The following is a 57,671-nucleotide window of genomic DNA, read 5'->3' on the forward strand; positions in this document are numbered from 1 at the left end:
TTCCTTGTGCTTTTTCAGCTTCACCTTGTGCTGTTACAGCAGCATCTTTAGCGGTGATTGCTTCATCACGAGCCGATTCAGCTTTACCTTGGGCTGCTTCTGCCTTGCCTTGAGCTGCTTCGGCTTTTCCTTGTGCTTTTTCAGCTTCGCCTTGTGCCGTTACAGCAGCATCTTTAGCGGTGATTGCTTCATCACGAGCCGATTCAGCTTTACCTTGGGCTGCTTCTGCCTTGCCTTGAGCTGCTTCTGCCTTGCCTTGAGCTGCTTCTGCCTTGCCTTGAGCTGCTTCGGCTTTACCTTGTGCTTTTTCAGCTTCGCCTTGTGCTGTTACAGCAGCATCTTTAGCGGTGATTGCTTCATCACGAGCTGCTTCTGCCTTGCCTTGAGCTGCTTCGGCTTTTCCTTGTGCTTTTTCAGCTTCACCTTGTGCTGTTACAGCAGCATCTTTAGCGGTGATTGCTTCATCACGAGCCGATTCAGCTTTACCTTGGGCTGCTTCTGCCTTGCCTTGAGCTGCTTCGGCTTTACCTTGTGCTTTTTCAGCTTCGCCTTGTGCTGTTACAGCAGCATCTTTAGCGGTGATTGCGTCATCACGAGCCGCTTCAGCTTTACCTTGTGCTTTTTCAGCTTCACCTTGTGCTGTTACAGCAGCATCTTTAGCGGTGATTGCTTCATCACGAGCTGCTTCGGCTTTACCTTGTGCTTTTTCAGCTTCACCTTGTGCTGTTACAGCAGCATCTTTAGCGGTGATTGCGTCATCACGAGCCGCTTCAGCTTTACCTTGTGCTTTTTCAGCTTCGCCTTGTGCTGTTACAGCAGCATCTTTAGCGGTGATTGCTTCATCACGAGCCGATTCAGCTTTACCTTGGGCTGCTTCTGCCTTGCCTTGAGCTGCTTCGGCTTTACCTTGTGCTGTTACAGCAGCATCTTTAGCAGTGATTGCTTCATCACGAGCCGATTCAGCTTTACCTTGTGCTTTTTCAGCTTCGCCTTGTGCTGTTACAGCTGCATCTTTAGCGGTGATTGCTTCATCACGAGCCGATTCAGCTTTATCTTGGGCTTCTTCTGCCTTGCCTTGAGCTGCTTCGGCTTTTCCTTGTGCTTTTTCAGCTTCACCTTGTGCTGTTACAGCAGCATCTTTAGCGGTGATTGCTTCATCACGAGCCGATTCAGCTTTACCTTGTGCTTTTTCAGCTTCGCCTTGTGCTGTTACAGCAGCATCTTTAGCGGTGATTGCTTCATCACGAGCCGATTCAGCTTTACCTTGGGCTGCTTCTGCCTTGCCTTGAGCTGCTTCGGCTTTACCTTGAGCTGTTACAGCAGCTGTCTTCGCTGATTCTGCTCCAGCTTTAGCCGTCTCTGCCGCAGTCTTCGCAGCCTCTGCCTTACCCGCAGCGGTTTCTGCACGTTTAACAGATTGATTGATCTCGTTAAGTTTATTAGTTACGGTTGTAGCTGCAGCTTTAGCATCAGCAATTGATTGTTTTGATTCTGCATTTAATTTATAAACTACAGCATCATTTTTAGCTTCAACTTCTAATCCATCTTCGGCTTTAAAATTAACAGTACCATCATTCCCTAAGGTTAAATCTTTTACCTTATCGTTTCCTGCATTAATGGTAAATTTTGTGTTTTTATCAGCTTTAACTTCATTGAATGCATTTAATGCTGTTCTTACACTTGTAGCTGTTGCAACTGTATTTGTTTCAACTGTATTTGTTGGATTATTGGCTGCTACAGCTGTAATACGTCCATTATCTTTAGTTACACTAATGTCACTGGTATTTACGCCAATGTTAACGGTACTTTTATTCGTGGAGTCTAAAGTCGTTGATACGTTTACATAATTATCGTTTGCTTTAAAAATAACAGTGTGATCGTTATTTACGCGGCCAGTTACTGTCTCTTGATTATTTGAGTTGTGGCCAATATTCCAACCAGTATAATTTCTCACATAGTAAAGTTGTGATCCATTTACAGCATCGAAACTATCAGCTGACATACGACCTGCAGCCACATTTTGGATTTGGCGATACATTTTGTTATCGCCATTTTCTCCTCCTATAGAGAGGATGGAAACTGTTGTTTTATCTTTTGATTCATTAAGGGGAGTTATAGTGCTTTCTGTTACATTAAATTTATTATTTGTATTAGAATTAGATTTTATAGTCATTGCATCTACTTTATTTAATGCGACATTGTTAATGGCTTTACCAGCTGCAATTACTTTATTTAAGTTAGTATCTGTCCCAGACTTGTTATATGTTACGACAGCATCAGTATATGTTTTCTCAAGGGCTTTAAGTTCCTCATCTGTTTGAGTTTGACCTTGCCCTTTAGAGCTGATTCTTGAATGTGAACCAAGAAAAACAGCATCGTCATAGCCATTATAGCCACTACCGCTACCGCTATTTGCTCCTAACGTTAGAGTGTTACGCCCAATAGCTTGAGCTCCAGGACCAATTGCTATTGTGTTTACTCCAGTTGTTCCTCCAGGGCGAGAATTATAGTTAGAACCTATCAGAATACTGTTATTACCTGCTGCGACAATATGATCATGTCCAATTGCAATTTGTTTATTACCAGGGATACCTGCATAATTTCCAACTTGAACTCCTTTTTGATTACGGTCATCACCGCCATCACCACCGATAGCAATTAATTTGTCATTAAAATTTATGCCATTTACAATAATTTTCTCTGCGGCAATGGATAAATTTGAATAGTTTAAACAAACTGATAAAACAGTGAGTTTGAATAATTGTTTTGTTATCACTGTTTTCGTTTGAGTACTGGAAGATGCTTTTACAGCACCTTTTGCCAATTCTGATACAACTTCTAAACGTTGAGTAGTTTTGTTCCAAATAATTTTAAAAATGTTGTTCATAGGGTAATCTTTAAGTTGTTGAAATTTATTTGTGGGTTACTGAATTATTTTTATTTTGTTTTAACAAGGCTAAATTTAAAACAAAATCGGCGTATTCTGCCATAAAAGTAAGAATAAGAATATTGCTCTTTTTGTAAAGAATTGTAAAAGGTTATAGGATCAATAAAGGGGACATGTGTGAGTGTTTATCATTACAATGATTTGATGTATTACGTGCTAAAAAATATAGATTTTTTCTTGACAAGGTATTGCAAGCTCATTAAAATGCGCGCCTATTCTTTGTGATACCAAATTTATTCCTCCTTAGTTCAGTCGGTAGAACGGTGGACTGTTAATCCATATGTCGCAGGTTCGAGTCCCGCAGGAGGAGCCAAATTTCTCTTTTGGTTTAGCTTTCGTTTGTCTCCTTTTACGAATTCTAAATTAGTAGCCAAAAGAATTTAAGCCCATCATGTTGATGGGCTTTATTTTTATCGAATCAATGCTAGTTTGATGAATTATCAAACTAATTTAATGATGAACGGTCATCGATTAAATTATCACATTCCCAGCCGATATAATCACCGGAAAACTCTGTAGCTAACTTTTCAAAGCGCTCTACCCATTCGAAAATCTCATTACTATCTAATTGAAGCTCTTGTTCCAATTTCACCATGAAATAAGGATGTTCATCTTCTTCTGTTTGAATCGCTTGGCTTGAATATTTCAACGTACTAAAAGACACTTTTCCAAGTGTGAGTTCATCCATAAATGGGAACATTTTTTCTTCTTCGTCAAAATGAAAAGTATGCTCAATCAAATAAGTATCGCTTAAATTGCGCCCCTTGCTATTTAGCATACTTAAAATCTCTTCTGTCGCATTTAATTTCATTTCCAATGGCGAAGCCAATAAGAAATCGAAATAAGTATCCCAATTGGGATCATCCTGCACATTGATTTCTGAGACAAAATCGAGTTGTTGAAGGGTTTCTTTAAGCAAAGCATCGTGTTCACAATAGAAATGCATTTTTGCCTGATGGTTACAAATAAAGTGCCCAGCAAAAAAAACATTCGGAAGTGCGGTCAATTGTGCAAGAATTTTAAAAAGACGATTAATCAATTTTTCATATTCGTCTTCATTTGGTAAACCGTCCTCATCTCCCTGATAAGGCACGGTAAATTGCACAACCTTACTGAGATGTTTACCATGATAAACATCTAAATCTTCAATATTTGCGGTAAACACGGCTGGCATGCCATTCACTTGCGAACGATAATTCTGCCAATTTGCCATATCCATGCTGCTTTCCTATTTAAACTCTGCCCAGATTGGTGCGTGATCGGATGGTTTTTCCATCGCACGAATATCCAATGCAATGCCAACGTCCACGCAACGCTCTGCTAATTGATGATTCACTAAAATATGATCGATACGTAATCCACGGTTATCATCGAAACCTTTTGAGCGATAATCAAACCACGAAAACTTGTCATTGACTGTTGGATTTAATTTGCGGAACGTATCTTCCAATCCATAATCGTATAAACGTTGATACCATTCACGCTCTTCGGGTAAGAATGAACATTTACCGGTACGCAACCAACGTTTGCGGTTTTCATCACCAATGCCAATATCTAAATCAGTTGGACTGATATTCATATCCCCCATAATTAAAACCGGATTGGCTTTATCGTGATCTTGCTCTAAATAGCGTTGAAGATCCGCATAAAATTTTTCTTTTGCCGGAAACTTAGTTTCATGTGTACGGCTTTCGCCTTGTGGGAAATAGCCATTAATTACTGTTAACAAACCAAATGGCGTTTCTAAATCCGCCATAATAATGCGTTTTTGCGCATCTTCATTATCTGTTGGAAAACCACGACGTACCGCTTTCGGTTCTTGTTTAGTTAATAGTGCTACACCATAGTGGCCTTTTTGCCCGTGATGAAAAACGTGATAGCCCAGATTTTCAGTAATTGCATAAGGAAAATCTTCATCTGCTACTTTGATTTCTTGTAAACCAATCACATCTGGTTGGTATTTTTCAATAATTGCTTCAAGTTGATGAGGACGGGCACGTAAACCATTAATATTAAAAGAGATAAATTTCATTTTTGTTCCTAATGTGAAAAATTGAGTCTATTATACAAAATAATTGAAATCTTAACCGCACTTTTCCTCTGTAATGGAAGAAGTTACGCCTATTAATGTGATTACGCTTCAGTTACAATCAAATGAATTTTACCCTTCTTTCTCATTAAAATTTTTCCTAAAAACGCACTTTATAAATAAAAGTAACTTGCTTATACTGGCGGCGCTTTTATTACTTTACTCGGATCATTTTATGAATATTTATACTTACTTGTGTTTTCTCACCACAATAGCCATTCTTATCAGTTTTATCACACGAAAACTGAACGATAATATCCAATATACCATCGCCATCACTGCCACTTCTATGGCAGGCTCGCTTTTCCTGGTGTTATTGGGATATTTCGGCTGGTTTAATTTGGATGACATTGCAACACGCGTTATCGAACGCATTGATTTTAAAGATTTCTTATTGAACGGGATTTTAGGCTTTTTACTCTTTGCTGGCGCCTTGGGCATTAAACTTCCAGTCTTAAACAATCAAAAATGGGAAATTACCACTTTTGCTCTGTTCTCAACGCTTGCTTCTACCTTTTTTATTGGTTTTCTACTTTATGGCGTAGCTTTACTTTTCGGTTGGCATATTGATTTAATTTACTGCATCTTATTTGGTGCACTCATATCGCCTGATGACCCGATTGCCGTACTTGCCATTATCAAAAACTTAAAAGCACCAAAACGCTTATCTATGCAAGTGGAAGGCGAATCACTTTTTAATGATGGGATTGGCTTGGTAATTTTCACTACGGTTTTTGCTGTCGCATTTGGCGGTCATGAACCGACAGCAAGCGGCATTCTCCATTTATTTTTTAAAGAAGCTTTAGGCGGGATTGCATTTGGATTGGTTTTAGGTCTCTTCGCCCATTATCTGATTTCAGCCACCGATGATGGTTCGTTAGAAATTCTTTTGACCTTAATCGTACCTACTGCGGGCTTTATGCTGGCTAATCTCTTACACGTCTCAGGTGCATTAGCCATGGTTGTCGCGGGAATTTTAATTGGTAACTGGACAAGATACACTGGCTTTTCTCAACAAAGCCAACGCTATTTAGATCACTTTTGGGAAATGATCGATCATTTTCTCAATTCCTTACTCTTCATCTTGATCGGTTTAGCAATTTTATTGATTCATGTCTCTTGGCAAGGGTTAATCTTAATTTTCCTTGCTATTCCAGTGTGTTTAATCTGTCGCTATGCAAGTGTTTGGTTACCATTCCAAGTCATGAAACGCTACCGTAAATACAACCCTTACACCATGAAAGTTCTCACTTGGGGCGCATTACGAGGCGGATTAGCGCTCGCTATGGCGCTTTCTATTCCAAGTGATCAATTTTATATTGAAGGATTAGAAATGGATGTTCGCGATCTTATTTTAGGTATGACGTATGCAGTTGTGGCATTTTCAATTCTCGTGCAAGGCATGACAATTGAAACCTTAATTCGTAAATCAAAAGAAGCGACCATGCGTGAACGTGGCTATACGGGTATCGGATTAGCGAAATAATCAATAATGTTTATATCTTTGGCTCAGCACTTGCTGAGCCTATTTTTTGAATCTGAGACATGACACCTTCACGATGCCACCACTCCCCTTCTTTCGGAGGGATAAACACATCAAATGCCTGACCTTTAAATTCAAATTGCAATCTTGCGGCGTGTAAATAAGTGCGGTCAATTTTTTCCGTCTTTTTGCCATAAAGCGCATCGCCTAAAATCGGGCTACCTAAGCTTTTCATCGCAACACGCAATTGATGGGTTTTACCGGTTTGTGGTTTTAAGATAAATAACCGTAAATTGGGCTCACAACTTACACTTTCAAAACGCGTAATTGCGGGATTTTCTTTCGATTGGCAAAGTTTCCAAGCCCCATTACGAGCTTTTTGCATATCGCCGACAATCAATCCTTGCTTCTTTTTTGGCTTTTGATTGCTGAGTGCAAGATAAGTCTTTTGGATATGATGTTCAGAAAAAAGTCGGAAAAATTCAGCCGCACTTTCAGCATTCAATGCCAAAATGAGTAAACCAGATGTCACTTTATCTAACCGATGTACAAGCCAGACTTGTGGCACGCTAAACTGCTCAGCAAGCAAAGTGGTTAAACCAATTTCACTCTGATCTTTATGCACACTTATCCCACAAGGCTTATAAATAATGATAAAATCATCGGTCTGATAAATAATGTCTAATTTCATAAGTGCGGTCAAAAATTAATGAGTTTTGAACATATTATACTGGTTTATATTATTCCCGTGTTAATTTGGGTAGCAGTTATTTCTGTCACCTTGCGTTTACTCGTCAAAAAACAAGCGGTTTCTGCTACGTTGTCATGGCTGATGATTATCTACCTTGTGCCACTGATTGGCGTCATTGCTTATTTAATTTTTGGTGAGATTAAACTAGGTACGCGCCGAGCCAAAGCCTTTCAATTGTTAAAACCTAAATATACCCAATGGCTTCAGCAACTGTCAGAACAAAAAGATCTGGTTACACATTCCCAGGATCCTCGTTATCGTGCTTTATTTAAACTAGTCCACCACCGCTTAGGTATTCCGAACATTCGAGGTAATGAATTACATATTCTCGACACGCCAGAAAGCATCATTCAAAGTATCATTCGTGATATTCAACAAGCACATCATTCCATTAATATGGTGTTCTATATTTGGAGCAATGATGGCATGATTAATGAAGTGAAACAAGCCTTAGAAGAGGCCGTGCAACGTGGAGTTAAAGTTTGTCTTTTACTCGATTCCGTTGGCAGTAATGCTTTTTTGAAAAGCCCTGTTTGTAAAGAAATGCGAGAAAAAGGCATTGAAATTACCGAAGCGCTACATGTAAATTTATTCCGGATGTTCTTCAGCCGAATTGATTTACGTCAACATCGTAAAATCATCATCATTGATAATCAAATTGCCTATACAGGCAGTATGAATATGGTGGACCCAAATTTCTTCAAACAAGACAGCAACGTAGGCAATTGGATAGACGTGATGGTGCGAATCAACGGTCCTGTTTCACCGATTTTAAACAGCTTACATGCTTGGGATTGGGAAATTGAAACCATGGAAGAATTACCTCTTTTATTGCCAAATTGTCCACTTGTGGAAATTGACGATAACGACACCCATTCTGTGCAAGTGATTGCGAGTGGTCCCGCATTCCCAGATGATTTAATAGCTCAATCTCTTGCAACAGTCATTTATGCTGCAAGAGAAAGTATTGTGATCACTTCACCTTACTTTGTGCCAAGTCACAATATTGCTGAAGCATTACGCATTGCCGCATTCCGAGGTGTTGATATCACGCTCATTTTACCTAAGAACAATGATTCCTTGATGGTTCGTTGGGCGAGTCGAACATTCTTTGATGATTTACTCGAAGCGGGTGTAAAAATTTATCATTTTGAAGCAGGACTTCTCCATACAAAAAGTGTGTTAATCGATAACAAGCTTGCACTCGTTGGTACGGTAAATATGGATTTACGCAGTTTTCTGCTTAACTTTGAAATCACCGTTGCCGTAGAAGATCGTAATTTTGCCAATGAAGTGGCCACACTCCATGAGAATTATTTAGCGAATTCCTCCGCACTCGATATGCAAGAATGGCTCAATCGTCCTTTCTATCATCGAATCATCGAGCGGTTATTTTTCTTGTTTAGTCCATTACTCTAATTTTCACAGTAAATACAAAAAGGGCGTACCACACAGTACGCCCTTTCTTTTTCACGTTTATGCTTAACGTTTTTTCACGATAAACACTAAAGCTACTAAAACAACTGCTGTTGTCACAAATCCAGCTAAACCTGATTCTGTAAAGCCTACCACAATGTAGCCCACAGCACTTGCTGTCGCAACAGTTGCCGCATAAGGTAATTGGGTGGTGACGTGATCCATGTGGTTACATTTTGCCCCAGTTGACGACAGAATCGTTGTATCCGAAACCGGTGAACAGTGGTCGCCGCATACCGCGCCTGCCATAACTGCAGACAAACAAGGAAGTAATAATTCTGGTGCTGAGTTAGTCGCCATTGCCGCAGCGATTGGTAACATAATGCCAAATGTCCCCCAGCTTGTCCCTGTTGAGAATGCCATTGCTGAACCAAGAATAAATAAAATCACTGGTAAAAATTGAACTGGAATGCTGCCACTCACTAAAGAAGATAAGTATTTACCGGTTTGTGCATCACCCACCACTTTATTGATTGTCCACGCAAAGAATAGGATTGCAATTGCACCTAACATAGATTTAATACCGGCAATCCATGCTTTTCCGTATTCTTGTAAAGAAACTTGACGCTCAAGAATAATCAATAATGTTGACATAGCAACCGCACTTGAACCACCAACAACAAGCGAAATACCTACTGTCGTATTTTCAAATGCACCTAAGAGGCTAAATGGTTTTCCATCTGCCGCTAAGGCCTCACTACCTGTGTGAATCATCATAAAAACAGTGACGGTAATTAAGACTAAAATTGGTAAAATTAAGTTGCGAACTTTACCTTTCACACCTTCAATGACTTCTTCTTTATAATCGCGCTCCATGGCTAATTTTTCATGACGTGCCATTGATGCAATATCAAATGAGAAATAGGCCACAAAGAATACCATTAATAATGAGAAGATCGCATAGTAGTTCATTGAACTCATAGCAACGAATGCGCCCATTGGGGTATAAGAGGTAATAGAATACGTCGCCAATAAACCTGCTACAAGAGTAATAATGTATGCCCCCCAGCTTGATACTGGCATCATGACACACATTGGTGCAGCAGTAGAATCAAGAATGTACGCTAATTTTGCACGAGAAACTTTGAAACGATCAGTAACTGGACGTGCAATCGCACCGACAGCAAGACTGTGGAAGTAATCATCGATAAATGTCACAAACACTAAAGATGCCGCTAATAATTTCGCACCGCGACGACCTTTAATTTTATTTTGTGCCCATTCAGCAAACGCACGGTTGCTGCCTGACACAGTTAAAAGTGCGGTCAATACGCCAAGTAAAACTAAGAAAAACACGATATTCATATTTGAATTCATGCCTTCTTCGCTACTATAAACTAATGCCACAACATTATCTTTTAAATAAATAAGTGCATTCAATGGGTTGAAATCAACCAACATTAACGCACCGACAATAATCCCTGCACTGAGGGACACCAAAACCCGACGAGTTGCAATTGCTAAAATAATCGCAAGTAATGCGGGTATAATTGAATAAATAGATGAAGAATAATCGACTAGTTCCATTAAGTTATACCTAATAATTTAATGGAGACAACGGCAAGAAAAGACACAATTATGACCAGACCGAACCGTAGCGCTCCATAGTTAATACACAAAAACTATGACAGTCACGTTCCTTTCGAAGACGTGACCAACCGAATAAGATGACGCCTATTCGATTTCGGCAATCATTCCTTTCCTTTCCCTTCAACGCTATCCACTCCAGGAAAATACTCATAATGACCGCACCTCTACTGTTGTATAGGATGGTGAGAGATTACATTAAAATGAATGAAATTACCAATAAAATCTTATACTTTCCCCTAAATCTATTTTTTAATTTAAAGTTTCTAATGAGGTTGTTAAGACTTTGTTAAGTTGTTTTATAAGCAAACGTTTGCAATAACATGGAAAAACAATCAACTTTATACAGTAAAATATGATGACATCCGACCAATTAGTTTCCGTATTTAGGCTAATTCATATTTACCAAATATATTATTTTCGCTATTATATATATCTAGAAAATAATTAAGCATTCACACATATAAAGGGGTAATAATGAACGAATTAACAAAAGGTTTAACGAACCTTCGTAGTTTACGCGCTGCTGTACGCGATTTAACACTAGAACAAGCCGAAAACTCACTTTTAAAATTACAAGCTGCTGTTGAAGAAAAACGCGCTCAAGCAGCTGAAATTGAACAAGCTGAACAAGAACGTCGCGCACGTATCGCAAAATATAAAGAATTAATTAAACAAGAAGGCATCACGGCAGAAGAATTAACGGCAATTATTGGTATTGCACCGTCTTCAATTCGTAAAAAACGTGAACCTCGCCCAGCAAAATACAAATATACTGATGAAACGGGTCAAGAAAGAACATGGACTGGTCAAGGCCGTACACCTCGTGTGATTCAAAAGGCCTTAGATAAAGGTGCCTCTTTAGCTTCTTTCGAAATCTAATTTCATTATCAACTATGTAGAACCCATTTTTATGGGTTCTCTTTTTTTATTTATCTTGCAAAATATTCATTATGTTAGAAAAGAAAATATTACTAACCGACTGTCCTGATGATAAAGGCTTAATCGCCAAAATCACCAATATTTGTTACAAACATCAATTAAATATCCTTCATAATAATGAGTTCGTTGATTTCGAAACAAAGCATTTCTTTATGCGTACCGAATTGGAAGGCATTTTTAACGAAGAAACCTTATTAGCTGACTTAAATTATAGTTTGCCAGCGGGGACAAATTGCCGCCTAATCAGCGCTAAACGTAAACGTATCGTAATTTTAGTGACCAAAGAAGCGCACTGCATAGGTGATATTTTAATGAAAAATTACTACGGTGCGTTAGACGTAGAAATTGCGGCTGTAATTGGCAATCACGATAATTTACGTGAATTAGTTGAACGCTTCGATATTCCATTCCATTGTGTCAGCCATGAAGGGCTCACGCGTGTGGAACACGATAAATTACTTGCTGAAAAAATTGATGAATATGCACCTGATTATATTGTTTTAGCTAAATATATGCGTGTATTAAATCCAGAATTCGTGGCGCGCTATCCAAATCGTGTGATTAATATTCACCATTCATTCTTACCCGCATTTATTGGTGCAAAACCCTATCAGCAAGCTTATGAACGCGGTGTCAAAATTATTGGTGCAACAGCCCACTTTATTAATAATGAATTAGATCAAGGTCCGATCATTATGCAAAACGTGATTAATGTGGATCACACTTACTCCGCCGATGCCATGATGCGTGCAGGCAGAGATGTGGAAAAAACAGTATTAAGCCGTGCGCTTGATCTTGCCTTACATGATCGTATTTTTGTATATAAAAACAAAACGGTGGTCTTGTAATGAAAGCTATCACCTTAGAGCCGATTTCTCGTATTGAAGGTGAAATCAACTTACCGGGTTCGAAAAGTTTATCGAACCGTGCATTATTATTAGCAGCATTGGCTAAAGGCACCACAACCGTCACTAACCTATTAGACAGTGATGACATTCGCCATATGTTAAACGCCCTCAAAGCTTTAGGGGTGAATTACCAACTATCTGAAGACAAAACTTGCTGCGAAGTTGAGGGCTTAGGTGGCGCGTTTCAGGTTGAAAATGGCTTATCACTGTTTCTCGGCAATGCCGGCACAGCCATGCGCCCTTTAACGGCTGCACTTTGTTTAAAAGGTAACACTGAAGGCGAAGTCATTTTGACTGGTGAACCTCGTATGAAAGAGCGTCCAATCAAACATTTGGTGGATGCGCTTCTTCAATCGGGTGCCAATGTTCGTTATTTAGAAAATGACGGTTACCCACCGCTTGCGATTCTTAATCAAGGGATTAAAGGTGGCATGGTTAAAATTGATGGTTCAATTTCTTCTCAATTTTTGACCGCACTTTTAATGGCTGCACCTCTTGCTGAAGGCGATTTAGATATCCATATTGTGGGTGATTTAGTTTCAAAACCTTATATTAATATCACCCTCGCGATGATGAAAGATTTTGGTGTTTCAGTTGAAAATCAACATTATCAAGTGTTTAAGGTGAAAGGTAACCAATCCTATGTCTCACCTGGCAAATATATGGTAGAAGGTGATGCTTCATCCGCCTCTTATTTCCTCGCAGCCGCCGCGATTAAAGGCAACGTAAAAGTGACAGGAATTGGTAAACATTCCATTCAAGGCGACCGCCTATTTGCCGACGTGCTAGAAAAAATGGGAGCCAAAATCACTTGGGGTGAAGATTTTATTCAAGCAGAACAAGCTGAGCTCCATGGCATTGATATGGATATGAACCACATTCCTGATGCAGCCATGACGATTGCCACAACAGCCTTATTTGCAAAGGGTGAAACCGTTATTCGCAATATTTATAACTGGCGAGTGAAAGAAACTGATCGCCTTGCTGCAATGGCTACTGAGTTACGAAAAGTCGGTGCGGAAGTTGAAGAAGGTGAAGATTTTATTCGCATTCAACCACTTGTCCTTTCTCAATTTAAACATGCCGAAATTGAGACCTATAATGATCATCGTATGGCAATGTGCTTTGCGTTGATTGCATTATCGGATACCCCCGTCACGATTTTAGATCCCAAATGTACGGATAAAACCTTTCCCACATTCTTCGATGAATTTGAGAAATTAAGTATTCGAAGCTAAAAACACATAAAAAAGCACCGAGTATTCGGTGCTTCTGCTCATTACTTCTGAATGGAAGATAAAAATTCTTTTCGAGTTTCGCGATCTTCTAAAAAGACCCCGCCATAGGCTGATGTCACGGTATAACTATGGGTATCTTTTACTCCGCGAGCTTTCACACAGAAATGTGTTGCTTTCACATAAACTGCCACATCATCAGTTTCTAAAATGGTTTGAAATGCCGTTAAAAGCTGTTCGGTTAAACGCTCTTGCACTTGCGGACGCTGCGCAAAAAACGCCACAATGCGATTGATTTTAGACAAGCCAATCACCCAATCTTTGGGATAATATGCCACAGCAACATTGCCATCAATTGTCACAAAATGGTGTTCGCAAGTACTGGTTAAGGTGATGTCATTCACTTGCACCATTTCGCTCACTTTCATTTGGTTTTTGATTTTCGTCATTTTCGGGAAATTGGCATAATCCATTCCACTGAAAATTTCATCAATAAACATTTTGGCTAAGCGATTTGGCGTTTCTTCTAAGCTATCATCACGCAGATCTAACCCAATCAATTTCATCACTTCACGCATATGCGAGGCAATCGCCGCACGGCGCTCATCTTTACATTGAGTCGGATCAATCATTGGGGTTTCGATGCCTTTGGCTACCAAGGCGCGGCGGACATTTTCCGCATCAGGTGAAATCGCGTTCATTCACTTTCCATTTATAAAAAAATAATGCGGCATTTTAGCAAAAGATGAATTATTCGTAAAATGCGAAAAATCACCCTAATTTATTAATTTCCTTCATATTGTATTTCGGGCTACAATATATCCACTTTTATTTCGCTCAACCCAAAGGATTGATTATGTTGCCACTTGAAGATGCCTTGGCGCAAATGCTCAACCAACTTCCCTTCCCAACAAAAACTGAAACACTGGCTTTAACTGAAGCCGCTGATCGTGTCTGTGCGGAAGATGTGATTTCTCCGATTAACGTACCGTCTTTTGATAACTCCGCGATGGATGGCTATGCGGTTCGTTTAGCCGATTTACAGCAATCTATGACACTTTCTATTGCGGGAAAATCCTTTGCGGGTAATCCATTTCAAGGGGAATGGGTAGCACAAAGTGCAGTCAGAATTATGACGGGTGCAATGATTCCTGAAGGTGCCGATGCGGTGGTTATGCAAGAAGAGGTCACCGTCAATGAAGATGGTTCTGTTACCTTTGCTGCATTACCTAAAGCCAATCAAAATATTCGCCGTATTGGTGAAGATGTGAAAAAAGGTGATGTGGTATTACATCAAGGCGATGAGTTAAATGCCGTTTCTTTACCTTTACTCGCGTCATTAGGTATCGCTGAAGTCAAAGCTTACCCACGTTTAAAAGTAGCCGTGCTTTCAACCGGTGATGAACTAGTCCCAGTCGGTCAACCGTTACAAGCGGGACAAATCTACGATACCAACCGCTTCACCGTCAAATTAATGCTAGAAAAATTAAATTGTGACGTGCTTGATTTTGGTATTTTGCCGGATAACCAAGCAGAATTTGAAGCGGCTTTTGTGAAAGCACAAGCTCAGGCAGATCTTGTGATCACAAGCGGTGGCGTTTCAGTGGGTGAAGCAGACTTCACGAAAACCGTGTTAGAAAAAGTGGGTCAAGTGAATTTCTGGAAAATTGCAATGAAACCTGGCAAGCCATTTGCTTTTGGTAAATTAGAAAATGCCTGGTTCTGTGGTTTACCCGGCAATCCCGTTTCTGCATTAGTGACATTCTATCAATTAGTGCAACCGGCTATTGCCAAATTAAGCGGTAAAAAACACCCGAAAAAACAACCGCACTTTCAAGCGATTGCTCAAACCAATTTGAAAAAAGCGCCAGGGCGTTTAGATTTCCAACGTGGTTTCTATCAAATCAATGAAAATGGTCAACTTGAAGTGCAACCAGTGGGTTTCCAAGGGTCACATTTATTCAGTTCTTTTGTGAAAAGTAACTGTTTTATTCGCCTCGAAAAAGATCGCGGCAATGTGACTGCAGGCGAAATCGTCACCATTGAACCGTTTAATCACCTATTGGGGCAATAATGGCTGAATTAAGTTACGAAGAAGAACTGCGCTATAACCGCCAAATCATCTTAAAAGCGGTTGATTTTGACGGACAAGAAAAGCTGAAAGACAGCCGAATGTTAATTGTCGGTCTGGGTGGTTTAGGCTGTGCGGCAAGTCAATATCTTGCATCGGCTGGCGTGGGTCATTTAACCTTGTTGGATTTTGACACGGTATCGCTTTCTAATTTGCAACGTCAGGTATTACATACCGATAGCAGATTAAATATGCCTAAAGTGGAATCAGCAAAAATTGCGTTACAACAGATTAATCCACACGTAGAAATTGAAACCATCAATGCACAACTTTCCGAAGAAAAACTCGCGGAAATCATACCGCACTTTGATGTGATATTAGATTGTACCGATAACGTGGATATTCGTAATGCGCTCGATCGTGGGTGCGAACAAGCGAAGATCCCGCTTGTTTCTGGTGCTGCGATCCGTTTAGAAGGACAGGTTTCCGTCTTTACTTATGAACCCAATACCCCAACCTATCGCCAACTTAGCCAACTCTTTGGACAAAACGTTTTAAGCTGTGTAGAAGCTGGCGTACTGGCGCCAATCGTGGGGATTGTTGGCTCTATTCAAGCCTTAGAAGCCATCAAAGTGCGGTTAAAAATCGGTTCAAATTTATGTGGACGCTTATTGTTAATCGATGGATTAACCATGCGTGTACGAGAAATGAAATTGCCTGTTTAACTTTTCTATCAATATTTAGACAGACAGTAAGTCTGTCTAAATCCTAAATTACCCACAAATAATTATCCCTCCCCTCGTGCATTGCCAAAAAACAAATGCTATTATCTTGCTCGACAATTCATTTGTCTTATATCGCAAGTTTTGTGTATAGGAAAATGGCAGACACTTCAAAATATCTTCATTTTATACCTCACTTGCAAATCATCATTTCAATTTAAGGATTTATTCACTAATGAAAGAGATTTTGCAGCAATTCAAACAAAATTATCTGATCAAATACTGGAATCCTGTCGCGGCAGTTATTGCTGCGGGGCTTATTTCAGCTTATTACTTTGGGGTAACTGGCACTTATTGGGCGGTTACTGGAGAATTTACCCGTTGGGGTGGACATGCTTTGCAAGCGCTAGGCGTGGATATATCCGACTGGAGCTATTATAAAATTATCGGCATGCAAGGCACGATCTTCACCCGTATTGATGGCGTGATGATTTTAGGTATGTTCGCGGGATGTATTTCTGCCGCACTTTGGGCAAACAACGTAAAATGGCGTAATCAACCACACAAACGTCGTATTGTTCAAGCCCTCATTGGTGGTGCATTAGCCGGTTTTGGTGCACGTCTAGCAATGGGCTGTAACCTCGCCTCTCTCTTCACCGGTATTCCACAATTTTCGGTTCACGCTTGGTTCTTCACTATTGCCACTGCCATTGGTACTTATGCAGGGGTAAAAGTCACCTTACTTCCGATGTTTCGCGTGAAATTAGAATTGAAAAAAGGCGCTGCAAAATTACAAGAAACTGACCCGAAACAAGCTAATCGTCGTTTCTGGATTGGTATGGTTGTCTTTTTTGCCTATCTTATCGCTTCCCTTTATGTGATGACAAACTCCATCAAACTGGGCTTTGCAATGCTTTGCGGTTTAGCTTTCGGCTTGTTAATCGAACGTGCTCAAATCTGCTTTACTTCTGCCTTCCGTGATTTATGGGTAACGGGTCGTGCTTATATGGCAAAAGCGATTATCTTCGGTATTATCGTAGGCACGCTTGGCGTGTTTAGCTATATTCAATTAGGTGTGCCAGCCAAAATCATGTGGGCAGGTCCAAATGCGATTATCGGTGGTTTATTATTTGGCTTCGGTATTGTATTAGCGGGCGGATGTGAAACCGGTTGGATGTATCGCTCAATGGAAGGTCAAGTTCACTTTATGTGGGTGGGCTTAGGCAATGTTATCGGTTCAACTTATTTAGCCTATGCATGGGATGATCTTGCACCAGTGCTCGCATTAGATTACGAAAAACTTAACTTACTTAAATCCTTTGGCCCTGTTGGCGGTTTATTAGTGAATTACGGCTTGCTTATTCTTTGCTTAATCGCTGTTGTTTGGTGGGAACGCCACTTCTTGAAAAAAGCTAAAGCAAAAATTGCGGCAGCGAATCCACAAGCTTGTGGTTGCTAATTAAATATTAACGAATTCATTCAAAAAAGAGGACATTATTATGGCATTTACCGTTGTTCAAAAATTAGATAAAGATCCAAAAGACATCACCCCAGATTACACGTTAGATACGTTAGGTGAACCTTGCCCGTATCCGGCAATCGTGATGCTCGAAACCATGCCACAATTACAAAAAGGCGAAATTTTAGAGCTCTTAAGTGACTGTGCTCAATCTATCAACAACATTCCTGTTGATACTAAAAACCACGGTTACACACTATTAAGTGTAGAACAAGATGGCACCAAATTACGCTATTTGATTCAACGTTAATGTAAAAAAGTGCGGTCAATTTTGACCGCACTTTTTTTATAAAATTTTGGTATGCTATGCTAAATACAAACACATCTTAATAATTAATTTTTAAGCTAAGTGATTTTACTTTTAAACTGATTAGTCAATCTATTAAAAAGCCTTCATTATTAACTATTTTATCTACAAGATACGTCACACTCTCATCATCTTGTCTATCAAACTCATAAATGAAGTTATATAAAAAATTACTTAATGGGTAATTATATTTATATACCAATAGCGATAAATCATTTTGAATCTTGAATAAGCTATAAATAGGACTACTATCTTGGGTATTTCTTACTTCAATTATAAATTTTTGAATCTCTTCCTCATATTCAAATAAAATTCTATCAATCTGAATTCTAGAATTAGAAAAAACATCTAATAATTCAATTAAAACATCATGTTTCATACTCATATCATTTCTTACACTATTATTAAGATTTTTATACTCTGGTCATAACACTAAAAACCGCACTTTAATCTCTCAAAGTGCGGTCAGTTTTACTTCAGTTTTTTGCTTATTTGTTTAATGCAGTAAGAATGTCATCAACACGTTCTTTTGCATCACCAAAGAGCATTTGAGTATTTTCTTTGAAGAATAATGGGTTTTGAACGCCTGCGTAACCTACCGCCATAGAGCGTTTGAATACGATAACGTTTTGTGCTTTCCATACTTCTAACACTGGCATACCTGCAATTGGGCTGTTTGGATCTTCCATCGCCGCTGGGTTTACGGTGTCGTTTGCACCGATAACCAATACCACATCAGTATCCGCGAAATCATCATTGATTTCATCCATTTCAAGCACGATGTCATAAGGCACTTTCGCTTCGGCTAAAAGTACGTTCATATGACCCGGTAAACGACCTGCAACAGGGTGAATACCAAAACGTACGTTAATACCACGTTCACGCAATTTCGCCGTAAGTTCTGCGACTGGATATTGCGCTTGTGCTACCGCCATACCATATCCTGGCGTGATGATCACAGAGCTTGCATTTTTGAGTAATTCAGCCACTTCTTCTGCAGTTGTTTCACGGTATTCACCTTGCTCTTCATCTGAAGACACTTGAACATCATTACCAAAACCACCTGCAATAACGCTGATGAATGAGCGGTTCATCGCTTTACACATAATGTAAGAAAGAATCGCACCAGAAGAACCCACTAATGCACCGGTGACGATAAGCAAATCATTGCTTAGCATGAAACCTGCTGCAGCCGCTGCCCAACCAGAATAAGAGTTAAGCATTGAAACCACAACCGGCATATCTGCACCACCGATAGATGCCACTAAGTGCCAGCCGAATGCAAGTGCAATCGCGGTCATAAGTAACACTGGGAAGATATTATCTGGGTTGTTTAAGAATGCTACCATCAAGAAAGCTGAAACCACTAATGCCGCTAAATTTAATTTATGGCGATGTGGCAACATTAATGCTTTTGAATTGATTTTTCCGCTTAATTTACCGAATGCGACGATAGAACCCGTGAATGTTACAGCACCGATGAAGATCCCTAAGAATACTTCAACGTTATGGATATTCATTAACACAGGATCAGTTTCGTGTGTTAAGCCGTAGCTGTTAAAGCCTACGAGCACTGCGGCTAAACCCACAAAGCTGTGAAGAATCGCAACAAGTTCAGGCATTTCAGTCATTTCAACTTTTAATGCACGTTGAACACCAATCACGCCACCGATGATCATAGCAATGATGATCCATAATGTGCCTTCTGATTGCGGGCCGAAAATGGTTGCAACAAGGGCAATTGTCATACCGACAATACCATACCAACAACCGGCTTTTGCCGTTTCATGTTTAGAAAGACCGGCTAAGCTCATAATGAAAAGTAATGCAGCGATAATATAGGCTGCTTGTACTAAACCTTCAGACATCGTCTTCTCCTTAACCTTTTCTAAACATCGCCAACATACGTTGGGTTACACGGAAACCACCAAAGATGTTGATGCTTGCCACCAAGATTGCCACAAAGGCTAATACATCAATAAAGAAGTTGCCTGTTGGTTGTCTAATTTGCAGTAATGCACCCACAATGATAATACCTGAAATCGCATTGGTTACCGCCATAAGTGGGGTGTGTAAAGCGTGGCTGACGTTCCAAACCACGTAGTAACCAACTACACAAGCCAATACGAATACGGTGAAGTGAGAAAGGAATGCCGCTGGCGCCACAGATGCAAGCCAGAGGAATAACACACCTACACCCGCCATCACACCGTATTTGATGCGAGGATCTGCTGGTTTTTCTTCCTCTTTTTTAACCGCACTTTGTGCCGCTTTCGCTTCTTGTTTTGGCTGTGCTGACACTTGGATTTGTGCTGGTGGAATTTCTTCCCCATCACGTACCACAGTCACACCGCGTAATACCACATCGTCAAAATCGATATTGATCTTGCCGTCTTTTTCTTTACAAAGTAGTTTTAATAAATTAACTAAGTTTGTACCGTAAAGTTGGGAAGATTGTGTTGGTAAACGACTTGGGAAATCGGTATAACCAATGATTTTCACTTGGTTTTCAGTGGTGACAACTTTACCTGCTTCAGTGTAAGCACAGTTACCGCCTGTTGCAGCCGCTAAGTCCACCACCACAGAACCTGGTTTCATGGAATCAACCATTTCTTTCGTAATTAAGCGAGGGGCTGGTTTACCTGGAATCGCTGCAGTGGTAATAATGATATCCACTTCTTTGGCTTGTTCCGCATAAAGCTCCATCGCGCGACGGTTAAATTCTTCTGACATCACTTTCGCGTAACCATCGCCGCTACCGCCTTCTTCTTTGAAATCAATTTCTAAGAAAGACGCGCCCATACTTTGTACTTGTTCTTTTACTTCTGGACGAGAGTCAAAAGCACGTACAATCGCACCAAGGCTATTAGCTGCACCAATCGCAGCAAGACCAGCTACACCCGCACCAATGACTAACACTTTTGCTGGTGGCACTTTACCTGCTGCAGTAATTTGTCCAGTGAAGAAACTACCAAATTCATGAGCGGCTTCAATCACCGCACGATAACCAGAAATATTCGCCATAGAGCTTAATGCATCAAGCGCTTGCGCACGGGAAATACGAGGCACAGAATCCATCGCTAATACATTAATTTTTTTCGACGTGAGTTTTTTCATTAAATCCGGATTTTGTGCGCGCCAAATGAAGCTCACAAGTGTTGCACCTTCCTTCATTTGATCAATTTCTGCATCCGTTGGTGGATTCACTTTAAAAATTATATCCGAATGCCACACTTCTGAACTTGAGCCAATTTTTGCGCCGGCGTCGATAAATGCTTGGTCTTCAAAACTTGCTTTAAATCCCGCATTGTGTTCTACGATGACGTCAAAGCCCAGTTTTAAGATCTGCTGAACCGTTTTTGGCGTCGCCGCCACACGATTTTCGCTCTCAAGCAGTTCTCTAGGTACACCAATTAACATAAATGTTTCCCTCTGGTTGATGAAATTTCAGACAAACTCACGCCTGTCCCTGTCTCTTAAATGACAAAAAGTCATGCAACGATAAATGTATCACTTATTATGGTTATTTGGGGAATTTTTTTAACTGGTTTTACAAGATATTGTGATAGGGATCATAAAAGAATCGAGAGAAATGTGTAGTGTGTTTAACTTTTAGCCTAACGAAATAATGATTCATCAGAAACTAATTAATCAAAAATAGATGAAAAACTGACCGCACTTAGAAAGAAGATAATAAAAAGCCCGATATGATTTATCGGGCTATATGATTAATTTGTTCCACCAACGGTGATTTCATCAATTTTCAAGGCGGGTTGCCCAACACCGACCGGTACACTTTGGCCATCTTTGCCACAAACACCGATACCAAGATCTAAGTCGGTTTCATCCGCGACCATAGAGACTTTTTGCATCACATCAATACCGCTACCAATCAACGTTGCACCTTTAACGGGTTTGGTGATTTTGCCTTTTTCAATAAGATAAGCTTCAGATGTCGAGAACACAAATTTACCTGAGGTGATATCCACTTGCCCACCACCGAAGTGCGGTGCATAAATACCGCGATCCACAGAAGCGATTAAATCATCAAATTTACTTTGACCAGCCAACATATAGGTATTCGTCATTCGCGGCATTGGCAAATGTGCATAAGATTCACGACGACCATTCCCTGTTGGTTTAACGCCCATTAATCGCGCATTGAGTTTATCTTGCATGTAACCTTGCAAAATCCCGTCTTTGATTAAAACGTTGCACTGACTTGGCACGCCTTCATCATCAATGGTTAAAGAACCTCGGCGGTTTTGTAATGTGCCGTCATCCACAATCGTACATAATGGCGACGTCACCAACTCACCAATTTTACCCGTAAATAAGGAACTTTCTTTACGGTTGAAATCCCCTTCTAAACCGTGTCCTACTGCTTCATGAAGTAACACGCCTGGCCAACCAGCTCCCAAAACTACAGGCATTAATCCTGCTGGCGCTGCAACCGCACTTAAATTTACAAGGGCTTGACGAACCGCTTCTTTAGCAAAATTAACGGCACGAATGTCCCCATTTACCACTTCAAAGAACCAATCTAAGCCAAAGCGTCCACCTGAACCGCAACTACCACGCTCACGTTTGCCATCTTCTTCCACGAGAACAGAAATGGATAAACGCACAAGTGGACGAATATCTGCAGCAAGTGTGCCATCTGTTGCAACTACCAATACTTCTTCATAAATCGAACTTAATGCTGCCGAAACATGCGTAACACGAGGATCTTCAGATCGCGCTGTACGATCCACTAAGTGTAATAACTCGATCTTTTTCTCTTTACTTAAACTTTCTAACGGGTTGATCGCTGCATAACGCTGAACCGCATTCACCGCATTAAATGCTTGAGGCGAAATTAAATTGCCTTCTTTAATTTGCGCAATACCTTTTACAGCTTCAGCACATTGTTGTAATGAGGCTAAATTAATTTGATCAGAATACGCAAAGCCTGTTTTCTCTCCAGAAACTGCGCGTACACCCACACCGCGATCAATATGAAAGCCACCTTCTTTAATAATACTGTCTTCTAATACCCAGCTTTCATCTTGGCTTAATTGAAAATAAAGATCCGCATAATCAATATGACGATGCGACATCACATCAAAAATATTAAGCAATGATTGATGCGATAAATTGCTTGGTGCAAGTAAGGTATCTGAAACCTGTTTTAACATTTGTTCTCCGAAATTTATAAAAATTAATTCTGCTAAATCTCCCCTCGCCCCTCTTTGCTGAAGAGGTGGGATAGTTTTTTGACTAATCTAAATTATCCAATCCAAATTGGTATAAGGCATTTTTCTTATAACCATAAAGTTCAGCCACAATCGCCGAGGCTTTTTTTAAAGGTAATTCTTTAGCTATTAAAGTGAGTGCTTTAATTGCTTGTGGTGAAAATTCTTCGCTATCTTCTGATTTGGGTTTGCCTTCCACGATTAACACCATCTCACCTTTCGTGCGATTCGGATCTTCACTTAACCATTGACGAAGATCACTTAATTTATCCCCTGCAATGGTTTCCCACGTTTTCGTAATTTCACGGGCAAGTACAACATAGCGTTCGCCACCTAATACATCTTGCATATCGGCAAGGGTATCTAAAATGCGGTGCGTTGATTCATAGAAGATTAAAGTGCGGTCTTCTTCTGCGACATTTTCTAACTTATCTTTACGCGCCTTGGTTTTGGCGGGTAAAAAACCTTCAAAGCAAAAACGGTCTGACGCAATGCCCGATGCACATAATGCCGTAATTGCTGCACAAGCACCGGGTAACGGTACTACTTTAATGCCTGCCTCACGACATTTACGTACTAAATGAAAACCTGGGTCGCTAATTAAGGGGGTTCCGGCATCGGAAATTAATGCAATATTGGTACCTTGTTTTAGCTTTTCTACCAACACATGTGCTTTTTCTTGTTCATTGTGATCATGCAAGGCAAAAAAAGGCTTTTTGATACCATAATGACTGAGTAATAAACCACTGTGGCGCGTGTCTTCCGCAGCAATTAAATCCACTTGTGAAAAGGTCTCTAAAGCACGTTGTGTAATATCTTGTAAATTCCCGATTGGCGTGGCGACAATATATAAAATTCCGGTTAAATCATTCATTTTTGTTTGCTTTTACATTGTGAGATAAGTAAGATCGACCATTATTGATTTATTCATTATGGAGCGAATATGTCTATTCTATTACAAGGCGGTCGTTTTAAAAAACGTTTAATGCCGATTTTATTGTCTATTGCATTAGCGGGTTGTTCTAACTTATTTGGCAGCAGCTTTACCCAAACATTACAACGTGATGCCAATGCAAGTTCTGAATTTTATATGAACAAATTAGGACAAGCACAAGATAAAGAAGATCAACAAACTTACAAACTCTTAGCCGCACGTGTATTAATTACTGAAAATAAAGTGCCACAAGCCGAAGAATTATTAAATGAATTGGTTGACTTAAACGAAGCGCAACAATTAGACCGTACTTTAGTTGAAGCACGTATCGCTGCGGCGAAAGGCGCTAATGAGATGGCTGAAAGTAAATTACGTGCGCTTGATCTCACGAAATTAAGTCCATCACAAAAATCTCGTTATTACGAAACTTTTGCTCAGACTGCAGAAAATCGTAAAGACGTGATTGAAGCAGTGAAAGCACGCATCAAAATGGATGAAAACTTAACGGATGTACAACGACGTCAAGATAATGTAGATAAAACTTGGGCTTTATTGCGTTCAGCCAATACAGGTGTCATTAATAATGCATCAGATGAAGGCAGTGTTGCATTAGGTGGCTGGCTCACTTTAATCAAGGCATATAACGATAACATTCGTCAGCCAGTGCAATTAAGCCAAGCGTTACAAAGCTGGAAATCGGCTTATCCAAATCATGCAGCTGCAATCTTATTCCCGAAAGAATTACAAAGTATGTTGAATTTCCAACAAACTAATGTAGCACAAATTGGTTTAGTGTTACCTTTAAGTGGTGATGGTCAAATTTTAGGCTCAACCATTCAATCGGGTTTTAATGAAGCAAAAGGCGATTCAACTATTCCAGTACAAGTGTTTGACTCCTCTACGACTCCAATTAACGAGATCATCGCTCAAGCAAAAGCTTCAGGTATTAAAGCGTTAGTGGGGCCATTGCTTAAACAAAATGTCGATGCCATCATTGCGAATCCAAGCGCAGTACAAGGCATGGATGTACTCACATTAAATGCAACAGTAAATACACAAGCGATTAACCAAGTCTGTTATTACGGTTTATCTCCAGAAGATGAAGCTGAGTCCGCTGCTAACAAAATGTGGAAAGATGGTATTCGCAATCCAATTGTTGCAATGCCGCAAAATGATTTAGGACAACGTGTTGGTAATGCTTTCAATGTACGTTGGCAACGTTTAGCGGGTACAGATGCAAATATTCGCTACTATAACTTACCGGCTGATATTACCTATTTCTTCCAAGGTGCTCCGCAAGGTACAAGTGCACTTTATGTCATCTCTTCACCAGATGAATTGGCTGAAATTAAAGGTTATTTAGATACCAGTAATCCAAATATCCGTATTTATGCAAGTTCTCGTTCTAACGCAGCAAGCAATACCCCTGAATACTATGCAAAAATGAATGGCGTTCAATTTAGTGATATTCCATTCTTTAAACAAAGCGATTCTTCGCAATATCAAAAAGTGGCAGGTTCAACCGGTGGTGAATTCCAATTAATGCGTTTATATGCAATGGGAGCTGATGCTTGGTTGCTCATCAATCACTTTAATGAATTACGCCAAGTACCAGGTTACACCTTAAGTGGTTTAACTGGTCAGCTTAGCACTGATTCAAACTGTGATGTGGACCGTGATATGACATGGTATCAAGTACAAGATGGTAATGTGGTAGCGGTTGCGAACTAATACATGTTTTCATTAAAACGTCAACAAGGGGCGGGCTTTGAACATCAAGCCCGCCTTTTCTTAGAGTCTAAAGGTCTCAAATTCATCGCGGCGAATCAACATTTCAAATGCGGTGAATTAGATCTCGTTATGCAAGACGGGCAAACCATTGTTTTTGTTGAAGTACGTCAACGATCTAGCTCAGCATTTGGATCCGCTGTTGAAAGTGTGGATTGGCAAAAGCAACAAAAATGGCTAAATGCTGCAAATTTATGGCTTGCCAAACACAACCTAAGCCTCGAAGATGCAGATTGTCGTTTTGATCTTGTCGCCTTTGGAAAAACTGCCAGTAATATCCAATGGATTCCTAATTTTCTCGATTAACCTTTTCCGATTATGTTACAAAAAGTTAAAGATATTTATAGCGAAAGTATTCAGATTCAAATCTCTGCTTCGAGCCTATTATCAGAAAATATTGCAACTGCCACACAAATGGTCATGCAATGTTTGTTAAGTGGTCATAAAGTGATTGCCTGTGGCGTCGCTCGCTCTTACGCGAATGCGCAATTCTTAGTGTCAAATTTGCTTAATCGTTACGATTTTGAGCGTCCTAGCCTGCCATCCGTACACCTTAGCCTTGAAAGTGCGGTCGGTTCTTCACTGGTTTTTGATCAACCTATCGAGCAGCTTTATCAATATCAATTCAACGCTATCGCGAAGCCCGGTGACTTATTGATCGCTTTTGCTCCGCTTGGTACAGAAAAAGCGGTGCTAAATACAATTGCTAATGCCGTCAACAAAGAAATTCAGGTCATTGCCTTAACCGGTGCAAACAATGATGCGATTCAAGGTGTGTTAGCTGAAGCAGATTTAGAAATCTCTATTCCCGCAACGAAAGAAGCGCGTATTTTGGAAAATCATTTATTCGTCATAAATGCACTGTGTGAGCTTGTTGATAGCACACTTTTCCCAAGAGCTTGACATTAAAGGCTTTTCCAACCAAACTATTTCTAAAATTAATTGACTAATTAGTTAACTCACTCATTTATAAAAAGGAGATTAATGATGAAATTAACCCCATTTAAAAAACTCGCCTTCATACTTGGTGCATCGATTATGTTACAAGGCTGTGTAGCTGCTGTGCTTGGTGGTGCGGCTGCAGGTGCTAAAGTTACAACAGATCCTCGTACAATGGGGACGCAAGTCGATGATGAAACTTTAGAAGTAAAAGTTGAAAATTCATTAGATAAGGATGCACAAATTAAATCGGAAGGTCGTGTACATGCCGTTTCTTATAGTGGCCGTGTATTATTAATTGGTCAAGTACCGAGTGAAGGCGTAAAAGAAATTGCAACCAGTCTTACTAAAGGCGTAGATGGTGTGAATGATGTCTATAACGAATTACGTGTGGGCAATAAAATTAACTTTGGTCAAATTACTAAAGACAGTTGGATTACCACACAAATAAAATCAAAACTCTTCGTTGGCGATAATGTAAAAGCAACAGATGTGAAAGTGATCACCGAAAATGGCGAAGTATTCTTACTCGGCAACCTTACCCGCTCACAAGCAGACTCAGCGGCAGAAATTGCAAGTAAAGTTACTGGTGTTCAAAAAGTTGTAAAAGTATTTAAATATTTGAATTAATTGATTTTTAAACTCTTAAAGTGCGGTCAAAAACGAGATGATTTTTGACCGCACTTTTTTCTTTACAAAGATTTACAAAAAAGATCCTGCCTAAAAAAACACCACTTTAAAGATAAGTCATTTATTTTAAATAACTTATCTTTTGTCAATAATCTAAGTAAAAAATTTACCGCTTGAATTCAATTTTAAAACACTCTATCTTGTGCACTGTTATTTCCCCCAACACTATATCTTGTGTTTTATTCAATTCGTTTCTCTAGTAGGTTTATCTTCCATGAATAAAGGATTAATGGTTACAAAGCGCGATGGCACGCTTGAACAAATCAATTTAGACAAAATTCACCGTGTGATTACTTGGGCGGCTGAAGGCTTGGAAAACGTCTCTGTTTCTCAAGTTGAATTGCGTTCTCATATTCAATTTTATGAAGGCATTCGTACGTCTGATATTCACGAAACGATTATTAAAGCGGCAGCAGACCTAATTAGCAAAGATACTCCTGATTATCAATATCTTGCTGCACGTCTTGCGGTTTTCCATTTACGCAAAAAAGCGTATGGCCATTTTGATCCGCCACGTTTATACGATCATGTGAAAAAATTAGTGCGTATGGGCAAATATGATCCTGCTCTTTTAGACGACTATACTCGTGAAGAATGGGATGAAATGGATGGGTTTATTGATCACTGGCGTGATATGACCTTTTCTTATGCGGCAGTAAAACAATTAGAAGGGAAATACTTAGTTCAAAACCGTGTAACCGGCGAAATCTATGAATCTGCGCAATTCCTTTATTTATTAGTTGCAGCGAGCTTATTCTCAAAATATCCACAAGAAACCCGTTTGGATTATATTCGTCGTTTCTACGATGCGACCTCAACCTTTAAGATTTCTTTACCAACACCTATCATGGCGGGGGTTCGTACGCCTACGCGTCAGTTCAGCTCTTGTGTATTGATTGAATGCGGTGACAGCTTAGACTCTATCAACGCTACCTCTGCAGCAATCGTGAAATACGTTTCACAACGCGCAGGCATCGGGGTAAATGCAGGTGCAATTCGTGCGTTAGGTAGCCCAATTCGTGGTGGTGAAGCATTCCATACTGGTTGTATTCCATTCTATAAACACTTCCAAAGTGCTGTCAAATCTTGTTCACAAGGTGGCGTACGTGGTGGTGCGGCGACAGTTTACTACCCGATTTGGCATTTAGAAGTTGAAAGCTTATTAGTATTGAAAAATAACCGTGGTGTGGAAGATAACCGTGTTCGTCACATGGACTACGGCGTACAGTTAAACAAATTAATGTATCAACGCTTAATCAAAGGCACAGACATTACTTTATTTAGCCCTTCAGATGTACCTGGACTTTATGAAGCCTTCTTTGCAGATCAAGATAAATTTGAAGAACTTTACGTAAAATACGAACAGGATCCAAATATCCGTAAACGTGCTGTAAAAGCCGTTGAGTTATTCTCTTTATTAATGCAAGAACGTGCATCAACCGGTCGTATTTATATCCAAAACGTGGATCACTGTAATACTCACTCACCGTTTGATCCGCTTGTTGCACCAGTGCGTCAATCTAACTTATGTTTAGAAATTGCATTGCCAACTAAACCATTACAACATTTCCATGATGAAAATGGTGAAATTGCGCTTTGTACACTTTCTGCATTTAACTTGGGTAAATTAGATGATTTAGACGAGTTAGATAACTTGGCAGATCTTGCAGTACGTGCATTAGATGCATTACTAGATTACCAAGGCTACCCTGTTCCAGCGGCAAAACGCTCTTCATTAGGTCGTCGTTCACTAGGTATCGGTGTCATTAACTATGCGTATTACTTAGCGAAAAATGGCGTGCGTTATTCTGATGGCTCAGCGAACGATTTAACTCACCGCACATTTGAAGCGATTCAATACTATCTATTGAAAGCCTCCATGAACTTAGCGAAAGAATTAGGTGCATGCGAATACTTCAATGAAACCAATTACGCGAAAGGTATTTTACCAATCGATACCTATAAGAAAGATATCGATAACTTAACGCAAGAACCATTGCATTATGATTGGGAAACATTGCGCCAAGGAATCAAAGAATTCGGTTTACGTAACTCAACCTTGACCGCATTAATGCCGTCAGAAACTTCTTCACAGATTTCTAATGCAACAAATGGTATCGAACCTCCACGTGGTCATGTGAGTATTAAAGCATCAAAAGATGGTATCTTAAGACAAGTTGTACCAGATTATGAAAACTTAAGTGATAACTATGAGTTGCTCTGGGATATTCCAAGCAATGACGGTTACTTACACTTAGTGGGCATTATGCAAAAATTCGTAGACCAAGCGATCTCTGCAAATACAAACTACGATCCGAAACGTTTTGAAGACGGTAAAGTGCCAATGAAAGTGTTGTTAAAAGATCTTTTAACCGCTTACAAATACGGCTTAAAAACCCTCTACTATCAAAACACCCGTGACGGTGCTGAAGACAGCCAAGAAGATTTAGATGACGGCTGTGCGGGCGGAGCGTGTAAGATTTAATAATTTAGGTGGGCTTGTTTACAAGTCCGCCTTTTGATATTGTTAGGCAATCAATCATTAAGTGGGTAAAAGCCCGCTATAAATAAGGATATAACATGACATATACTACTTTCTCACAAACCAAAAACGACCAATTAAAAGAACCTATGTTCTTCGGTCAAAATGTTAATGTTGCGCGTTATGATCAACAAAAATATGAGACATTTGAAAAGCTCATTGAAAAACAACTTTCTTTCTTCTGGCGCCCAGAAGAAGTGGATGTATCTCAAGACCGTATCGACTATGCCGCGTTACCTGAGCATGAAAAACATATTTTCATCAGTAACTTAAAATATCAAACCCTATTAGATTCTATTCAAGGCCGTAGCCCTAACGTTGCATTATTACCATTGGTATCTATTCCTGAATTAGAAACTTGGATTGAGACTTGGACCTTCTCTGAAACCATCCACTCTCGTTCTTACACGCACATTATTCGTAACATTGTGAACGATCCATCTATTGTATTTGATGACATCGTGACTAACGAAGAAATCATCAAACGTGCACGTGACATTTCTTCTTATTACGATGATTTAATCCGTGATAGCCAGCTTTACAGCCTGTACGGTGAAGGTACTTACACAGTAGATGGTAAAGAATGTGTGGTGACATTACGTAACTTAAAAAAACAACTTTACCTTTGCTTAATGAGCGTGAATGCGCTTGAAGCGATTCGTTTCTATGTGTCTTTCGCGTGCTCCTTTGCCTTTGCGGAACGTCAATTAATGGAAGGCAATGCAAAAATTATTAAATTCATCGCCCGCGATGAAGCGTTACATTTAACCGGTACGCAGCACATTTTAAATATCATGGCGGCGGGACAAGACGATCCGGAAATGGCAGAAATTGCAGAAGAATGTAAACAAGAAGCCTACGATTTATTCTTAGCGGCAGCAGAACAAGAAAAAGACTGGGCGGATTATTTGTTTAAAGACGGTTCAATGATTGGTTTAAACAAAGACATTTTGGTGCAATACGTGGAATACATCACCAACATCCGTATGCAAGCCGTTGGTCTTCCATTACCATTTGGTGCGCGTTCTAACCCAATTCCATGGATTAATGCATGGCTTGTTTCTGACAACGTACAAGTGGCGCCACAAGAAGTGGAAGTGAGTTCTTACCTTGTGGGTCAAATTGACTCAAAAGTAGACACCAAAGATTTTGATGATTTCGATCTATAATTCTTAATATCGCTAAAAGTGCGCTCAACTTTTCAAACGTTTTTAAAAACGCTGATAAAATTGACCGCGCTTTTTTATTTATATTTTTATATAGTAGCCCACAGTCTAGAAATAAGTATTAATGCTATAAAATTACATGATTTCTCTTGCTACTATTCAATTTGTTAAACTTTCTGACTAAAAAAGATGACTTAATTAAAAAAGGCTTAACAAAAAACAATGCTATAGGTAGAATAAGGAAATTCTATTTTTAATAAATCACATTCTAAGTAAAAACTAACGAGGTAAAGGATATGTCAGAACAAGAAGTGAAAGAATTAGATCTCCATGGCGAAATGCTCGTTCGCCGTGAAAAATTAGCCGCATTACGCGCAAAAGGTAATGCGTTTCCAAACCAATTCCGTCGTGACGCCCTTGCCCAAGATTTACATGATAAGTACGAAGCCGAAGAGAGCGAAGTATTAAAGGAAAAAGCCATTGAAGTAGCCGTTGCCGGTCGTATTATGACTCGTCGTGCAATGGGTAAAGCCACCTTTATTACCTTACAAGATATGAGTGGCAAAATTCAATTATACGTTGCTCGTGATAACCTTCCTGAAGGCGTTTATGCTGAAGATGTGGGTAGTTGGGATTTAGGTGATATTATTGGCGTGAAAGGTACACTTTTCAAAACCAAAACCAATGAATTAACCATCAAAACAACTGAAGTTCAACTTTTAACCAAAGCACTTCGTCCGTTACCAAACAAATTCCATGGTTTAACCGACATGGAAGCACGTTATCGTCAACGTTACTTAGATTTAATTTCTAATGAAGAATCTCGTCGTACTTTTGTGATTCGTTCAAAAGTGGTGGCGGGTATTCGTGAATTCTTTATTTCTAAAGGCTTCATGGAAGTTGAAACGCCTATGCTACAAGTGATTCCAGGTGGTGCGTCTGCTCGTCCATTTATCACTCACCACAATGCGTTAGATGTGGATATGTACCTTCGTATTGCGCCAGAACTTTACTTAAAACGTTTAGTGGTTGGTGGTTTTGAACGCGTATTCGAATTAAACCGTAACTTTCGTAATGAAGGGGTTTCTGTTCGCCATAACCCTGAATTCACTATGCTTGAATACTACCAAGCTTATGCGGATTATCACGATTTAATGGATAATACTGAAGAATTATTACGCAAACTCGCGATGGATATTCTTGGTACCACCATTGTGAAATACGGAGATTTAGAATTTGACTTCGGCAAACCATTTGAGCGTATTACATTACATGATGCAACCATTAAATATGGTGCAGATAAAGGTATCGTAAAAGAAGATCTTTATGATTTCGATCGTGCAAAAGCAACAGCTGAACGCTTAGGTATCGAAGTACAAAAATCTTGGGGCTTAGGCTCTATCGTGAATGCGATCTTTGAAGAAGTGGCTGAACATCACTTAATTCAACCAACCTTCTTAATGGCACATCCTGCTGAGATTTCTCCGCTTGCACGTCGTAACGATGAAAACCCAGAAGTAACAGACCGTTTTGAATTATTCATCGGTGGACGTGAAATTGGTAACGGCTTCTCAGAATTAAACGATGCCGAAGACCAAAACGAACGTTTTGATGCACAAGTTGCAGCGAAAGAAGCGGGTGATGATGAAGCGATGTTTAAAGATGATGACTTCGTTGTTGCACTTGAACACGGTTTACCACCAACAGCAGGTGAAGGTTTAGGTATCGACCGCCTAGCAATGCTTTACGCTAACGCCCCATCTATCCGTGATGTGATCCTATTCCCTGCAATGCGTCAAAAATAATTAAATTAAAATCACATAAAAGGAAGTCTACGGACTTCCTTTTTTATTCTGTAAAAGTGCGGTTATTTTTAACCGTACTTTTATGAAAAAAGAGATAACCATCTTAACAATTACCTCTTTTACATTCCAATTTGAAATTATTTACCCCAAACTTCTTCCACGATACTACGGATAAATTCGAGTTTCTTCCATTGTTGTTCTTCTGTCAGGATATTACCCTCTTCCGTTGAAGCAAAACCACATTGTGGACTTAAGCAAAGTTGATTGATATCCACATATTGCGCTGCTTCTTTAATACGAGCAATAATTTCATCACGGTTTTCTAACTCGCCAGATTTAGAGGTAATCAATCCTAATACCACTTGTTGATTTTTAATAAAGCGTAAAGGTTTGAAATCACCAGCACGATCACTGTCATACTCCAAGAAGAAACCATCCACATTACAATGACCAAATAAGGTTTCTGCGATAGGCTCATAACCACCAGCGGAGAACCAAGTTGAACGGAAGTTACCACGGCAAACATGCATTGTAATCGCTAAATCAGCTGGTTTCGCTGCCACGATTTTGTTTAACATATACACATAATCTTTAGCGATTTGATCTAAATCTAAACCGCGTTCAGTATAGGTTTTACGTTTATCTTCCGCACAGAATTCGCCCCAACTTGTATCATCCAACTGTAAGTTACGGCAGCCTAATTTATAGAAGATATTCATTGCATCAATATAAGCATCAGCAATCTCATCTAATAACAATTGATTGTTATCTTTATAACGTTCAATCGGCTGATAATCTGTGGCACGTACGGTACAAATTAAATGAAGCATAGACGGAGAAGGAATTGTTAATTTAACTTCAGTCTCCCCTGCAATTTTTTGTAATGAGCGATAATGTTCGACAAACGGATGGCTCTCTGAAAAACCAATTTTATCCACAATTTTTAATGTTTTTGGACGTACATTATCATGTTTAAATTGTACTGAAAATTTTTCGGCATCCACTTCTTTCACGCCATCTAATCCGGCTAAGAAATCTAAATGCCAAAAAGTACGACGAAATTCACCATCAGTCACCGCATGTAATCCGACATTTTTTTGATGCTCTACCAATTTTGCAATTTCTACATCTTCAACTTGCGTTAAATCAGCACAAGAAATATCACCACAACTGCATTGATGACGAGCCTGTTTTAAAGTCTCTGGGCGTAAAAAACTGCCTACAATATCAAAACGATATGGCGAAGAAGTACGAATAGTGGCATTGGGAAAAAGTTTACTCATTTTGCTTTCCTATATTTAATTAATTCTAAGACGGGCTGAGTGTAACAAAATGAACGTCTTCATTAAAGATTTAGACGTCTAGATGGATATGAATTTTATTGTCATTTTATATGAATAAAATTGATATAAAAAGAAAAAGTGCGGTCATTTCTAACCGCACTTTGGTTTGAAATAAAAACTAACTTACAAAACTGGACACATAAGAAATTATGGTTTTTCCACTTAATATTGCCATGACAATCACAACAAACCAGCCCGCAAAAGCTAAACAAATTGGATGTTTATAACTTCCAACAATGTCACTTCGGTAGGCTGCTAGCAGAATTAATGCGAGTGCAATTGGGAGAATTAAACCATTCAATGTTCCCACAAAGACTAATACCGCTGCAGGTTTTCCGACCGTCACCAAAATAACTGTAGAAATCACAATAAAGGCAATAATCCAACGATTACGGTTACGTTCAATGGTTGGACAAAGACTGGTTAGGAAAGAAACTGAAGTATAAGCCGCCCCAATCACTGATGTAATCGAAGCTGCCCAAATCACGATGCCAAATAACACTTGCCCCAAATTCCCAGCCACATATTCAAAAGGTGTTTCAGCGGGGTTTTTAGGATTAAGAGGAATGCTTTTTACCACGATGCCTAGTACCGCGAGGAATAACACAATTCGCATAGTTGAGGCAATCAAAATAGCCGAAACAGAACTGCGGCTCACTTCAGCCATCGCTTTTTCTCCTTGAATGCCAGCATCTAATAAACGATGCGCTCCTGCAAAGGTAATATAGCCCCCTACGGTCCCCCCAACTAATGTCACAATAGCAATAGGATCAATTTGTTCTGGAATAAAGGTGCGATATGCCGCCTCAACAACGGGTGGTTCCGTTTTAAACATGACATAAAACGTGAGTGCAATCATGATAAAACCCATTAATTGGGCAAAACGATCCATTAATAATCCAGCTTCTTTACGCAAGAAAATCAAAATGGCAATAATACCGCTAATGATCGCTCCCGTTTCTGGTGCAATACCGAACATTGAGTTTAAACCAAGACCTGCTCCCCCCACATTACCAATGTTAAACGCGAGTCCTCCCATCACAATAAGCGCTGCAAGGAAATATCCTGCACCAGGGAAAACTGCATTAGAAATATCTTGTGCTCGCTTTCCTGATACCACCACAATTCGCCAAATATTAAGCTGAGCTCCAATATCTAACAAAATCGATAGCAAAATCACAAAGCCAAAACTGGCTAATAAGGTGTTTGTAAAAGTTGCCGTTTGAGTTAAAAAGCCCGGACCGATTGCAGAGGTTGCCATTAAAAATGCCGCCCCCAGCACCGCATTTCGGCGGTGAGTAATTGATGCCATAAAGCACCTCCCTTGTTAAGTTGATGTTGTGTGTTGTGTTTATTCGGCTTATGCCGTTATTGTTATATGATTTTTTTCTAATTCTTCCACAATGCGTGCCGCAAATTGTAGAGAATGTTGATTATCGCCATGTAAACAGATACTTTCTGCTTTTACTGACACAAGGCTTCCATCAATAGCATTAACTTGACCTTCTGTTACCATTTGTAACACTTGTTGAATGGCTTCCTCATCAGATTCCACCATGGCATTCGCGTGCAAACGAGGCACTAAACTTCCATCAGGCATATAATGACGATCCGCAAACACTTCAGAAATGGTTTGTAAACCTTCTTCTTCGGCTATACGTAACATTAAGCTGCCCGCTAATCCCATTAATTTTAAATTTGGATCAAATTGATGAACAGTTTGAGCAATTAAACGAGCAAGCTTTTCATCTTTTGCAGCTTGATTGTATAAAGCACCGTGTGGCTTAACATAACTAATTTCCGTGCCTTCCCCATCACAAATTGCTTTTAAGGCACCAAGCTGATACCGCAAATGCGCAATTAATTCCTGTTCAGGTAAATCCATTTGAGTACGCCCGAAGTTTTCTCTATCCGGAAAACCTGGATGAGCACCAATGCGAACCTGATTTTCTTTCGCAAATCTGACCGCACTTTGCATTTCTTTTGCTCCACCAGCATGTAAACCACAAGCAATATTGGCAGAAGAAAGCAATTTCAATAATGCCTCATCAAAAGGAAAACCTTCGGCAATATCGGCATTTAAATCAATTTTTTTCATCGACAATTCTCCTAATTTGATCGAGGTATATCTCATTTTTACGACGTAATTTTGCGGCCTGTTCTAAACTAACTGCCTCAAATTGAATGGTTGAGCCTAAACGAACTTGTGCCAACGCACCTAGATCAGCATCGATCACATTGGCAATTTTGGGATAACCGCCTGTAGTTTGCGCATCCGCCATCAAAATAATTGGTTGACCACTTGGTGGCACTTGTACGCTTCCAAATTGAATAGCATGAGAAAGCATTTCCAGCGATTGCTTTAATTCTAATTTTTGCCCTTGAAAACGATAGCCCATGCGATCACTGCTGCTTTGCAACGTCCATTTACTTCGCCACCAATAATATTGGGATTTTCGTTTAAACGCCTGATATTCAGAGGAAGGTAACGCATGAATCGTATGTTTAAGTGGAATAGGTGCAACCCCAATTTCACTACGCAAAATAGGATCATTTACCGTTTGTAATTGATCTCCAACTTGTAAACAACGCCCTTCTACACCGCCTATTTGAGCGCGAAGATCCGTACTACAAGAGTTCAATTCTTGGGGTAAGATAAAACCACCTTGAACACATAAATAGCCATACATACCAATTTTTGCACGTACCATTTTCAGAACTTGCCCCGCTCTAGCTTGATAACGCCAATAGGCAAAAACTGGTTTATCATCTAAAGCCATTTCATAAAATGCCCCCGTGACACAAAAATTCATATCTTGATGAAATTGTAATGTAATGCCACCTAAAGGCACTTCGATTGCTGGGGCTCCTTCAGCATTCCCGAGTAAAATATTACCTGCACGTAATGCTAATTTATCCATCGCCCCACAATGACTAATGCCAAATCGACGTAAACCAAAACGGCCTAAATCCTGAATTGTGGCACGGGATTGCACATCAATAACATGAATCATAGTTCAATGCCCTCCACGACAAATTTCACCGTATCACCTGCTTGCAATAAAGTGGGTTGAGCTTGGTTTTTATCAAAGAGTGCTAGCTTGGTATGACCGATTAATTGCCATCCTCCTGGAGAAGTAAAGGGATAGATGCCGGTTTGAGCTCCACCAATGCCGACTGAACCTGCGGGAACAAGTGTTCTTGGTGTGGCTCGGCGAGGCGTATGCAGGCTTTCAGGTAAACCACCTAAATATGGAAAACCAGGTTGGAAACCAATCATATACACGGTATAGATGGGATCACTATGCATTTTAACGATCCGTTCCGGTGTTGTGTCATGTAATTTGGCGACCTCACATAAATCCTGTCCTAATTCACCACCATAAATTACCGGAATTTCGATATGATGACCTTGAAAAGTGGATACTTTCAATTCTGTCCAACGTCGTTCCAAACGTTGAATAAACGGACCAAAATCCACATAAAAATCAGTGAAGACCGTAAGATTATTCATTCCCACGACAACTTCTACAATATCTTGCTCAGACTGTAGTTTGTTAGCAAATGCCCAGAGTTGGCGTTGTTGTTGAAGTGAAGCTGGTGGCTGTAAAGAGCAAACCAGCGCCGACTCGCTTATCGGGGTTATATTCATAGGATACCCTTTGTATTGTGATGTTGTGTTGTTTGTTATTTTTTTGTTACGCTTCTCTTTTAAAGGATATTTATAGCGTTTGTCAAGGCTTTGTATTGAAAATAAAGTGTGATGCAGATCTCATTATTCATATTTTGATCTCAATCAAAATTACGAAATAGCGTATAATTAAAACGTCTGTTACTTAACAATGATAAAAAAGGAATAAAAATGAAAACATTGAGTGAATTTATTGTTGAACGCCAAGCTGAGTACCCAAACGCCAAAGGGGAACTTAGTGGTATTTTGTCTTCTATTCGTTTATTAGCAAAAATCATTCATCGTGATATTAACAAAGCTGGTTTAACCAATATCCTTGGTCAGTCTGGTATCGAAAACGTACAAGGTGAAAGCCAAATGAAATTGGACCTATTCGCCCATAACACGATGAATGCGGCCCTTATGTCGCGTGAAGAGGTAGCGGGTTTTGCTTCAGAGGAAGAAGAAAGCTTTATCGCTTTTGATACTGAACGTGCTCGTAATGCGAAATATATTATTTTGACCGATCCTCTTGATGGTTCATCCAATATTGATGTAAATGTTTCAGTTGGGACAATCTTCTCTATTTATCGTCGTGTATCCCCAATTGGCTCACCAGTTACCTTAGAAGACTTTATGCAACCAGGTAATAAACAAGTAGCTGCGGGTTATATCGTATATGGTTCATCTACTATGTTGGTTTATACCACTGGTCACGGTGTGAATGGTTTCACTTATGATCCATCTATCGGTACCTTCTGTCTTTCTCATGAAAATATGCAAATGCCAAAAGAGGGAAAAATATATTCCATCAATGAAGGACAATATCTCAAATTCCCACAAGGGGTAAAAAAATACATTAAATACTGCCAAGAGGAAGATAAAGCGACTAACCGCCCTTATACTTCACGTTATATCGGTTCATTAGTGGCTGACTTCCACCGTAATTTATTAAAAGGTGGTATCTATATTTATCCAAGCGCAACGAACTACCCAAATGGTAAACTTCGTTTACTTTATGAGGGCAATCCAATTGCATTCTTAGCAGAACAAGCGGGTGGTATTGCCTCTGATGGTTACAATCGAATTTTAGATATTCAACCAACAGCGCTTCACCAACGTATACCACTTTTCGTCGGTTCTGCAGAAATGGTGAAAAAAGCAGAAGAAATGATGAGAGAATTTAAAGAAGATTAAATTCCTAAAGTGCGGTCAACTTTGACCGCACTTTTTTAGCGAACAAAAAGGCGAACTTTCTGGGTTCGCCTTTTTCGTTTATTGTATCAATTAGTCTCGTTTTCTTGCAAGTAACCACCAAATAATCGCCATAAATAAGAGACTTGGCATCAGTGCGCCTAAAAAGGCCGGTGCATTAAATACCACACTCATTTGTCCAAAAATTTCATTAACGACATAGAACAAGAATCCAAAGCAAATCCCCGTTACGATTCTCGCTCCTGCAGTGACACTACGTAATGAACCGAAGATGAAAGATAACGCAAGCATCATCATTACCCCCACAGAAACCGGCTGTAAAATCTTACGCCAATAGGTTAATTCAAAACGACGAGAATCCTGTCCCGTTTGCTTTAAGAAAGCAATATATTCATACAAACCTGAAATGGATAATGACGTTGGACGTAATGAAACTACGCCTAATTTATCTGGCGTTAAGCTTGTTACCCAATCTTCTGTTAAACGGTTTGTCGTGGTAATTTGCTCTTTTGATACCGCTGAATTATTCACTTGGCGTAACTGCCATTGATTATTTTCAGCAGAATATTGCGCTTGATTTGCATGCTTCAAATGAGTGAGATTACGCTGGTCATCAAAAGTATAAATATAAATATCTTCTAATTTCGCATCATCTTTAATTCGACGCACATACACGAAATTATTACCGTCTTTTGCCCATACCCCATTTTTCACCGAAAGCATTGAACCACCAGAAAGTGCACGAGTACGCATATCACGGGCAAACTGTTCAGTTTGTGGAATCCCCCACTCTCCAATAATCATGGTAAAAAGCACCAGTGGAAGTGCCGTTTTCATGACGGCTAATCCAATTTTAAAGCGAGAAAAACCCGCAGATTGCATTACCACTAATTCGCTACGGCTGGCTAAATTACCTAACGCAATTAATGCACCTAACAAGGCCGCCATTGGGAAAAAAGTTTCTACATCTTTAGGAATGGTTAATCCTGTATAAGCCACCGCTTGCCAAATATCATAAGAACCTTTCCCTACGCTACGGAATTGTTCTACAAATTTGATAATTGCCGAAAGGCCAACCAACGTAAATAGCGTGGCAAAAATTGCCCCTAAGATGCTTTTACCGATATAACGATCAAGAGTATTCATCAACATTGTTATTACCCTTTTCTGAATACACGACGGAATTTATGCATAGCGGTACTATCCCAACTATTCAGCATAATCCCTAAAATTAAAAAGGCGATATTTACCAATGGCATTAATAAACCTGCATCAAGCTTACCTGCACCACCCGCAGATTTAAATGAGCTTTGTAATAAGAAGTAAATTAAATAAAGCAATAGTGCCGGTAAGATCTTCGCAAAACGGCCTTGGCGAGGATTCACTTTACTCATTGGTACGGCGATGAGCGCCATTAAAGGCACCGCTAAAATTAAGGTAATGCGCCAATGCAACTCAGCTTTTGCTGCTGCACTTTTATCTTTTAATAATTGCTCAAAAGATAATTCAGCCGCTTCATCACTTTCCGAGTTTGTCTCTTGATGGCCTAAATAGGCTTGATAATCATCAAAATGTGTAATACGGAAATCAGGAAGTACCGAAGTCCCTTCTACACGCAAGGTATTCTGTAAATTCAGTACTTGGTCGCCATTTGGTAACGCTTTTAACTCACCTTTTTCAGCGGTAACCACTGATGGTTTCGTTTGACCTTTGGCTTTCATTTGGAAAAGATAGACATCACTGATTTGATTACCGTTAATCTTATCAATGAATAAGACAAAATTATTGTTACTCGTGGACATAAATTGACCAGAAGTCAATGCGCCCATGGTAGGATTCGCTTTAGCATCTTCAACAATAGCCGCTTGTTTTTGAATGGCCCATGGGGAAAGCCATAAAGCATTGTAAGCGGCCAATCCCGCTGTGAGTAAAGAAAGAATTAACGCCACGCGAACAAGAATACGTTGGCCCACACCACAGGCTCGCATTACCGTAATTTCACTTTCTGCATAGAGACGACCGAAAGTCAGTAAAATGGCGATAAACAAACATAATGGCAACATTAATTGCGCCATTGTCGGCATCCCTAAACCGAGTAAAGAGAACACCAGATCGGCGGGCACTTTACCATTTGCCGCAGAACCAAGTACGCGCACAAGTTGTTGGCTGAAGAAAATTAAAAGCAAAATAAACAAAATTGCAATCTGGCTTTTAAAGACTTCCTTTGTTAAATATCGGGTTAATATCATTCTTTTTTCTAACTAAAAAACACGGGAAACTGGCTAATTTAGATGGCGTATGATACCTTATTTTGACTGATTTAAATAGCAAATTAGCAACATAAGGAAATAACATGAAATATCAAGCAAACTCAACCGCACTCTCTCAATCAACCGATTGCCTTATTATCGGCATTTATGAGAGCAATGAATTGACAAAAAGTTTCAATGAAATCGATCAAATCACACAAGGTTACCTCAGCCAGTTAGCTCAAAGCCAAGATCTTTCAGGCAAAATTGGGCAAGCGACTCTGCTTCATTCGTTACCGAATCTTGCAACTAAACGCGTGTTAGTCGCAGGTTGTGGCAAAAAAGGCGAAACGACTGAACGCCAATTTAAACAAATCATCCAACGTGTAACCCAAACATTAAAAGAATTAAATATTCAACAAGCGGTGAATAATTTAACGGATGTGGAAATTAAAGATCGCGATCTATTTTGGAATGTACGTTTTACTGTTGAAACCATCGAACATAGTCTTTATCAATTTGATGAATTTAAAAGTAAAAAAGCGGATGCTATTCCACTTCAAGAAATCATTTTTAATACCGATGATTCGCAAGCTCAACAATCTATCGCAGAAGCACAAGCCATTGCAAATGGTGTAAAAGCTGCGCGTAATATCGCGAATATGCCACCCAATATTTGTACACCGGCTTATTTAGCTGAACAAGCTAAAAATTTAGCCGAAACATCAACCGCACTTTCCTTAGATGTGATTGATGAAGATGACATGACAAAGCTTGGCATGAATGCGTATTTAGCCGTATCTCGAGGTTCGCAAAATCCGGCTTATATGTCTATTTTACATTTCAACAATGCACCTGATAAAAATGCTAAACCTATTGTATTAGTGGGCAAAGGATTGACCTTTGATGCGGGCGGTATTTCTTTAAAACCAGCCGCAGATATGGATGAGATGAAATACGATATGTGCGGTGCTACTTCAGTATTCGGTACAATGAAAGCCATTGCTGAATTAAATCTACCACTCAATGTTATCGGTGTATTAGCGGGTTGTGAAAACTTGCCTGATGGCAATGCCTATCGTCCGGGTGATATTCTCACCACAATGAACGGTTTAACCGTAGAAGTGTTAAATACTGATGCTGAAGGACGTTTAGTGCTTTGTGATACATTAACTTATGTAGAGCGTTTTGAACCGCAATATGTGATTGATGTTGCGACCCTGACTGGCGCTTGTGTGGTTGCTTTAGGTCAACATAACAGTGGCTTAGTTTCAACTGATGATGCCTTAGCCAAACAGTTATTACAAGCCGCACAGCAAACTACTGATAAAGCTTGGCGTTTACCGTTAAGTGAAGAATATCAAGAGCAATTAAAATCCCCATTTGCTGATTTGGCAAATATTGGCGGTCGTTGGGGCGGTGCAATTACTGCAGGCGCATTCCTCTCCAACTTTACGAAAAAGTACACTTGGGCACATTTAGATATCGCCGGGACAGCTTGGCTTCAAGGTGCAAATAAAGGCGCAACAGGTCGTCCAGTGTCTCTATTAACACAATTTTTAATTAATCAAACCAAGTAATTAACACATAGGGCTAACATAAAGTTAGCCCTAAAATTTTCTCAAAATCTGACCGCACTTTATTCCAATTCGAATTCAACCAGTAACGGATTATGATCTGACGAAGTAACCACTTCTGATGTTGCACTCACCACTTTTACGCCTCGCGTAAAAATATAATCAAGTGGATAACCTAAAAATCTAACCCGCTCATCTTGAGAGAGCGTCACTGCATCTAATCCATATTTTTGCATCAAATTATTAGCTAAATTCAGACGACGCTCATTCCATGCATTAAAATCGCCAGACATAATGATGGGGCCTTGATGATTTTCCACAAAAGAAAAGAGCTGCTCTAACTGAGTTTGATAAGCGGAAATCCCCCATTCAAAATTAATCAAATGCACATTAATAAGTAGCAAGCTATCGCCTTTTTCTAATGGAAAACTCATCACACTTGCCACTTTAGGTATTTGTATTAATGGTTCTGCTACGCCACCACCGCAATACCATTCTGGTTGCGTTTTGGTGAATGTTTTTACACCTGATAAAAGATCTTTAAAAGAAAAAGAGGACACAAAAAGTGCGGTCGAAAATGTACTTAAATTTTGATGCTGCGTCGCCTCTTGTAATAACACAAAATCAGCTTGTTTAGACAGTCTAGCTAAATCTTCTTGCCAACCCTTATCTTGCCCTTTATGTACATTCCAATTGACTAAACGAAAATGTGAAGAGGCTAATTTAGACACTGAATTATCAGCATTGTCACATTGCATATTTAACCTGCTTTTAAAAGGAATATAATTTACTTTTTGTGACGTATTTAATTGGATAAATGTACGTTTAAAAATTGTTAAATTCGCAAAAAAATAGCCGCCACCTAAAATCAGCAATAGTAATCCAACAGCTAAAAATCGATAAATTCGCTTCATGATGATCCTCTCTCTATGCTCGAATAATAACACCTCATCAAAGCAATGCAACTTTCACTTTTAATACTCATTAATACCTACCTACAACATGGTAACTTTAACTTTTAGCTTTGATTTAAATCATACTTTGCTAAAAAAACCGTTGCATTTTTCTTTTATTATCTTAGTATTTTACTCAACTTCTAACTCTACCTCATCAATAAGGAGATTCATTATGTCTTTTGGAGATAAAAAATTAAGTGAAATCGCTGTCAGCGTACCCGGCTCAACTTCCCTACTTCGTGAATACGATTTGGATTTCTGCTGTGGTGGGTCAGATACACTTTCCAACGCTGCCGCAGAAAAAGGGTTAAATTTAGCTGAAATCGAAACGCGTTTAACGGAGCTTCAAAACAGTAAAGCAGAAAACCCAGAAGAATATTGGGTTAATGCAACTTATCCTGAAATTATCGATCATATCTTAGTTCGCTACCATCAACGCCATCGTGAACAACTTCAAGAATTAATCGTATTAGCGGATCGCGTAGAAAGTGTTCATGGCGATCGTGAAGATTGTCCAATGGGTGTTGCAGCTGAATTGCGCAATGTCTATGAAGATTTGAGCAACCATATGATGAAAGAAGAGCATGTGCTTTTCCCAATGATCAAAGCGGGTAATTATATGATGGCACAAATGCCGATTCGTATGATGGAAATGGAACACGCAGAACATGGCGAACATTTGGAAGTTTTGAAATCATTAACAAACAATATGACACCTCCGACAGATGCTTGCAATACATGGCGTGCGCTTTATAGTGGCATCCAAGAATTTGCAGATGATTTAATGATGCATATTCATCGTGAAAATAATATTTTATTCCCTCGCGTTATTGCTGAAAATCACTAAGAACAAATCATATAAAGAAAAAGGGCGAAATCATTCGCCCTTTAAAATTAGCCTAAAACTGACCGCACTTTACTTCACTGCCTTTATATAAACGGTTTTTATACAAATAGCTGCCAAGTAAGGCATGTGCCAACGCTTCTTTTTTCATTTCTTCCGGCACCTCTTTTTCAGTCAATGTATCTTTTTCTTTATCATACACATAACCTTTTGCTTTGCTATTTGGTGTTTGAATAACGACATCATGATTGCCTTTCATTAAAGCTTGGGTTTGATCAAACTGCATAAAGGCACGATTCGGATTCACATCTTGCGTTAAATCAAAGCCAATCATAGGATAATTACCACTTACACCCGCAATAGAAAGTAAGGTTGTCGGCATATCAATTTGACTCACTAAACGACTGTCTCGGCGTGGCTCAACATGATCACCTAAAATTAACGCAGGAATATGGAAATGCTTAATTGGCACCAAGCTTGCCCCAGCTGCACGAGAATCATGGTCGGCAATCACCAAGAACACGGTATCTTTCCAATAATTAGATTGTTTCGCTAAGTTGAAGAAATAACCAATCGCATAATCCGCATATTTTGCACTGTTATTACGGGTTGCTTTTGGTTGTTCGTAAAGCTCAATTTTACCATCCGGAAATTCAAAAGGATCGTGATTGCTCGAACTAAACACTAAGCTAAAGAATGGTTTTCCTTCATTCTGTAATTGGGTAAAAGTTTCGTTCGCTTTATCAAATAAATCCTCATCACTCACGCCCCAAGTCGCAGTAAATTTAGGATTTTGATAATCCTTTTGATCGATAATATTTTGGAAACCATTACCATAGAAGAAGCTTGCCATATTATCAAAGTGCTTTTCACCGCCATAAATAAACGAAGTGTTGTAACCTTGTTTAGCAAGTAAATCTGCAATGGTAAAGAAACCACTTTGACTGTTATTCAATTTCACCACCGCACGTGCTGGAGTGGGTGTGAAACCTGCAGTTGTGGCTTCAATACCGCGTACAGAACGCGTACCGGTCGCATAGAGATTTTCAAATAACCAGCCTTCTTTGGCTAATTTATCAAATTCTGGTGAAAGCGGTTTTCCGCCTAATGAACCGACAAATTGCGCCCCAAAACTTTCTTCCAAAATAATGACGATATTTTTCGGTTTACCTTGGTAAGTTGCTTGGTTTTTCGTTAAAGTTGGAATCTTCTCTGAAATATAATCACTTTCAGGGCGCCCACGGCTTGCTTTGACGATACGCAACATTTCATCTGTATCCATTTTGCCATAGGCTTCAGAAGAGGCTCCTTCGTCTTTAAATTGTTGGGCAGCATAAAGAACGGAATAACCTGAATTCAACACAAGCGAATTCACTAAACCATCAGAGGAAAAAGCCACCATTGCAGGATTCACACCACGGTGCTGAAAACTAGAACGTGCGCCTAAAAAAGCAACTGCAATCACAAGCAATGCGACAACAGGACGTAATTTCCAACTCATTGGGCGTAAATTTTTCACTGCATAACCAGATAGCTTCCAATAACAGAAGAAAGCCGTAACGGTAAAAATGAGGCTAAAAATGACCGCAGTTAAATGGCCTTCCATCAACATTGAAAAGACTTCTTTCGGATAAATTAGATATTCGATAAAGAGACGGTTTGGACGGAAATCATAGGTTTCGATAAATGCAGGTGTAGCGAGTTCCATAAACAGAATAAACACACTGCCAAGGGTAAGCCAGATACGTAAAATCATTTTCCAAATACGGCTATTATGAAATAACACCGTAAATAATGCCGGCACACCAAATAGATAACACAAAGCCACGATGTCCATACGCAAGCCTTGTAAGAATAATTGCCCCCAGCCCGCTACCGCAGAGACACGGTCTGCTTGCCAAATCGCAAGCCCAAGACGAGATAAGGAGAAAATGATCAGATTAATGATGACGAAGAGAAAAATCGGATATAAAGGAGAACGTGTTTGTTTCATTTTGGCACTCATAAGTCCTAAGGGAATCGCTACCCCTTGATTAATTTAAAGCACATTAATGTGCCATTCCTTCCATAGACAGATAAAAAAACACAAAGTGCGGTTAAAAACATCATCATTTTTGACCGCACTTTGAAAAAGAAGGATTAAGCTGCAACTAATGCTTTTAATTGTTTTTCATAAGCTGCCCAATCGGTAATTGGACGGGTTGCCACACCTGTTTCCATTGCTTTTTTCGCTACCGCAGAAGACACGGTAAATAATAAACGAGGATCGAACGGAGTCGGAATTACATAATCCGGTCCAAATGATAACGCACCATAATTAGCAATAATTTCTAATGGAACCGGTTCTTTCGCAAGACTCGCAATGGCATGAGCAGCCGCTAATTTCATTTCCTCATTAATCGCTGTTGCGCCTACGTCTAATGCACCACGGAATAAGAATGGGAAACAAAGTACGTTATTTACTTGGTTTGGATAGTCGGAACGACCAGTACAAACAATCGCATCTGAACGAACTGCCTTGGCTTCATCTGGGGTAATTTCAGGCACAGGGTTAGCTAATGCAAGAATTAATGGATTTTCTGCCATGGTTTTCACCATTTCAGGTTTTAATGCACCTGCTTTAGAGCAACCTAAGAACACATCAGCTCCCTTAACGGCATCCGCTAATGTGCGCCAACCATTATCTTCAATCGCGTAGAATTGTTTGGTTTCATCCATGTTATCGCCACGACCTTTGTAAATCACGCCTTTAGAGTCACACATGGTGATATTTTCTTTTTTGAAACCTAATGCACGAAGCAAGTTGGTACAAGCAATAGCTGAAGCACCTGCGCCATTTACTACTAATCGAACATCTGCAATATTTTTACCAATAATTTCTAAACCATTTAATGCTGCTGCACCGACGATAATGGCAGTACCATGTTGGTCATCATGGAATACCGGAATTCCCATTCGTTCACGCAATGCTTTTTCAATGTGGAAACATTCCGGTGCTTTGATATCTTCAAGGTTAATCCCACCAAAAGTAGGTTCTAATGAAGCGATAATATCGATTAATTTATCTGGATCATGTTCATTGATTTCAATATCGAATACATTGATGCCTGCAAATTTTTTGAACAATACCCCTTTCCCTTCCATAACAGGTTTGGAGGCAAGTGCTCCAATATTTCCTAAACCTAATACAGCAGTACCATTTGAAATCACAGCCACTAAATTAGCACGCGCAGTATAACGGCTTGCAGCTGAAGGATCTTTTTCAATTTCGAGACAAGGCTCTGCAACACCTGGAGAATACGCAAGGGCTAAATCATGTTGAGTTGCTAATGATTTGGTTGGGGTGACTGCAATTTTTCCTGGGATAGGGAATTCATGAAAATCTAATGCAGCTTGGCGCAATTGTTCACTCATATAAAAATACTCCATTTTCACTTAGGCTAAATAAAATTTGCGCCATTATACTCTCTTTTAAACAGAATTTTGTGACATACCGCAAAAATTTTACAAATTTATTACAAAAATATGATTGAAATCGACCACACCTTTGTCTTTTCTTCACATTCATAAGCAAAAACGTTACTATATCGCAAAAAATATACAGGATATAAATAATGAGTTTGTTTTCTAAATTTAGAAGCGCCATCAATAAATTACAACGGAAAGCCATTAATCAAACCTATCAAAAACGTTTAACCAACCAAGGCATGTCGGTGATTTCGGCAAACTGTGTCGGTGCATTTATTTTGCACGACCTTAATCAGCCTTTTAATTCTCCGTTTGTTAACCTTTATTTAGACCCAAGTGATTTTGTTCACTATCTACAGAATATCGAATTCTATCAAGCACAACCGCTTCAATTTATACAAACAGAAAAACCGTATCCCGTTGGCTTATTAGATGATCTTAAAGTGCACTTTATGCATTATCATTCTGAACAAGAAGCCAAAGAGAAATGGGAAGCGCGCTCACAGCGTTTAGACCTAGATAACTTGTTTATTATGATGACAGATAAAGATGGTGGAAAAGGTGCAAAATATGAGGAGTTGCAAGCCTTCGATAACTTACCTTATCCAAACAAAGTCGTCTTTACCCATAAGCCATATCCCGAATTAAAATCCGCTTTCTACATTAAAGGCTTTGAAAACGAAGGAGAAGTGGGCGATTTATTTACTTTTTCCGGTTGGAATGGTGAAAAATATTACGATCAGTTTGATTACGTCAGCTGGTTCAATCAAAAATAAGAGTTTACTATGCGACTAGATAAATTTATTGCCGAGAATACAGGTTTAACCCGTTCACAAGCCACCAAGGCCATTCGCCAAAGTGCGGTCAAAATTAACGGTGAAATTGTGAAAAATGGGGCGACCAAAGTAAGCCAAGAAGATGAAATTTATTTTGAGGATGAATTGTTGCCTTGGGTAGAAGAAGGTCAATATTTTATGTTGCATAAGCCTCAGGGCTACGTTTGCTCTCATGATGACAGTGACTATCCAACTATTTATCAATTCTTTGAACCACCTCTTTCTGGCAAGTTACACAGCGCTGGACGATTAGATGTGGATACCACTGGCCTCGTGCTATTAACGGATGATGGGCAATGCTCACATCGTATTACTTCACCAAAACATCAATGCGAAAAAACCTATTTAGTCACTTTAGCCGATCCGGTTGAGAACCATTATGCTTCAGCTTGTGAAGAAGGCATTCTGCTACGTGGCGAAAAAGAACCCACTAAGCCAGCAAAATTAGAAGTATTAGACGATTACAACGTGAATTTGACTATCTCTGAAGGGCGCTATCATCAGGTGAAACGAATGTTTGCTGCACTGGGTAATAAAGTCGTTGCGCTACACCGTTGGAGAATTGGCAACGTTGAATTAGATGAAAGCTTAGAAGAAGGCGAATTTCGTCCACTCACTCAGGAAGAAATCGACAATTTAGTGAAATAATATGAGTCAAAATATTAAACCTACCTTTATTTTTATCGCCACGCTCGGCATCCTCTCGATGCTACCGCCTTTGGGCGTAGATATGTATATTCCGTCATTTTTAAATATTGCTGAAGACTTAAATATCAACGCCGAGCAAGTACAGTACACGCTGACATTCTTCGCTTATGGTATGGCGGCAGGGCAATTGTTCTGGGGGCCTTTTGGTGACAGCTTTGGTCGTAAACCAATTATTTTATTAGGGGTCATTATTGGTGCTATCACATCCATTATTTTAACGAGTATTCATTCTATTGGCAGTTTCACTGTACTGCGTTTCGTTCAAGGTTTCTTTGGGGCGGCACCTGTTGTGCTTTCAGGGGCTTTATTACGAGATTTATTTAGCAAAGATCAGCTCTCTAGAATCATATCAACCATCACGCTTGTCTTTATGATCGCGCCACTTGTTGCGCCTATAATTGGCGGATATATCGTGAAATATTTCCACTGGCATATGATTTTTTATGTAATTGGCATCATGGGATTTCTTGCGACATTGCTTGTCTTTTTCATTATTCCCGAGACCCATAAACAAGAAAATCGTATTCCCTTGCGTCTTAATATTATTGCCCGTAACTTCATGATGCTTTCTAAACAAAAAGAAGTGTTAGGTTATATGGCAGTAGCCTCTTTTGGATTTGGTGGTTTATTTGCCTTCGTCACTGCGGGATCGATTGTCTATATCGGTATTTATGGTATTCCTGTCGATCAATTCGGCTATTTCTTTATGATCAATATTGCCATTATGACCGCTGCATCTTATCTAAATGGTAAATTTGTATTGAAGCTAGGTGCAGAAACCATGTTACGAATTGGTATTGCCGTACAATTCATTTCAGGAATTTGGTTATTTTTAACCGCACTTTTTGATTTTGGTTTTTGGTCAATGGCAATTGGTGTAGCCTTTTTTGTAGGACAAAACCCATTAATTTCCTCCAATGCGACCGCCTCTATTCTAGAAAAATTCCCAATGATGGCAGGTACTGCAAACTCATTAATGGGAAGTGTCCGTTTTGGTGTCGGCGCAGTAATGAGTTCCCTAGTAGCGAGCTTTAAAATGGAAACAGCAGCACCAATGCTCTATACAATGGCAGCTTGCGTAGTTATTTCAGCCCTCTCTTACTATTTCCTGACTTATCGGCATTGCAATTCAACTAAATAATAAAAATTTTATTCATATCTAATAAGTAATTATTAGATATGAATGGACGTAATTGTTTTCAGTTAGACTAGTATTTTTGTCTCATTTAAAGCGAATACAACAGCCTTCATGAAATTTGATACAAAATTCCCCCCTCCAAATCAATAGATTATTTTGATTAATTTAATAGATTTTAATCACTGAAACCTTTTTGTATGATGTTTACGAAATTTATTTCAACCCTACTTATTTCATACATACAAGGAGTTAATAATGAGTTCTCAATGCCCTTTTTCGCATTTATCGTCTACTAACCTAACTATGGGAAATGGCGCCCCTGTAGCGGACAATCAAAACAGTTTAACTGCAGGTCCGCGTGGTCCATTACTTTCACAAGATTTATGGCTTAACGAAAAATTAGCTGATTTCGTACGCGAAGTCATTCCAGAACGTCGTATGCACGCAAAAGGTTCTGGTGCATTTGGTACCTTTACTGTCACACACGACATTACTAAATATACTCGCGCAAAAATTTTCAGTGAAGTGGGCAAAAAAACAGAAATGTTCGCACGCTTTACCACTGTTGCAGGTGAACGTGGTGCAGCTGATGCTGAACGTGATATTCGAGGTTTCGCATTAAAATTCTATACCGAAGAAGGTAACTGGGACTTAGTGGGTAACAACACCCCGGTATTCTTCTTACGTGATCCACGTAAATTCCCAGACTTAAACAAAGCGGTAAAACGTGATCCTCGCACTAATATGCGCTCAGCAACCAATAACTGGGATTTTTGGACATTATTACCAGAAGCATTACACCAAGTAACTGTTGTAATGAGTGATCGTGGTATTCCTGCAAGCTATCGCCATATGCATGGTTATGGTTCACATACTTACAGTTTCTGGAATGAAGCTGGTGAACGTTTCTGGGTAAAATTCCATTTCCATACTCAACAAGGTATTAAAAACTTAACTGATGCAGAAGCGGCTGCAGTCATCGCAAATGATCGTGAAAGCCATCAACGTGATTTATATGAAGCAATCGAACGTGGTGATTTCCCTAAATGGACATTATATGTACAAATTATGCCTGAAGCAGATGCGGAAAAAGTACCTTATCATCCATTCGACTTAACCAAAGTATGGCCAAAAAAAGATTATCCGTTAATTGAAGTAGGTGAATTTGAGCTTAACCGTAACCCAGAAAACTTCTTTGCTGATGTAGAACAATCTGCGTTTGCACCAAGTAATTTAGTTCCTGGGATCGGCGCAAGCCCAGATAAAATGTTACAAGCTCGTTTATTCAACTATGCGGATGCACAACGTTACCGTTTAGGCGTGAACTACCGTCAAATTCCAGTAAACCGTCCACGTTGCCCTGTTCATAGCAACCAACGTGATGGCCAAGGCCGTGTAGATGGCAATTACGGTAGTTTACCGCACTACGAACCAAACAGCTTCAGCCAATGGCAACAACAACCAGACTTTGCTGAACCACCACTTCGTATCAACGGAGATGCAGCACACTGGGATTATCGTAACGATGATAATGATTACTTCAGCCAACCGCGTGCATTATTTAACTTAATGAATCCAGAGCAAAAACAAGCATTGTTCAACAATACTGCAGCTGCAATGGGTGATGCACCTGAGTTCATCAAATACCGTCATATCCGTAACTGTCACTGGTGTGATCCTGCATATGGTGAAGGCGTTGCAAAAGCATTAGGATTAACCGTTGAAGACGCATTAAAAGCACGTGAAACTGACCCAGCATTAGGTCAAGGCGGATTGTTATAAGTGCAATTAATGTTATAAACAGATTTTAAATCTAAAAATAAAGGCGGGAATTCCCCGCCTTTCATATTTCATTGAACACTTATTTCCAAATTCGATGCTCTAATACTCGCTTTTTAATATCAGGATAAAGGTCAATTTTAAATTCAGGCTCTTTTCCTGCTTTTAATTGATGCTGATAGTCTTTCATTAACTTCCACACAATTGGGGAAAGTAAAACAATCGCGACTAAGTTAATAATTGCCATCACAGCCATCACGGTATCCGCGAAATTCCACACCACATTACCTGATTTTACTGAACCAAAATAAACAAAGAATAATACCGATAAGCGGAATGCCCATACAAACCAAGGTTTATTTTTAATAAAACGAATGTTACTTTCCGCATAAGCATAGTTACCAATGATAGAGGAATAAGCAAAAAGCAATAAGATAAAAGCCAAGAAGTGTACGCCAAATTCACCGACATGATAACGCAATGCGTTTTGCGTTAAGGAAATACTTTTTAATGTTTCGCTACCATAATTATCAGAAAGCAGAATAATCACCGCAGTACAAGTACAGACGACCATAGTATCTACAAATACACCAAGCATTTGCACTAAACCTTGGCTTACTGGATGTTTTACATGTGCTGCAGCAGCCGCATTTGGGGCTGATCCCATCCCCGCTTCATTAGAGAATAATCCGCGCTTAATCCCCATCATCATAGCTTTAGATACTAAAGCACCAAACATTCCACCAGCTGCAGATTGGAAAGTAAAGGCACTTTTGTAAATGTTGGTGATTACCGTCGGGATCATATCAATATGGATGCCCAAGATAATTACCGCCATAATTAAATAAAAGAGTGCCATCATCGGTACTACGCTACTAGAAATGGTCGCAATACGTTTCACACCACCAAAAATAATGGTGGCAGTTAATACCACTAAAACAAGACCAACATATTCACCTTGCCAATCCCAAGCGTTTTTAGTCGCTTCTACGATTGAGTTTGCTTGCACTGAATTAAATGCAAAACCAAAAGTAAAAATAAGTGATACTGCAAACGCTACCGCTAAGCAACGTGATTTTAAACCTTGTGTAATATAGTAAGCAGGGCCACCACGGAAAGAGCCATCTTTATCTTGAATTTTGAATACCTGTGCTAAGGTAGATTCCGCAAAAGCACTCGACATTCCAATAAATGCCGTTACCCACATCCAGAACACCGCACCTTCACCACCAAGCGCAATGGCTGTTGCTACTCCACTGATATTACCTACGCCAACTCGACTTGCAAGCCCGGTTGCAAAAGCTTGGAATGGGGTTAAAGAATTACCTTCTGCCGCACGTCCAAACCACATTTCGCGTATACTTGTAGGGAAAAGACGTAGCTGTACTAAACCTGTAGTAATGGTAAAAAATAGACCTACACCTAATAAAATAACAATGGTGATATTCCATAATGGCTCATCAAAATGTTCTATAACCCATGTCAATCCTTGTTCAATCCAGTTCCCAAATTCTGTCAGCATAAAAACCTCACTAAAAAAATTAATATTCTGATTGTAGAGAGACAAAAGAAAAAATCCAGCTTTCTTAAAGAAAAACTGGATTATTTTCCTATAATATAAAAGTTATTCAAATTTTCACTGTATTTTTAGATTAAATCTATTCACGGTTTAAAAATAACGCGGCAGCTCCACGAACACCACCGGAATCACCATGTTTTGCTTTTTTGATTGGTGGTACTTTTGCACTACGCATTAAATGAGCAGGTAATGCTTTTGGTAACGCTTCATAAAGATAATCAAAATTCGATAAACCACCACCGAGCACAATCATATGCGGATCAAATGCAGTGATAATGTTGCCGATAGAAATAGCCGCTAATTCAACAAAAATACGAACAAAATCAACCGCACTTTCCTCTTTCGCATAAAAGCGATCGATAATATCTTTGGCTGATAACTCTTCCCCTTTTAAATCACGGTACAACATTTCAAAGCCGCGACCAGAAATATACGTATCTAAACAGGCCTGGTTGCCACAACCACATTGGTAAATTGGCGCTTTATCCCAGCCTAATAATTTTAAGGCATGATAATTTAATTGAAGATGGCCTAACTCCCCTGCCATCCCGACTTGACCTGAGTGAATTTTGCCATTAATCACAAAACCACCACCAAAGCCAGTACCCAAAATAAGCCCTAATACAGAAGGATATTGAGTATTTTCCTCATCGCAAGCTTCAGAGAGTGCAAAACAATTTGCATCATTTTCTGCCCGCACTTCACGATCTAAAACGCGTTCAAGATCGGCTAAAATAGGCTTATTATCTGCAACACGAATATTCGTCACTTCAGCAAGCCCCGTTGTCAAATTAACAAATCCTGGCAAGCCTAAACCTACTGTCCCCTTTTTACCAAAGTGGGCATCCGCACGTTCGACTAAAGTTTTAATCGCCTGTAACCAATCTTGATAATCTGTCTGTGGCGTTGGCACTCGCTCGGTATAAAGTTTTTCTAATTTTTCATTAAAAGCAGCCAATTCAATCTTTGTGCCACCAATATCAATACCGTAATACATATTGTCTCCTCAAAAGAGCGGTCAAAATTCTTGGAATATATAGGTTTTATTTTCCTTGAAATCTCACTGAAAATCTATGACAAAAATCATATTTTGTACAAACAATAAAAAAGACCGGCTTTATCACTAAAACCGGTCTTTGATGCTATTTATTGTTGAACAAGCCCTTCTTCTGTAAGAACCCAAAAATAATCAAATGAACAATCCATGCCGAAATTATCGCCACAAATAAATCGATAGGATAATGCATTCCAAGGCGTACGCGGCTAATCAACATTAATACGCCCCAAATGGTCATGGCACCAATCAGTAATTCCGCTTTAAAAGAACGTTTCCCTAATAATTGGCTAAACCCGACGGCTAACATTAACCAAGTGGCGGCAAAAATAGAATGTCCAGATGGGAAAGAATAACCCGTTTCATCTTCATAATGCGCTTTTAACCAGGCTGGTGTATCCGCTTGTGTAGAATAAAATTTATCTACTAATTTCGCACGCTCTGAACGATCTTGATGATAAAAGGCATCTGTCGTACTTTCTGTTTTTTCCGCTAAATAGACGGTAAAAGGACGCGGCTCGGCAAAAACCGTTTTTAAACCTGTTTTAATTACTTGTGTGGATAATACAGATAAGCCCATTACAATCACGCCCATAATCCACTGTTTACGGTTTTCAAAAAGAAAACGGAAAAGTAAAGCAAACACACCACAGGTAATTAAAGCATAAGGTACGCTACCCGTTTCCGTTAAAAGATAAAGCCAATAATCCCATTTCATTAATTGGTTGTTTCCATGCCAATGATAAGCAAAACCCCAAACAAAAAATGGTACAAGACAAAGGAATAACGTATATAATGACAGCCTTTTAAACATTGTTGCCTCTTGATAATAAAAATAAAGTGCACATTTTAGCAGAATAAAGTTGAAAAAAGGATACGTTATGTCAAAAATCCAACTGGTTGCTCAAGCCAATTTGCCTACCGAATATGGCATATTTAAAATGGTCGGATTTGAATTTCCCGATACAAAAAAAGAACATGTCGCTTTAGTGATGGGTGATATTTCAAACCAAGATGAGCCTGTGCTTGCCCGCATTCATTCTGAATGCTTAACGGGTGATGCGTTACACAGTTTAAAATGTGATTGTGGTTTCCAGCTTGCAGCTGCATTACGTCAAATTAGCGAAGCAGGTCGAGGTGTGTTGATCTATCATCGTGAAGAAGGTCGTGGCATTGGGTTAATTAACAAAATTCGTGCTTATTCATTACAAGATCAAGGCATGGATACTATTGAAGCCAACCTTGCATTAGGCTTTAAAGCTGATGAGCGTAACTTTAATGTGTGTGCCGATATGTTTGAATTATTAGGTGTGAAGCAAGTTCGCTTGATGACAAACAACCCGCAAAAAGTAGAAACTATGAAAAAAGCGGGAATTAATATCGTAGAACGTGTACCATTGAATGTAGGTGAAAACCGTTACAATACGAAATATCTTGATACTAAAGCAAAAAAAATGGGCCATTATATTGTGCACAATAATGAAGAACATTTAATGACTTGCCCACATTGCCAAGAAGAAGTGATTTGACAAAAAAGCCATACAACTAACTGTATGGCTTTTCTTTTATCAAAACAATTATTGATTAACGCCCCAATGACGAGTGTCTTTATCAAATTTCATGCCTGAATGAGATCCTTCCGAACCATTAAAATAAACGTCTTTATTTGCGCAAGCTGAAATCACTAATGCACCGATAACAATAAGAATTAATTTTTTCATTGTATTTACCTTTTTTAAAACTAGCTTGCTAGAATTGTATCACAATTTTCTCCGCTTTTTCCTGCTTAAATTAGCCCTTTTCTTGCAAAATTTATCTTTGACTTCTACAATACCGCCTCATTTTTAACATTGTAGTTCGCAAACCTCCTACATAAAAAAACTAGGTATCCTATGAATATTTCAAATCCTAATCACAATCGTAAAGCCCTTGTGATCTTCTCTGGTGGACAAGATTCCACAACCTGTTTAATTCAAGCCATCGCTGAATATGGCGTGGAAAATGTCGAAACCGTCACCTTTCAATACGGCCAACGTCATGCCATTGAATTAGAAAAAGCCCGTTGGATCGCTCAGGATCTCGGTGTAAAACAAACGTTGATCGATACGTCCTTCATAAAA

Annotated in this window: 50 protein-coding genes, 1 tRNA gene and 2 riboswitches (1 of these 53 running past the window's edge); of the genes, 26 read left to right on the forward strand and 25 right to left on the reverse strand. The window is 39.4% G+C overall.

Annotation, left to right across the window (positions count from 1 at the left end):
• A partial coding sequence (locus DPV97_RS08525) for an ESPR domain-containing protein (RefSeq protein ID WP_111382950.1) occupies window positions 1–2,887 on the reverse strand: 2,887 nt, incomplete at its 3' end.
• Between the two features lie 297 nt (window positions 2,888–3,184).
• On the opposite strand from DPV97_RS08525, the gene DPV97_RS08530 reads away from it, so the two are divergent.
• Window positions 3,185–3,260, forward strand: a tRNA-Asn gene (locus DPV97_RS08530).
• A 132-nt stretch (window positions 3,261–3,392) separates the two neighbouring features.
• On the opposite strand, the gene DPV97_RS08535 is transcribed toward DPV97_RS08530, so the two are convergent.
• Together DPV97_RS08535 and xthA are read right to left on the reverse strand one after the other, a co-directional pair.
• Entirely contained in the window at window positions 3,393–4,166 is a 774-nt protein-coding gene (locus DPV97_RS08535) for a TIGR01619 family protein (protein ID WP_070712642.1), read from the reverse strand.
• A gap of 9 nt (window positions 4,167–4,175) precedes the next feature.
• On the reverse strand, window positions 4,176–4,979 hold the full coding sequence (xthA, locus tag DPV97_RS08540; RefSeq protein WP_070712645.1) for an exodeoxyribonuclease III: 804 nt from the start codon (window positions 4,977–4,979) through the stop codon (window positions 4,176–4,178).
• Between the two features lie 232 nt (window positions 4,980–5,211).
• Between xthA and DPV97_RS08545 the strand changes: the two genes are divergently transcribed.
• Window positions 5,212–6,522, forward strand: a complete 1,311-nt coding sequence (locus DPV97_RS08545; protein WP_111382952.1) for a cation:proton antiporter — start codon at window positions 5,212–5,214, stop codon at window positions 6,520–6,522.
• A 10-nt stretch (window positions 6,523–6,532) separates the two neighbouring features.
• Here the strand turns inward: DPV97_RS08545 and DPV97_RS08550 are convergent, their stop codons facing one another.
• Entirely contained in the window at window positions 6,533–7,210 is a 678-nt protein-coding gene (locus DPV97_RS08550) for a TIGR01621 family pseudouridine synthase (protein ID WP_111382953.1), read from the reverse strand.
• Between the two features lie 18 nt (window positions 7,211–7,228).
• Here DPV97_RS08550 and cls point away from each other — a divergent pair, with 18 nt between their 5' ends.
• A complete protein-coding gene (gene cls, locus DPV97_RS08555) occupies window positions 7,229–8,689 on the forward strand; it encodes a cardiolipin synthase (RefSeq protein ID WP_111382955.1) in 1,461 nt (486 codons plus the stop codon).
• Window positions 8,690–8,752: 63 nt separating this feature from the next.
• Here the strand turns inward: cls and DPV97_RS08560 are convergent, their stop codons facing one another.
• Complete coding sequence (locus tag DPV97_RS08560) at window positions 8,753–10,273, reverse strand: Na+/H+ antiporter NhaC family protein (RefSeq protein WP_049368836.1); 1,521 nt, start codon at window positions 10,271–10,273, stop codon at window positions 8,753–8,755.
• A 60-nt stretch (window positions 10,274–10,333) separates the two neighbouring features.
• Window positions 10,334–10,511, reverse strand: a riboswitch (Lysine riboswitch).
• Window positions 10,512–10,810: 299 nt separating this feature from the next.
• Between DPV97_RS08560 and DPV97_RS08565 the strand changes: the two genes are divergently transcribed.
• The 3 genes from DPV97_RS08565 to aroA all read left to right on the forward strand — a co-directional run bounded on the left by DPV97_RS08565 (window position 10,811) and on the right by aroA (window position 13,421).
• Window positions 10,811–11,215 (forward strand): H-NS family histone-like protein, encoded by a 405-nt coding sequence (locus DPV97_RS08565; protein WP_070590822.1) that lies wholly within the window; start codon window positions 10,811–10,813, stop codon window positions 11,213–11,215.
• Between the two features lie 71 nt (window positions 11,216–11,286).
• The gene (gene purU, locus DPV97_RS08570) at window positions 11,287–12,123 is read left to right on the forward strand and encodes a formyltetrahydrofolate deformylase (protein WP_070590825.1); all 837 of its coding nucleotides are present in this window, start codon (window positions 11,287–11,289) and stop codon (window positions 12,121–12,123) included.
• The gene (aroA, locus tag DPV97_RS08575) at window positions 12,123–13,421 is read left to right on the forward strand and encodes a 3-phosphoshikimate 1-carboxyvinyltransferase (RefSeq protein WP_111382957.1); all 1,299 of its coding nucleotides are present in this window, start codon (window positions 12,123–12,125) and stop codon (window positions 13,419–13,421) included. The genes purU and aroA overlap by 1 nt, the downstream gene beginning before the upstream one ends.
• Window positions 13,422–13,462: 41 nt before the next feature.
• On the opposite strand, the gene folE is transcribed toward aroA, so the two are convergent.
• Window positions 13,463–14,119 (reverse strand): GTP cyclohydrolase I FolE, encoded by a 657-nt coding sequence (gene folE, locus DPV97_RS08580; protein WP_049363827.1) that lies wholly within the window; start codon window positions 14,117–14,119, stop codon window positions 13,463–13,465.
• 155 nt (window positions 14,120–14,274) lie between these two features.
• On the opposite strand from folE, the gene moeA reads away from it, so the two are divergent.
• From moeA to yedF, 4 genes are all read left to right on the forward strand, one after another.
• Window positions 14,275–15,492 carry a molybdopterin molybdotransferase MoeA gene (gene moeA / locus DPV97_RS08585; RefSeq protein ID WP_111382958.1) on the forward strand — a complete coding sequence of 406 codons (1,218 nt, stop codon included), beginning with the start codon at window positions 14,275–14,277 and terminating at the stop codon, window positions 15,490–15,492.
• The gene (moeB, locus tag DPV97_RS08590) at window positions 15,492–16,214 is read left to right on the forward strand and encodes a molybdopterin-synthase adenylyltransferase MoeB (protein WP_111382960.1); all 723 of its coding nucleotides are present in this window, start codon (window positions 15,492–15,494) and stop codon (window positions 16,212–16,214) included. The genes moeA and moeB overlap by 1 nt, the downstream gene beginning before the upstream one ends.
• A gap of 232 nt (window positions 16,215–16,446) precedes the next feature.
• Window positions 16,447–17,670: a selenium metabolism membrane protein YedE/FdhT gene (yedE, locus tag DPV97_RS08595; protein ID WP_111382962.1), complete on the forward strand. Its 1,224-nt coding sequence runs from the start codon at window positions 16,447–16,449 to the stop codon at window positions 17,668–17,670.
• 40 nt (window positions 17,671–17,710) lie between these two features.
• Entirely contained in the window at window positions 17,711–17,980 is a 270-nt protein-coding gene (gene yedF / locus DPV97_RS08600; protein WP_005696304.1) for a sulfurtransferase-like selenium metabolism protein YedF, read from the forward strand.
• A gap of 124 nt (window positions 17,981–18,104) precedes the next feature.
• Here the strand turns inward: yedF and DPV97_RS08605 are convergent, their stop codons facing one another.
• The 5 genes from DPV97_RS08605 to rsmI all read right to left on the reverse strand — a co-directional run bounded on the left by DPV97_RS08605 (window position 18,105) and on the right by rsmI (window position 24,145).
• Window positions 18,105–18,422 (reverse strand): CdiI-like immunity protein, encoded by a 318-nt coding sequence (locus DPV97_RS08605; protein ID WP_049384214.1) that lies wholly within the window; start codon window positions 18,420–18,422, stop codon window positions 18,105–18,107.
• A 103-nt stretch (window positions 18,423–18,525) separates the two neighbouring features.
• Window positions 18,526–19,905 carry a Re/Si-specific NAD(P)(+) transhydrogenase subunit beta gene (pntB, locus tag DPV97_RS08610; protein WP_049368844.1) on the reverse strand — a complete coding sequence of 460 codons (1,380 nt, stop codon included), beginning with the start codon at window positions 19,903–19,905 and terminating at the stop codon, window positions 18,526–18,528.
• 10 nt (window positions 19,906–19,915) lie between these two features.
• On the reverse strand, window positions 19,916–21,457 hold the full coding sequence (pntA, locus tag DPV97_RS08615; protein ID WP_049373373.1) for a Re/Si-specific NAD(P)(+) transhydrogenase subunit alpha: 1,542 nt from the start codon (window positions 21,455–21,457) through the stop codon (window positions 19,916–19,918).
• 308 nt (window positions 21,458–21,765) lie between these two features.
• Window positions 21,766–23,214: a metalloprotease TldD gene (gene tldD / locus DPV97_RS08620; protein WP_049373372.1), complete on the reverse strand. Its 1,449-nt coding sequence runs from the start codon at window positions 23,212–23,214 to the stop codon at window positions 21,766–21,768.
• Window positions 23,215–23,296: 82 nt separating this feature from the next.
• Window positions 23,297–24,145 (reverse strand): 16S rRNA (cytidine(1402)-2'-O)-methyltransferase, encoded by an 849-nt coding sequence (rsmI, locus tag DPV97_RS08625; RefSeq protein ID WP_111382963.1) that lies wholly within the window; start codon window positions 24,143–24,145, stop codon window positions 23,297–23,299.
• Window positions 24,146–24,214: 69 nt separating this feature from the next.
• Between rsmI and DPV97_RS08630 the strand changes: the two genes are divergently transcribed.
• The 7 genes from DPV97_RS08630 (at window position 24,215) to lysS (ending at window position 33,135) form a co-directional block, all read left to right on the forward strand.
• A complete protein-coding gene (locus DPV97_RS08630; RefSeq protein WP_070712663.1) occupies window positions 24,215–25,936 on the forward strand; it encodes a penicillin-binding protein activator in 1,722 nt (573 codons plus the stop codon).
• 3 nt (window positions 25,937–25,939) lie between these two features.
• Window positions 25,940–26,299, forward strand: a complete 360-nt coding sequence (locus tag DPV97_RS08635) for a YraN family protein (protein ID WP_049362515.1) — start codon at window positions 25,940–25,942, stop codon at window positions 26,297–26,299.
• Window positions 26,300–26,311: 12 nt separating this feature from the next.
• Window positions 26,312–26,896, forward strand: a complete 585-nt coding sequence (locus DPV97_RS08640) for a D-sedoheptulose-7-phosphate isomerase (RefSeq protein WP_049362517.1) — start codon at window positions 26,312–26,314, stop codon at window positions 26,894–26,896.
• Between the two features lie 84 nt (window positions 26,897–26,980).
• Complete coding sequence (dolP, locus tag DPV97_RS08645) at window positions 26,981–27,562, forward strand: division/outer membrane stress-associated lipid-binding lipoprotein (RefSeq protein ID WP_070712665.1); 582 nt, start codon at window positions 26,981–26,983, stop codon at window positions 27,560–27,562.
• Between the two features lie 274 nt (window positions 27,563–27,836).
• Window positions 27,837–30,107, forward strand: coding sequence for a class 1a ribonucleoside-diphosphate reductase subunit alpha (gene nrdA / locus DPV97_RS08650; protein WP_070712667.1), 2,271 nt, complete (start codon window positions 27,837–27,839; stop codon window positions 30,105–30,107).
• A 95-nt stretch (window positions 30,108–30,202) separates the two neighbouring features.
• Window positions 30,203–31,333 (forward strand): class Ia ribonucleoside-diphosphate reductase subunit beta, encoded by a 1,131-nt coding sequence (nrdB, locus tag DPV97_RS08655; protein ID WP_070712668.1) that lies wholly within the window; start codon window positions 30,203–30,205, stop codon window positions 31,331–31,333.
• 293 nt (window positions 31,334–31,626) lie between these two features.
• Complete coding sequence (lysS, locus tag DPV97_RS08660) at window positions 31,627–33,135, forward strand: lysine--tRNA ligase (protein ID WP_070712670.1); 1,509 nt, start codon at window positions 31,627–31,629, stop codon at window positions 33,133–33,135.
• A 137-nt stretch (window positions 33,136–33,272) separates the two neighbouring features.
• Here lysS and DPV97_RS08665 read toward each other — a convergent pair whose 3' ends face one another.
• The 5 genes from DPV97_RS08665 to pxpB all read right to left on the reverse strand — a co-directional run bounded on the left by DPV97_RS08665 (window position 33,273) and on the right by pxpB (window position 38,130).
• Window positions 33,273–34,418: a 5-methyltetrahydropteroyltriglutamate--homocysteine S-methyltransferase gene (locus tag DPV97_RS08665; RefSeq protein WP_070712672.1), complete on the reverse strand. Its 1,146-nt coding sequence runs from the start codon at window positions 34,416–34,418 to the stop codon at window positions 33,273–33,275.
• Between the two features lie 178 nt (window positions 34,419–34,596).
• Entirely contained in the window at window positions 34,597–35,790 is a 1,194-nt protein-coding gene (locus tag DPV97_RS08670) for an NRAMP family divalent metal transporter (protein ID WP_070712673.1), read from the reverse strand.
• 48 nt (window positions 35,791–35,838) lie between these two features.
• Window positions 35,839–36,576: a 5-oxoprolinase subunit PxpA gene (gene pxpA, locus DPV97_RS08675; RefSeq protein WP_070712675.1), complete on the reverse strand. Its 738-nt coding sequence runs from the start codon at window positions 36,574–36,576 to the stop codon at window positions 35,839–35,841.
• The gene (locus DPV97_RS08680; protein ID WP_070712677.1) at window positions 36,563–37,492 is read right to left on the reverse strand and encodes a 5-oxoprolinase subunit C family protein; all 930 of its coding nucleotides are present in this window, start codon (window positions 37,490–37,492) and stop codon (window positions 36,563–36,565) included. The genes pxpA and DPV97_RS08680 overlap by 14 nt, the downstream gene beginning before the upstream one ends.
• A complete protein-coding gene (gene pxpB, locus DPV97_RS08685) occupies window positions 37,489–38,130 on the reverse strand; it encodes a 5-oxoprolinase subunit PxpB (protein ID WP_070712678.1) in 642 nt (213 codons plus the stop codon). The genes DPV97_RS08680 and pxpB overlap by 4 nt, the downstream gene beginning before the upstream one ends.
• Window positions 38,131–38,340: 210 nt before the next feature.
• On the opposite strand from pxpB, the gene fbp reads away from it, so the two are divergent.
• A complete protein-coding gene (fbp, locus tag DPV97_RS08690) occupies window positions 38,341–39,345 on the forward strand; it encodes a class 1 fructose-bisphosphatase (RefSeq protein ID WP_049381523.1) in 1,005 nt (334 codons plus the stop codon).
• A 90-nt stretch (window positions 39,346–39,435) separates the two neighbouring features.
• On the opposite strand, the gene lptG is transcribed toward fbp, so the two are convergent.
• Together lptG and lptF are read right to left on the reverse strand one after the other, a co-directional pair.
• Window positions 39,436–40,509: an LPS export ABC transporter permease LptG gene (lptG, locus tag DPV97_RS08695; protein ID WP_186821752.1), complete on the reverse strand. Its 1,074-nt coding sequence runs from the start codon at window positions 40,507–40,509 to the stop codon at window positions 39,436–39,438.
• An 11-nt stretch (window positions 40,510–40,520) separates the two neighbouring features.
• The gene (lptF, locus tag DPV97_RS08700; RefSeq protein WP_049362538.1) at window positions 40,521–41,612 is read right to left on the reverse strand and encodes an LPS export ABC transporter permease LptF; all 1,092 of its coding nucleotides are present in this window, start codon (window positions 41,610–41,612) and stop codon (window positions 40,521–40,523) included.
• A gap of 104 nt (window positions 41,613–41,716) precedes the next feature.
• Between lptF and DPV97_RS08705 the strand changes: the two genes are divergently transcribed.
• Window positions 41,717–43,192, forward strand: a complete 1,476-nt coding sequence (locus tag DPV97_RS08705; RefSeq protein ID WP_070712680.1) for a leucyl aminopeptidase — start codon at window positions 41,717–41,719, stop codon at window positions 43,190–43,192.
• A gap of 59 nt (window positions 43,193–43,251) precedes the next feature.
• Here DPV97_RS08705 and DPV97_RS08710 read toward each other — a convergent pair whose 3' ends face one another.
• On the reverse strand, window positions 43,252–44,103 hold the full coding sequence (locus DPV97_RS08710; RefSeq protein ID WP_070712682.1) for an endonuclease/exonuclease/phosphatase family protein: 852 nt from the start codon (window positions 44,101–44,103) through the stop codon (window positions 43,252–43,254).
• 214 nt (window positions 44,104–44,317) lie between these two features.
• Here DPV97_RS08710 and ytfE point away from each other — a divergent pair, with 214 nt between their 5' ends.
• Entirely contained in the window at window positions 44,318–44,992 is a 675-nt protein-coding gene (ytfE, locus tag DPV97_RS08715) for an iron-sulfur cluster repair protein YtfE (RefSeq protein WP_070712683.1), read from the forward strand.
• Between the two features lie 52 nt (window positions 44,993–45,044).
• Here the strand turns inward: ytfE and DPV97_RS08720 are convergent, their stop codons facing one another.
• Together DPV97_RS08720 and DPV97_RS08725 are read right to left on the reverse strand one after the other, a co-directional pair.
• Window positions 45,045–46,982, reverse strand: coding sequence for an LTA synthase family protein (locus DPV97_RS08720; protein WP_070712708.1), 1,938 nt, complete (start codon window positions 46,980–46,982; stop codon window positions 45,045–45,047).
• A 146-nt stretch (window positions 46,983–47,128) separates the two neighbouring features.
• Entirely contained in the window at window positions 47,129–48,403 is a 1,275-nt protein-coding gene (locus tag DPV97_RS08725) for a malic enzyme-like NAD(P)-binding protein (protein ID WP_049381519.1), read from the reverse strand.
• Between the two features lie 200 nt (window positions 48,404–48,603).
• Between DPV97_RS08725 and DPV97_RS08730 the strand changes: the two genes are divergently transcribed.
• The 4 genes from DPV97_RS08730 to DPV97_RS08745 all read left to right on the forward strand — a co-directional run bounded on the left by DPV97_RS08730 (window position 48,604) and on the right by DPV97_RS08745 (window position 52,921).
• Complete coding sequence (locus DPV97_RS08730; protein WP_070712685.1) at window positions 48,604–49,233, forward strand: DUF1919 domain-containing protein; 630 nt, start codon at window positions 48,604–48,606, stop codon at window positions 49,231–49,233.
• Between the two features lie 9 nt (window positions 49,234–49,242).
• Window positions 49,243–49,941: a 16S rRNA pseudouridine(516) synthase RsuA gene (gene rsuA / locus DPV97_RS08735; RefSeq protein ID WP_070712686.1), complete on the forward strand. Its 699-nt coding sequence runs from the start codon at window positions 49,243–49,245 to the stop codon at window positions 49,939–49,941.
• 1 nt (window position 49,942) lies between these two features.
• Entirely contained in the window at window positions 49,943–51,142 is a 1,200-nt protein-coding gene (locus tag DPV97_RS08740) for a Bcr/CflA family multidrug efflux MFS transporter (RefSeq protein WP_070712688.1), read from the forward strand.
• 252 nt (window positions 51,143–51,394) lie between these two features.
• The gene (locus tag DPV97_RS08745; protein WP_005628052.1) at window positions 51,395–52,921 is read left to right on the forward strand and encodes a catalase; all 1,527 of its coding nucleotides are present in this window, start codon (window positions 51,395–51,397) and stop codon (window positions 52,919–52,921) included.
• Window positions 52,922–53,000: 79 nt separating this feature from the next.
• Here the strand turns inward: DPV97_RS08745 and DPV97_RS08750 are convergent, their stop codons facing one another.
• The 3 genes from DPV97_RS08750 to DPV97_RS08760 all read right to left on the reverse strand — a co-directional run bounded on the left by DPV97_RS08750 (window position 53,001) and on the right by DPV97_RS08760 (window position 56,365).
• Entirely contained in the window at window positions 53,001–54,440 is a 1,440-nt protein-coding gene (locus DPV97_RS08750) for an alanine/glycine:cation symporter family protein (RefSeq protein WP_070712690.1), read from the reverse strand.
• Window positions 54,441–54,576: 136 nt separating this feature from the next.
• Window positions 54,577–55,494: an N-acetylglucosamine kinase gene (gene nagK, locus DPV97_RS08755; protein WP_070712692.1), complete on the reverse strand. Its 918-nt coding sequence runs from the start codon at window positions 55,492–55,494 to the stop codon at window positions 54,577–54,579.
• A 145-nt stretch (window positions 55,495–55,639) separates the two neighbouring features.
• A complete protein-coding gene (locus DPV97_RS08760) occupies window positions 55,640–56,365 on the reverse strand; it encodes a phosphatase PAP2 family protein (RefSeq protein ID WP_070712693.1) in 726 nt (241 codons plus the stop codon).
• Window positions 56,366–56,432: 67 nt separating this feature from the next.
• Here DPV97_RS08760 and ribA point away from each other — a divergent pair, with 67 nt between their 5' ends.
• Window positions 56,433–57,080, forward strand: a complete 648-nt coding sequence (ribA, locus tag DPV97_RS08765; protein WP_005696347.1) for a GTP cyclohydrolase II — start codon at window positions 56,433–56,435, stop codon at window positions 57,078–57,080.
• Between the two features lie 48 nt (window positions 57,081–57,128).
• Here the strand turns inward: ribA and DPV97_RS08770 are convergent, their stop codons facing one another.
• Complete coding sequence (locus DPV97_RS08770) at window positions 57,129–57,272, reverse strand: hypothetical protein (RefSeq protein WP_014065561.1); 144 nt, start codon at window positions 57,270–57,272, stop codon at window positions 57,129–57,131.
• A 125-nt stretch (window positions 57,273–57,397) separates the two neighbouring features.
• A riboswitch (PreQ1 riboswitch) is annotated at window positions 57,398–57,442 on the forward strand.
• 1 nt (window position 57,443) lies between these two features.
• Between DPV97_RS08770 and queC the strand changes: the two genes are divergently transcribed.
• On the forward strand, window positions 57,444–57,671 hold the 5' portion of the coding sequence (gene queC, locus DPV97_RS08775) for a 7-cyano-7-deazaguanine synthase QueC (RefSeq protein WP_070712695.1). Its footprint extends 450 nt past the window's final position; only the first 228 of its 678 coding nucleotides appear in the window; it begins with the start codon at window positions 57,444–57,446; its stop codon lies off the right edge, out of view.

Origin of the sequence: Haemophilus parainfluenzae, from assembly GCF_003253005.1 — a bacterium.
Taxonomy (GTDB): domain Bacteria; phylum Pseudomonadota; class Gammaproteobacteria; order Enterobacterales; family Pasteurellaceae; genus Haemophilus_D; species Haemophilus_D parainfluenzae_M.

Bases quoted from the DNA above. Each gene is read 5' to 3' on its own strand.
- DPV97_RS08605 (WP_049384214.1), bottom strand. From the start codon at position 18,422: ATGAGTATGAAACATGATGTTTTAATTGAATTATTAGATGTTTTTTCT.
- DPV97_RS08535 (WP_070712642.1), bottom strand. From the start codon at position 4,166: ATGGATATGGCAAATTGGCAGAATTATCGTTCGCAAGTGAATGGCATG.
- ytfE (WP_070712683.1), top strand. From the start codon at position 44,318: ATGTCTTTTGGAGATAAAAAATTAAGTGAAATCGCTGTCAGCGTACCC.
- folE (WP_049363827.1), bottom strand. From the start codon at position 14,119: ATGAACGCGATTTCACCTGATGCGGAAAATGTCCGCCGCGCCTTGGTA.
- DPV97_RS08640 (WP_049362517.1), top strand. From the start codon at position 26,312: ATGTTACAAAAAGTTAAAGATATTTATAGCGAAAGTATTCAGATTCAA.
- DPV97_RS08745 (WP_005628052.1), top strand. From the start codon at position 51,395: ATGAGTTCTCAATGCCCTTTTTCGCATTTATCGTCTACTAACCTAACT.
- DPV97_RS08760 (WP_070712693.1), bottom strand. From the start codon at position 56,365: ATGTTTAAAAGGCTGTCATTATATACGTTATTCCTTTGTCTTGTACCA.
- pxpB (WP_070712678.1), bottom strand. From the start codon at position 38,130: ATGAATATAACCCCGATAAGCGAGTCGGCGCTGGTTTGCTCTTTACAG.
- DPV97_RS08750 (WP_070712690.1), bottom strand. From the start codon at position 54,440: ATGCTGACAGAATTTGGGAACTGGATTGAACAAGGATTGACATGGGTT.
- rsuA (WP_070712686.1), top strand. From the start codon at position 49,243: ATGCGACTAGATAAATTTATTGCCGAGAATACAGGTTTAACCCGTTCA.
- pntA (WP_049373373.1), bottom strand. From the start codon at position 21,457: ATGTTAATTGGTGTACCTAGAGAACTGCTTGAGAGCGAAAATCGTGTG.
- DPV97_RS08770 (WP_014065561.1), bottom strand. From the start codon at position 57,272: ATGAAAAAATTAATTCTTATTGTTATCGGTGCATTAGTGATTTCAGCT.
- rsmI (WP_111382963.1), bottom strand. From the start codon at position 24,145: ATGAATGATTTAACCGGAATTTTATATATTGTCGCCACGCCAATCGGG.
- DPV97_RS08720 (WP_070712708.1), bottom strand. From the start codon at position 46,982: ATGAAACAAACACGTTCTCCTTTATATCCGATTTTTCTCTTCGTCATC.
- nagK (WP_070712692.1), bottom strand. From the start codon at position 55,494: ATGTATTACGGTATTGATATTGGTGGCACAAAGATTGAATTGGCTGCT.
- DPV97_RS08550 (WP_111382953.1), bottom strand. From the start codon at position 7,210: ATGAAATTAGACATTATTTATCAGACCGATGATTTTATCATTATTTAT.
- DPV97_RS08665 (WP_070712672.1), bottom strand. From the start codon at position 34,418: ATGAGTAAACTTTTTCCCAATGCCACTATTCGTACTTCTTCGCCATAT.
- nrdA (WP_070712667.1), top strand. From the start codon at position 27,837: ATGAATAAAGGATTAATGGTTACAAAGCGCGATGGCACGCTTGAACAA.
- DPV97_RS08670 (WP_070712673.1), bottom strand. From the start codon at position 35,790: ATGGCATCAATTACTCACCGCCGAAATGCGGTGCTGGGGGCGGCATTT.
- fbp (WP_049381523.1), top strand. From the start codon at position 38,341: ATGAAAACATTGAGTGAATTTATTGTTGAACGCCAAGCTGAGTACCCA.
- dolP (WP_070712665.1), top strand. From the start codon at position 26,981: ATGAAATTAACCCCATTTAAAAAACTCGCCTTCATACTTGGTGCATCG.
- DPV97_RS08680 (WP_070712677.1), bottom strand. From the start codon at position 37,492: ATGATTCATGTTATTGATGTGCAATCCCGTGCCACAATTCAGGATTTA.
- lysS (WP_070712670.1), top strand. From the start codon at position 31,627: ATGTCAGAACAAGAAGTGAAAGAATTAGATCTCCATGGCGAAATGCTC.
- DPV97_RS08630 (WP_070712663.1), top strand. From the start codon at position 24,215: ATGTCTATTCTATTACAAGGCGGTCGTTTTAAAAAACGTTTAATGCCG.
- DPV97_RS08725 (WP_049381519.1), bottom strand. From the start codon at position 48,403: ATGAGTGAACAATTGCGCCAAGCTGCATTAGATTTTCATGAATTCCCT.
- yedE (WP_111382962.1), top strand. From the start codon at position 16,447: ATGAAAGAGATTTTGCAGCAATTCAAACAAAATTATCTGATCAAATAC.
- cls (WP_111382955.1), top strand. From the start codon at position 7,229: ATGAGTTTTGAACATATTATACTGGTTTATATTATTCCCGTGTTAATT.
- tldD (WP_049373372.1), bottom strand. From the start codon at position 23,214: ATGTTAAAACAGGTTTCAGATACCTTACTTGCACCAAGCAATTTATCG.
- DPV97_RS08565 (WP_070590822.1), top strand. From the start codon at position 10,811: ATGAACGAATTAACAAAAGGTTTAACGAACCTTCGTAGTTTACGCGCT.
- xthA (WP_070712645.1), bottom strand. From the start codon at position 4,979: ATGAAATTTATCTCTTTTAATATTAATGGTTTACGTGCCCGTCCTCAT.
- DPV97_RS08560 (WP_049368836.1), bottom strand. From the start codon at position 10,273: ATGGAACTAGTCGATTATTCTTCATCTATTTATTCAATTATACCCGCA.
- purU (WP_070590825.1), top strand. From the start codon at position 11,287: ATGTTAGAAAAGAAAATATTACTAACCGACTGTCCTGATGATAAAGGC.
- aroA (WP_111382957.1), top strand. From the start codon at position 12,123: ATGAAAGCTATCACCTTAGAGCCGATTTCTCGTATTGAAGGTGAAATC.
- pntB (WP_049368844.1), bottom strand. From the start codon at position 19,905: ATGTCTGAAGGTTTAGTACAAGCAGCCTATATTATCGCTGCATTACTT.
- DPV97_RS08545 (WP_111382952.1), top strand. From the start codon at position 5,212: ATGAATATTTATACTTACTTGTGTTTTCTCACCACAATAGCCATTCTT.
- DPV97_RS08705 (WP_070712680.1), top strand. From the start codon at position 41,717: ATGAAATATCAAGCAAACTCAACCGCACTCTCTCAATCAACCGATTGC.
- moeA (WP_111382958.1), top strand. From the start codon at position 14,275: ATGTTGCCACTTGAAGATGCCTTGGCGCAAATGCTCAACCAACTTCCC.
- yedF (WP_005696304.1), top strand. From the start codon at position 17,711: ATGGCATTTACCGTTGTTCAAAAATTAGATAAAGATCCAAAAGACATC.
- ribA (WP_005696347.1), top strand. From the start codon at position 56,433: ATGTCAAAAATCCAACTGGTTGCTCAAGCCAATTTGCCTACCGAATAT.
- DPV97_RS08710 (WP_070712682.1), bottom strand. From the start codon at position 44,103: ATGAAGCGAATTTATCGATTTTTAGCTGTTGGATTACTATTGCTGATT.
- DPV97_RS08740 (WP_070712688.1), top strand. From the start codon at position 49,943: ATGAGTCAAAATATTAAACCTACCTTTATTTTTATCGCCACGCTCGGC.
- pxpA (WP_070712675.1), bottom strand. From the start codon at position 36,576: ATGAAAAAAATTGATTTAAATGCCGATATTGCCGAAGGTTTTCCTTTT.
- lptG (WP_186821752.1), bottom strand. From the start codon at position 40,509: ATGAATACTCTTGATCGTTATATCGGTAAAAGCATCTTAGGGGCAATT.
- lptF (WP_049362538.1), bottom strand. From the start codon at position 41,612: ATGATATTAACCCGATATTTAACAAAGGAAGTCTTTAAAAGCCAGATT.
- nrdB (WP_070712668.1), top strand. From the start codon at position 30,203: ATGACATATACTACTTTCTCACAAACCAAAAACGACCAATTAAAAGAA.
- DPV97_RS08635 (WP_049362515.1), top strand. From the start codon at position 25,940: ATGTTTTCATTAAAACGTCAACAAGGGGCGGGCTTTGAACATCAAGCC.
- DPV97_RS08730 (WP_070712685.1), top strand. From the start codon at position 48,604: ATGAGTTTGTTTTCTAAATTTAGAAGCGCCATCAATAAATTACAACGG.
- moeB (WP_111382960.1), top strand. From the start codon at position 15,492: ATGGCTGAATTAAGTTACGAAGAAGAACTGCGCTATAACCGCCAAATC.